The sequence below is a fragment of the Psychrobacter sp. DD43 genome, from assembly GCF_904846555.1.
In the GTDB taxonomy this organism is placed as follows: Bacteria; Pseudomonadota; Gammaproteobacteria; order Pseudomonadales; family Moraxellaceae; genus Psychrobacter; species Psychrobacter cryohalolentis.
In genome coordinates this window covers 1-57,671 of sequence record NZ_CAJHBE010000020.1, presented here as the reverse complement: position 1 = coordinate 57,671, position 57,671 = coordinate 1, and the positions used below count along the sequence as shown (strand labels likewise).

Sequence of the window (57,671 nt, the reverse complement as noted above, 5' to 3'; positions counted from 1 at the left end):
GGCAGGTAAAGAGTTTAAGGAAACCTATGGTGAGCTTGCGCCCAAACTTAAGCTGGCAAAGTTTGATAACAGCTTTATCAAACAAGTCAATTTAGCGGGGCAGTACGAGTTTGGCTCAAACAGTAACGGTTTTAGTCAAGATAACTATCTGGTAGGTGTTGGCGTGGATTTAAATGTCCCTATTCCGGGTATGAAATATGCATCGGCATCGCTATATCATGCGTTTAATGAGAAGGACAATGCTGATGATCAACAGATTACCTTAACCTACGGCTGGGAGAAAAATAACTTTGTCATAGATGGTTATGTTGACTATGCATTTAACAGCGAAGATGATTCTGTGAAAGATAATATCCATATCAATCCGCAATTAAAATACAACTTACAAGAAGTGTTGGGTATTGATAACCGCTTAGAAGTCGGTATGGAATATAGCTACTGGAAGAATAAATTTGGTAGTGACAAAACGCAGAATGCCGCGAGCGCTTTAGTGAAGTTCCATTTTTAAACAGTCATTAATTTTTAAATATGATTAATAAAGCCCTCATGCTAACTTTATCGGTTGGATGAGGGTTTTTTGTTATGTATGCAAAAAAATCGAAAGTCAGATAGGCTTAAGAAAAAAATAAAGGTGCTAAAAAACCGCATAAATTTTAAATTTGACTCATGCGCTTATGGGCGCTGATAGAGTCGACTGACACTTGCAATCAGCGCCACCATGACCATACCCATTATGATAAGAATAGCAGACATCATGTGTGCTGCCTCGTAATTCAATGCTTCTACTTGCTCATAGATAGCAATGGAGACCACTTTGGTTTCACCCGAAATACTGCCACCAATCATCAATACCACGCCAAACTCGCCAATGGTATGCGCAAAGCTGATTAAGCTGCCAAGGATGATACCGATACGAGCTTGCGGTAATGCTACCCGTATAAAGCGTCTGAAACGGCTGGGTTCCAGTAAGCTTGCAACCTCCATGACACTGGTTGGAATGCGTAAAAATTGCGCATAGACAGGCTGAACAAAAAAAGGCAATGAGTAAATAATAGAGCCAATGACCAGTCCTTCAAAGGTAAAGACAAAGGCGCTGATATTGTATTGCAACAGCCACTTACCGATACCAAAATTGGGGCTTAACAGTAATAATAAATAAAAACCAATCACAGTAGGCGGCAAGACCAGCGGCATCGCAATCACGCCCATGAGCATAATTTTGATGCGCCCAGCGATACGGCTGCGGCTGGGCTTTGCCAGCCAATAGGCTAATGGGGTTGCGAACACTAGCAAGCATAAGGTAGTGACACCAGCAAGCTTGATGCTTACCCACACAGGAAGCAGCATATCTGAGATAAGAGCAGGAGACATCATAACGTTACTGTTTATTTACCTTTTATCTAATAGCGCACTTTTACCATGTTATATAGAGCATCAATTATAAAGTACCGTTTATCGTATCCTTTTTTTTCAAACATCATAATAAGAAAACACATTTATAATGATATTTAAAGCCTTATTCATAGCGGCTATAAATAAATTACCGAACTGCTAAATAACCAGCTCTAGAGAAGTAAGCTTGTCCTGTAGGAGAACGTAGATAATCCGTGAAATCTGCTGCATTTGCTTCATTAGTAATGAGTATGCCGTCTTGTAAAATAGCAGGATAAGATGTTGGTGGTAAGAGGTAAAAATGCTCAGGTACTGCTTTCATTGCTATGACTTGTGAGTGCGCAACAAAGCCATAGTCGACACTACCAGTATGAGCATACTGGAAGGCTTGACCGATATTTTCAGCTTGGATAAGGCGTTTTTGTGCTGTTAGCGCGTCATAGAGATTTTGTGATTCTAAATAGACTTTGGCAGATTCACCGTAAGGGGCAAGCTCAGGATTGGCAATGGTGATTTTGCTTTTATCATTGTTATTAAGTAGCTCTGTCAATGTGTTTTGATCGAATACACCAACAGCTTTGGTGGCACTATAAATGGACAGTTGCCCTTGGGTATAAGTAAAAGGCGTATGATTTGCATCACCTTTAAAAACCTCATTTAGCAGCTGTGCGGGGAAGTCTTGGTTGGCCGCTAAAAAGATATCATATGGTGCACCTGAGATAATTTGAGAATAAAGCTTACCTGACGAGGCAAAAGTGACTTCTATTTCTTGGTTAGGTAAACCCTTATCAGTTTTGTAGCCCTCGATAATTTCAGGCAATACGTCCGATAAATTGGCAGCTGCAGCGATACGGAGTATTTGACTTGGCTCAGCGGTATTGTTGATCTCAGCTGGCAAGTCAGTACCTTTTTCTTTAGTACAAGCCGTTAGCATCAAGGCTAAGCAGACTGCTGCCATTTTTATATTCTTACCCATTATTGCTTAGCCATTTTGAAGAGTCATCTTGGTAGTATTCTTGCTTCCAAACGGGAATGTCCGCTTTTATCGTATCTAATATCCAGCGGCAGGCATCAAAAGCAGGATAACGATGGGCAGAAACCACGCCAACCCAAACCGCCACATCACCAATCTCTAAAGCCCCGATACGATGAATGGCGATAGCGTGAGTAATTTCAAAGCGCTTTTTGGCTTCTTCGATAATGGCACGTCCTTGATTGAGTGCAAGTTCTTCATAGCCATAGTAGGTCAAGCGGTTGACGCTACTGGCATTATTGTGATTACGTACACGACCTTCAAAGCATACGAAAGCACCGCAGCTGTCATCATTAAGGGTTTTCTTTAGTCGATTTTCATCAATATCTGAATCTAGTAGCGCAAAGCCATCACGTTCAGCGATGAGATAAGCCTCATCGATGCTATGCTTAATGCGCATCGACTGCCCATGTACTTGGTCTGCCATATATTGTCTCTATTTATTATTCTTAAAATTTTTAGCGATACACATAAGCGTCTAAATACTATTAACCGCCTGCTACTGGAGTAATGAAAACCACGCTATCGCCATGATTAACCTCATCTGTCCACTTGGCAAAGTAATCGTTTACTGCCACACGCAGCTCTGACTGTGGACGGCTAAAACGATGCTTTTGGCGCAGTTGCTCGTATAACTCGGTCAATGACGTAGACTGTGGTACGTTTACTTTTTCTTCATGACAATTGGCTTCATCGGCTAAGCTGGCAAAGTATAAAACGGTGATATTCATCGTCGTATTTATATCGTCACTGCTTTCTATTAAATCGCTCATAGAAGTCTCCATTATTTATTAATTGCCAAGCTTTATATCTATCATATCGCTATGGCGTATTTACGCATGTTGATAGTCAGATTTGCCGCCCGTCTTATTCATCAGATGGACGTTATTGATGATGATGTCGTGAGAGATGGCTTTGGTCATATCATAGATAGTTAGGCAAGCGACGCTGACAGCTGTCAGTGCTTCCATTTCTACGCCGGTTTTATGCGTAACTCTGACAGTAGCAGTGACAGTAATGCTGTTTTGGCTATCGTCGTATTCAAAATTTAAACCAATCTTATCTAATGGTAGGGGATGACAAAGTGGAATCAGGTCATGGGTACGTTTTGCAGCCATGATACCTGCGATATGAGCGGTCTGCGTGATACTGCCTTTTTTGGTCATACCATCAGCAGCTTTGATTTGCTCATAAATTATCGCAGGGAAGATCACTTGTCCCTGCGCACGTGCTTCTCTTGTCGTCGCTATTTTGCCACTCACATCGACCATGGTGATATCACCGTCGCTATCTAAATGCGACAAGGCAGTTTGAATGGGTTTTTGACTGCTGATATTCATTTATCATTTCTCTTAAATGGCTAGTTTCTCTCAGTAAATCTTATTATATGTTACGTAAGGCAATACAGGCACGCTCAAAATCTTTAGGCGTATTAAAATTGGTAATAGATTGCCAATCCTCTAAAAACGTTACAGGCTGTACAATTGGCTGAATAAATTTCATTACTTGGCGCTGCCCATTGTCAATATAATGCTTCAAATCCGGGTCAATACTTAAGCGATAAATACCTAACAATGGATATAAATGATGCTCATCGGTGAGACAAATTACCGATTTATCTACAGCTTGCGTTATATAAGGTTGCAGTTTTTTCCATAAATCGTTTGCAGCAATCAAGCTATCACAGCTAATAACCATCAGCCAAGATGCGTACGAATTTGCCGCATTGGTTGATTGCATAATCATTGAGCTGGTCAAATATTGTAATGCCGCCTCTATGGCGACCAATGCGCCGCCGGTTTCGATCTGTTCATTGTCATTACTAGCAAAATCGTCAACCGAAAGGTAATCAGTGATATGAATGATGAGCACTTGCGGGTTATTCAAAATCAAATCTGGATTGATACCAAAACCACGACCGTTATCTGCAATCATAATAGACACATTATGAGCAGTGGCTGCGCTTAGTTTAAGCGCTTGCCTGACATGATAATCAAGCAATCGCTCATTGGTTGGTAGCATCAACTCAGCTTTAGGCGAACCCATACGTTTGGATGCACCGCCTGCTAAGATGACGATACCTGCTAAGCGATTCAAGTGATCTATATCGCTTGAGCTATTTACACTTTTTAAGGTATTTACAGCATCTGTCATGATTAATCGTGACCGGGGTTGGTACGCATAAAGTGCGGGACAAAATTGCATGGGCGCGTACGGCTATCCAGCTGCTCTTGTAAGATGCCTTCCCAAGCAGTGCGGCAAGCACCTGATGAGCCAGGTAAGCAAAAAATGCCTGTACCATTTGCCATACCAGCTACAGCGCGAGATTGGATGGTAGACATGCCGATATCGTCTTTTGAGATTAAGCGGAACATCTCGCCAAAACCATCTACTGACTTGTCAAACAAGACGCTGACTGCCTCTGGAATGCTGTCTCTAATATAAAACCCCGTACCGCCAGTGGTAATCACTGCATGAACATTTGGGTCCGCAATCCAGCCGCTGACAACGGCTCTAATCTTATAGATATCGTCGGTAATCAGTTGACGATCAGCAAGCTGATGCCCTGCTGCGGTTAACTGATCGACCAGATATTGTCCTGAGCTGTCTTCTGCCATCGTACGACTGTCAGAAACGGTTAATATCGCGAGATTAAGTGGGGTAAAAGGTGCTTGCAGCTTGCTCATGAATGTTCCTTGATAAATATGCTTATTATGAAAAATATTGCTGATAAATTAACCACCAATCATTGACAAGTTATTCATAATGCCACTGTTCGAGTCATGAAGATGATGGTGCTCAGGTTTTATGGGCATAAAACTATGTAAAGTACTGACCAGTCCTGCAACATCATCTTGCTGCAAATGCTCACGAATGTCGTAATTGCCTTGATCAAATAAGCACAGATGCACCTTGCCTTGACTGCTAACCCGTAGGCGATTACAGCTGTCACAAAAATGGGCTGCATATGGGGCAATCAGTCCGATACGCCCTTTATAATCAGGATGACTGTACTCAATTGCTGGACCGTCGTTGCTGCCGCGTTCATGAGTTTGCCAGCCGTCTTCTATCAGATAATTGGTAATGATGTCGGTTTGCGCATGCTGAGCAAAAAATAAATCGCTGTTGTCACTGGTCTGCATAAATTCAATAAAGCGATAAGTGACTGCTCTATCTTTGACATAATCAATGGCATTCATTAAGTTTTCAAAGGCAGTTTCTGCCATCAGAATGCTGTTTATTTTAAGCTTAATATCGGTGGTTGCCAGCAAGGTATCCATATCAGTCAAGAGTTGCGGCAACATATCAAAGCCAGTCATCTTATGGAAAGTAGCGGCATCAAAGCTGTCCATACTGATATTAAGCTGATTTAGTCCGGCTGCCTGCCAACTAGCCAAGTGCTTACCAAGCTTATACCCATTACTGGTCATGGCAACGGTTTTAATGCCTTCAGTGTTTTTGATTGTTTTAATAATGTCTACCACATCACGGCGTATAGAAGGCTCACCGCCCGTAATCCTGACTTTTTTGGTGCCAACTTGAGCAAATCCGCGGATTAACGTAGCAATTTCAGCGACACTAAGCTCATCTTGGGGAGGTTTGCCTTGATAGCCATTGGGCAAGCAATATTCACAGCGAAAATTACAGAAATCAGTAATCGATAAACGCAAATAGGTCAAACGTCGTGCAAAGCCATCTGTTAATGGTTGAGCTAATAATGGTTGAGCTAGGTTAGCTGCAAAATCAGTAGACAAAACTGCCAATTTCGATGGTAAATGATCATCAAAAAAACTAGATGCAGCAGTAGGCGAATACAGTTGAGCATTTCCTACGGTGGGGGCAAGATGGTTCATAGATGATTACCATTAATATAAAATATAGTGTGTACTTTTAAGCGTTGCCTCAGGTTGTGAGTGAAATAGGCTATTCAGGTATAAATATGGCGGATTAACTACAAATAACAATCAACCGTCATTCAATTAGTGACTAACATCAGAGTAGCAGTTAGATAATAAATGTTAAGTTTTACACGGCTTATAGCATAGAGGTTTATTCACTGTATCATTTTTAAGCGACATTCACTATATCCAAGGGAAAGGTTGCACTTGTACGCTTTCGCCAGTGGCTACATTGCCAGAATCTTGTGCCAATACAATAAAGCAGTTGGCATGGCTCAGCTGCTTGATACGGTGTGATTGTTGTTTGGTAAAGCTTTCAACATAAAAACTGCCTGCTTCATCTTGGGTTAAAACGCCTCTTTGGAAGTCCTTACGACCCGCTGATTTTTTAACATCGTTTTTAAGTGTTGCCATGACTGTTAATTGCATGGGTCGCTCTGAATGAGACGCGCCTGCCATTTGCCACAAAGCAGGAATCACAAACTGTAGCGTACCAACGACCGTCGATAGTGGATTACCAGGCAAACCAAAATATAAGACAGGCTTGGCAAGGTTTTGTGTCAGCTCACCAAAGACAAACGGTTTACCAGGTTTCATCGCGACTTTGTAGTGATTAATCTTGCCCAATTGTTCAATGACGGTGGTCAAAAAATCATAATCACCAACGGATACACCAGCGGTAGAGATCAGTACGTCACACTCTTGCATGGCTTGAGTGACAGCAGCCGTCGTTTTGTCTAAATTATCAGGGATAATCCCATAATCTTGAATAGCTATTGGTAAATCAGAGAGCAGGCTTTTAAGAGTGGGGGTATTAGAATTATAGATTTGCGCCAAACTTTTAAGCTCATTGCCAATCGCCACTAGCTCATCGCCTGTCGCGAATACACCAACAATTAAAGGCTGATAGACGTTGGCTTTATCAAAGCCTAAGTTAGCCAGTAAGCTGATATCAGCAGGATTCAGCCGCTTACCTTTAAATAAAACGGCTTCTCCCGCTGCAATTTCTTCGCCTTGTTTGCGAATATGGTCATCAGACTGAGCCGTTTGGCTAAGGATGATTGAGTATGGCTTTGATTTATCAATGCTGCTTTTTATCGCGGCAAAATTGGTGTTTTCTTGCATGATAACGGTATCACATTCATCAGGTATGACCGCACCAGTAAAAATGCGTACTCCTTGACCTGACTGGATATCACCATTATAAGGGCTACCAGCTTGCGATTCTCCGATGATGGTGATGGTAGTATTTGTTGCAAGCTTAGTCCTTTTAGCAATCGCATAACCATCCATCGCAGATAGGTTCTGTCTTGGTACCGAAAAAGGCGAGACGATATCTTCAGCCAGTATGTGATGACAGCTGTCTAATAAATCGTAGTTAGCGACGGCTCTTTTATTAAGCGGATAGTCGTTATTATTATAATTCTCTACGCGCTGCTGTATCTCAGCTACAAGCCCTTCAACCGTAATCATAACCTTGTACTCATCTTATTAATGTTGAGCTATATATAGCATCAGACATACTTTATACCATAAGAATGACATGGCTGACAGGGAATTTATAAGCGGAGTCGTAAGATATGACTGAGGTTGTACGTTAAAAAATAGATAAAAATAGAGCAGATTTTCATATCACTTTACCGAGATAGTTTTTTTATCGCTTGCTCGAAGAAAACGATGCAGAAGCTTCAAAAAACCATCCCAGTAATGCTATTTTGTCATTAACAATTGCTTATAACCTTAAGCCAGCTCTATACTCATTTTGGGACCAAAGGGTTCGTAATGAATGTTATCAAGGACATGGTCAAGGATGATCAGGCTATCAATAATGCTTTCCATAAAAGGCATGGAACCACAAACATAAATATCAGCAAGTTTAGGCAAATTGCTAAGCCAAGCTTCATTAAGAATCTGCCCAGACTCAAAGTAAAAAATGTGCTTTTCTACGTTTATCGCAGTAGCCAATAGTTTATTAACTTCACTATCAAAAGCATGATGCTCTTGGTTTTGGCAAGCATAAACCCAAACGATAGGACGTTTTGGATTGGCGGTAACTTGAAATTCTAACATGGATAAAATAGGTGTCACGCCAACGCCAGCACTGATCAGTACCAAGGGAATATCATTTTGCTGTACCAAATCTTGGTCTAGCTCAAAATCACCAGCCGGTGCCGACAATAAAACCGTGTCACCGACGGCTAGATGATCATGTAAATAATTAGACACTAGACCATGATGCTCATTGCGATTGTCACGTCTAACTGCAAATTGGATACCTTGATCGCTATTGGCTGAGTATAAAGAGTAGTGACGCAGAGCAATATGATCGCTATCTGCTGGGTCTGTTTTTACAGTAATGTATTGACCGGCAGACAGTTTAATCTTGCTTAAATCGATAGTCTGATTGTTTACTAAATGGTCATTTACCGGGACGACGGTAAAGGCGGCGATATCAGTCGCTGCTTCTACTTTTGCCGTTACTATAAACGGTGCAAAGCCTTGCCATATTGCCTGCTCATACATACCGTGCTCGATTTGGATAAATATCGAGGCAATCTCATCATAAGCTTCTGCCCAAGCCGTAAGGATATCGTCAGTTGCTGCATCACCCAATACTTCCTTGATGGCAGCAAGCAGATGCTTGCCAACGATAGGGTAGTGCTCTGGTAGGATTTGTAAGGCGCGATGCTTATGGCTGATTTGCGTCACTTGCGGCAATAATGTCGCTAAGTTTTCTAGATGTTTAGCCGCTGCCAAAACTGTCATTGCCAGTGCAGTCTGTTGACGACCAAGCTTTTGATTGGTTTCATTAAAAATATCAAGTAGTTCAGGATGCTCATGAAACATATTCTTATAAAATACAGTAGTAATCGCTGTCCCATGCTCTTCGAGTACCGGTACCGTTGCTTTGACGATTGCTAATGTTTGTAGTGAAGCCATTGTGGATCCTTTAGTGAATATTCACATTGATAATATTTAGTGATTTAAGATTAATGAACGAAATTAATAACGATAATCAAAATTTCGAACCGCCGAATGAGCCAATAAAACGCAGTGACTCAACACTTAAAAGTCAAATCGTTAACCGAAATTATAAGATTCATTTAAAATGAATCTTATAATATATTATCTTTGTTCTAATATCAATGATGCCATACTATTGTACTGATTCCGTTTGCCAACATTTCTGTATCACAATCTGATTTTATTTTACAGACGAAGGGGTTCGTTTGAGCAAAGTCCACATACATAAATCATTAGTTTTAAAACGCTACGATTCATTAAATGGGTGGCACAAAAAAGCCCTGTTAGGTACAGGGCTTTTTTTATTAAGCGATAGGTAACTTCTTTATTTAAAATAGTACTTTAGACATTTTTGCCGTGTTGCTTTTGCTGAATGTCTTTAGCTAAGTTATAGCATTCATTGATATGGTCAGTAGCAATCTTCTTAAAAATCATATAGCCCATAGTACCTGCGACCAGTTGACCACCAAGTGGGATAAATTTGGTCACTTGCTTAGCAGCGATACGACCACCAAAGCCTTGCACTGTCTTTTTAACGATACCACGAGTTGCCATTAAGCCTGCAAAGTCAACGGTACGATCTTTTAGCGCACTCCAGTGAATAGCGCGTGACTCTAAATCTACCGCTGCTTGGCGATCCTCAAGTAAACCAAAGCGCTCACTGATTTCAGGTAAAAGCATTGTCAGCATGCTAGCGTCAATTGCCACATCAAAAAATGGTACCGGAACGATAGCAACACCAGCAGAGATTCTGGCGCGCTTTTTGACCATGGCGATACATTCTTTTTTGACTTGTTCAAGATTTAAGTTTGGATCAATCGTATTCGGTAGTTTTTCAGCTAAAGGGGTCGTTTTCATGAAATATCCTTAAAATAGATAAAAATAGCAATTAAAAGAAAAAAATAAAACATCAAGCATGGAATAAATAACAAGCAACTGCAGTGTTTATAAGATGCCTACCATTTTATGTATTTATAAACGCCATACAATCGCTGCTTTGTAGCAAAATGCTGAAAAATAGGGGTAATCTGCACCGTTTTTGTAAATGAAGCCATACGCTAAAAATAGAAGTTTAGAAATAAATACATTGTCTAGGTGCGCTCAAATTATTCTATAAGTTAAGTGATGATGGATGTATAAGCAATCTCTAACCTTGCACCGACATGCCAAAAATTACCTCTAAATTAATATTGTGAGCACTTACTAAAGCCAGTAGAATAGCTTCATGCTAAATTTAACTCCCCGTTATACCAGCACTCGCATTGACGAGTTGCCCGCCGCGTTGCAACCACTTGCCGCCCAATCATTGACGCTTGCTCGCCTATATGCTGCTCGCGGTATTATGCAGCCAGATGAGCTTGAGACACAGCTGGCTGGTTTGCTGCCTGCTGAGAAGCTAAAAGGTATCATTGAAGCGGTAGATCTATTAGATATCGCTATTGATGACAGTCAGCGTATTCTGATCGTTGGTGACTTTGACTGTGATGGCGCAACCAGTACGGCGTTAATGATGCGCGCCCTGACTGCCATGGGTGCCAAGGTTGATTTTCTAGTGCCTGACCGTTTTAAATACGGTTATGGGTTGACGCCAGAGATTGTCGAATTGGGTATTAAAACTTATCAACCGCAAATGATCGTCACGGTAGATAATGGTATCTCAAGCCATGAAGGCGTGGCGCGCGCGCAGGCTGATGGCATTACTGTCATTATTACAGACCATCATCTCACCACCAAAGAGACACCGCCTGCTGAAGCGGTAGTCAATCCCAATCAACTTGATTGCACTTTTGCTAGTAAAGCTTTGGTAGGTGTTGGGGTAGCTTTTTACGTACTCGGACGACTGGCAAAGCTGCGCCGCGATGCTGGCAAATCTACCGTACAAGTCAGTCAATATTTGGATTTAGTGGCGCTTGGTACGATTGCTGATGTGGGCGTACTTGATAAAAACAATCGTATTTTGGTCCATCATGGCTTAGCGGCTATTCGTCAAGGACGTGGCTCTCTTGGCATACTAGCGTTACTCGAGCAAGCGGGTCGAGATCCCAAAAAACTACAGGCGCAAGATTTTGGTTTTGTCTTGGGTCCACGTATTAATGCGGCTGGGCGTATGGATAATATGCGCATCGGTATTGAGTGCTTGCTAGCAGATGATTGGGCAACAGCGCAGCGATTGGCACAAGAGCTTGAGCAGCTGAATCGTACGCGTCGCCAAGTAGAAGGTGAGATGCGTACGCAAGCGGATAATATCGTCCAAGCATTAGCTGCTGCTGATACAGGTATTGAAGCTGATGTTGAAGAAAGCGATGATATTATCGTTCAGAATAGGCTTGAGAAGAAGATCACTAATACCCGCAGTATTGTGTTATATCAAGATGACTGGCATCAAGGTGTTATCGGTATCGTCGCAGGACGTTTGAAAGAAAGCCATTATCTGCCAAGCATTGTCTTTGCGCCAGCGAATACTGAACGTACAGGTGCTGAAGATGCCATCAAAGGCTCAGCACGTTCTATTGCTGGCGTGCATATTCGTGATGCCATTGAACAAGTTGCCGAGAGCCATCCTGATTTAATCAGTCATTTTGGCGGTCATGCCATGGCAGCAGGACTGACGTTGAAACGAAGTAACTTTGATGCCTTTGTGACAGCATTTAACGCGGTGCTGGCACAGATGGGGGATGAGGTATTCGCTGAGAAAAAATTCACCGATGGTGCTTTGCAAGCAAGTGATTTTAGCTTATGGTTTGCTGAGCATCTTGCAGAGTCTAGTATTTGGGGACATGGGTTTGCGCCACCGATATTTGATGGGGTGTTTGAAGTGTTGAACTTTAAAGTGTTAAAGGATAAACACCTTAAACTGTCGCTACGTTATCCTGATGTACAGTATCCGATTGAGGCGATTCAATTTAATTTTGATAGCAGTGCTTGGGATTACCGTGCCGAAAAAGTACATATATTGTTTGAGCTGGACATCAATGAATGGAATGGCAAACAAAGCTTGCAGTTAATGATAAAAGATTTGGCGCTGGTAAAAGAGACGGTCGAAGCAAACTAGAGACTTAACGGTACAGATAGTAACTGCGCTAATAGTCACTAAGCGTCAATATTTCTATGCTTTAATATTTCCATTCAATGGTCGGAAACTGCCAGTCATAGCGAATAGCAAGCATACGTAAGGTAAAAATCGTCGCCATTGCTGAGATATCAGCAATCCAAGCGGTCACGCCAATATGGTGTAGCGCAAAGTAAAGGATACCACCTGTTAAAGCGGCGGTGATATAGATCTCTTGCTGTAGCACCAGCGGAATTTCATTGCAAATCATATCGCGGATGATACCGCCGACAATAATCGTAATAACCCCGAGTAATAATGCCACCGGCATATTTGCGCCCATACTATCAGCCACCTTGATACCGATTAAGGTGAAGGCTGACAGACCAATAGTGTCAGAGAGTTTAAGAAATGTATCAACGCGTCTAGAATTGGGGTGAAAGAATATCTGCATCACCAGTGAAGAGATGGTAATAACTGTCAAATAGCTCATATCTACCATCCAAAACAGTGGGTGACGATCCAAAATAACATCGCGCACCGTACCCCCGCCGATAGCCGTCACAATCGATACCAGCAAGCAGCCGAACACGTCGAAATTTTTATGCTTAGCTAATATCGTCCCTGAAATACTACAAGCGACAATACCAATCATATCGAACAAATAAATCAGTGAGCGCGGGTTAAAAGTAGTAATCAAATCCGAATCTAAGGCAATAATGGGCATGAGTTATTCTCATTAAAGCACTGAGATTACAGTGCTGCTAGTTTCTTCGCTCATCGTAAAAACTGGCTAATCCGTTAATCGATCAAACGAATGGAAGGCAAGTGCCAATCGAATTTCAATGCCAGCATACGTATGGCAAAGATGATAAATAGCATTATAAATTCGTTTATTGTCGCGTCTAGCCCCCAGTAGTCGAGCACCACATACGCCAATGAGCCTGCAATACTGGCAGTGATATAAATCTCACGCTGTAATACGAGCGGAATCTCATTACAAATGATATCACGCAATAAACCACCAATAATGGCTGTCCAAACCCCCATCATAATAGCAATCATTGGCGCTATATCTTGCGTCAATCCCACTTTAAAGCCAATCACACTGAAGGCTGCTAGACCAATAGCATCAAAGAACTTAAGCGCGTTATCAATTTTATGATACAGATGAAAAAACATTTGCAAGATAAGAGAGGTGGCAGTAATCACAATGACGTAATTGAGATCTGTCATCCAAAATAAGGGGTGGCGATCAAGTGCCATATCCCGTAGTGTACCACCGCCGATAGCATTGACCAGTGCAACTAATATGCAGCCTGCAATATCAAAACCTTTGTGCTGCGCGAGCAATGTGCCAGCGATAGCACAGGCGATGATCCCAACCATATCCAACACATACAGCAGGATATCGGGGAAAATAAAGTTATTTATCATCGCTATATTTGAGCCTTAGCCATCTTTTGCAAATAATATCAGTCCCAGAATGATAAGCGCAATACCCACCAAGCCCAGTGTAGAAGGAAGGGCATTATTCAGTAATAACATGCCGCCAATTAAAGCAAATATTACTTCACTGGCTTGAGTAGAATCTACGCCTGCCACCTCGCTCGATGTCAATGCTCGCTCACGGGCATATAAAAATATACTCGTCGCCGCCACACCTGCGAGTACTGCTACCAGTAACGTATTAAAAACCTGTGTGGTCGCCGGTTGCTCAGGACGTATGATTAAGCCCAATAGTAACCAAAAGGGTAAACTACCTAGGGTCATTAACCAGACTTTATTAAAGGCATTTTGTAATAAGGTTGTTTCAATCGCAGGAATGCGCGCGATGAGATTTTGTAAGCGTGACGCAGCTTCTCTATCGATAGGTAGGATAGGGGCTTCGGTAATGATGCGTTGGGTATGAGTGTCAATGTTATCATCAGTGTCATTTGGCTGAAGATTATCACGAGCCTGTTGCTGCTCAGCACTGTGTTTGCGCGAATTATGAGACACTTGCCAAACCAGCTGATTGCCAATCGGATAACTGAATGCTGCAATCAGTGCAGGCAGCGCGCCATATAGCAGCATATCAGCCATAGGTACGGTATCAGCGAGAGTGGATGCATGTAAGCCTTCACTGACATTGACCATCACTACGCCGATAAAGACCAATAGAGCATAAATGATAAATTTCTTATCAAATCTTTGCCCAAATGCCACCAACACCAATAAACTTGTCACCACCGTAAACATAAAGGTTGCTGCAACCACCCAGCCTGCAACGTGGTCGCCAGCATAACAAATGCCAGTATAGAACACACCAAAGCCGATACTGCCGGTAATACACCAAAATCGCCAATGCTGAAAGAAAATAGCGCTCAATTCTCTAATACGTCCAAAACCATGCTGCATCGCAATCAGGACAGTAATGATGAGCTACATAAATAAATAGCGCAGACTTGCTGACCAAAACCAGTGCCCACCAGCACTACTCATCATCTCATTTAAAATAAAAGTGGAGCTAAAAAACGCGCCCGCTAATAAGCCCAATAAAATGAGTTTGATCATAGCTGTCCCTTTCTTCCTTGGCTTGCTATTTATTTGAGAATCCATTCAGATTTTAGAGACTATTTGCCCTTGGCATCCGCCCAAATAATCTTATGTAGTTGCAATTGAAAACGTACGGGTAGGGCGTCGGTTAACATCCATTCGGCAAGCTCACGTGCGAGTACTGGCACTTCTGGACTATTATCGTTTGCCGTATCTTCATGTGCCACATTAAACATCGGTGAAAACCACACGGTACCGACTAATTTGTCTAGCTTATGCTCAAACAATTTTTCTTTTGCCCAGTCATAATCGGTGCGATTCATGATGACAAATTTTATTTGGTCATGTTGAGTGAGGTAATCGAGGTTTGACCATAAGTTTTTATCGACTTCACCTGAGCTTGGGGTTTTTAAATCCATCACTTTGCTGACCGCTGGCGGGACATTTTCGACCGTCAGTGCACCTGCGGTTTCAAGAGAAATCTCATAGCCACTATTCAATAAACGCTTCATCAATTCAATGGCATTAGGCTGTGCTAAAGGCTCACCGCCGGTCAAGCAAATACGCTTGCAAGGGAAGCTGGCAATGGTTGCCATGATGGTCTCAAGCGATTGACGTTCGCCGCCACTAAAGGCATATTCGGTATCGCAGTAAACGCAGCGAAGCGGGCAGCCGGTCAAGCGCACAAATATCGTCGGCAGCCCTGAGGTAATGGCTTCACCTTGTAAGGAGTAGAAAATCTCCGTCAAACGCAGACCCGCTTCAGGGTCAGTGACAGGGATGGCAGCCGTGCGTAAAGATAACTCACTCATAATATTTCAAATACAGTTGAAGATTGATCATGTCATCGAGCACATATCAAATAAAAAAGGTTTAATAATCTGTCTAACGCTCGGAAGTTCAGCGCCCAGACAAGACAAAGATTATAACGTAAAGTCCTCTATTAAGCTGCTACCTAACAACAAAAAAGATGCTGGAGCACAAAGCTTCAGCATCTTTTTTTATTCAGACTTTTTAATCAATAATTATATGAGTAGTAATACAAATTTAAGCTAAACGTAATAACTCATTTACGGATGTTTTAGCACGGGTTTGCGCATCGACTTTTTTCACGATGATAGCTGCATACAAGCTATGCGTACCATCTTCAGAAGGCAAGCTACCTGGCACAACAACTGAGCCTGCTGGTACGCGACCACGATGAATCTCGCCAGTTTCGCGATCATAAATACGAGTAGATTGACCAATATAGACGCCCATAGAGATAACTGCGCCTTCTTCTACGATAACGCCTTCAACGATTTCAGAGCGCGCACCGATAAAGCAGTTATCTTCAATGATAGTCGGATTGGCTTGTAATGGCTCTAGAACACCACCGATACCGACGCCGCCTGATAGATGGACGTTTTTACCGATTTGAGCACATGAACCAACGGTCGCCCAGGTATCTACCATAGCGCCTTGATCGACATAAGCACCGATATTGACATACGATGGCATTAATACGGCGCCTGGCGCGATATAAGAGCCTTTACGCGCAACGGCTGGTGGTACAACACGCACGCCAGCTTCTTTAAACTGCGCTTCTGTCCAATCCGCAAATTTCGTTGGTACCTTGTCATAAAACTGGACATGCTCGCCCGCTGCTTGAACGTAGTTGTCATTTAAGCGGAACGATAGCAAGACAGCTTTTTTTGCCCACTGATTGACGACCCATTCGCCATCCTTTTTTTCTGCAACGCGCAAAGTGCCGTTATCTAGCTGCTCAAGCACTTGATTGATGGCATCACGGACATTTTGCGGCATGGTTGCTGGGCTATATTCGTTGCGGTTTTCAAAAGCTTGTTCGATGGTTTGTTGTAATGACATAAACATTCCTAGAATTGATGAAGGTAAATAAAAAACTTGCCGTATTGTCGCTAATTTGGCGACTTTTAGCAAACGTGATAGACGATACTATAATTTCGGGATTTTATGGGCTTAGGTATTGCTATTTATCCAGCCTAAGATATCTTGGTAAACCTGCTCTTTATTCTGTTCATGGAGCGGCTCATGGCGCATATGAGGGTAGAGCTGCACAGAGACATGATCAAAATGTTGTCTGTCTAGGCGATTGGCAATATTACGAATACCGCGACCCATATCACCGATTGGGTCATTTTCTCCGCTGATTAATAACATTGGAAAATCTTTGGCAATCGTCATTGCCCAGTTTTTATGCAAGCCTGCATTCATCAGTGTAAAGAGGGTCATAAAGCCGTTATTGGTAAAATCAAAACCCGTCAATGGATCGGCTTCATAAGCTTCAACAGCGGCAGGATTTTCGCTTAACCACGCAAACTTTGATGAAGAAATACGATTATTAAGCTTGCTATTGAGTACTTTATTCATCACGTTAGCAAATAGGGCATTTGGCTTTTTAGGCGCCGCTTTTGTCAGTAATTTATTGACCGGCAATAATACTTTGATCAATGGATTGGCATCCGCTGTGCCCATTAAAATAGCACCGGTAAAGTTGCGCGCATGGTGTTTAAGGACGTTACGGACGATAAATGAGCCCATAGAGTGACCCATGACGAAATGTGGTACATTCGGATGACACGCTTTTAAGCTGTCCGCCATGACGATGACATCTTTTAATAATGACTGCACAGGATGCTCTTCACCAAAAAAACCTAAGTCTTTGGCTGATTTAACAGTTTTTCCATGACCAAGCTGGTCATAAGTGGCGACCGCAATACCGTGATCGGCTAAAAATTGCGCCACGTCTGCATAACGCCCGCTGTGCTCTGCCATGCCGTGTACAATCAGCAAGGTTGCACTAATGACAGTATCACTATGGCTCGGCTCAAAAAAAGTATGATGCAGATAATGGGTATTGTCAGAGGAAGTTATTTGTTCATTATTACTCATAAAAATCCAGTCCTTGAATGGTTAAGGGTATGATGAGATAGATTATATATTTTTTAGGGCTTTATTATAGGGATAAGTTATTGCTACAACCAATCTAATTGCGAAATTTGGCAACATTAGTATGTTATTTGGTTTTTAGTCAGCGTTATGGTCTATTCATTTAAACGACAGCTACAAAAATATCGACCATAAAAAAACCCCCATCAAAGTGATGAGGGTCTTGGCAAATGCCATAATCGAATCAAATATGATTCAAAAAATTTACTACTAAAATATGGCTCTCCAACCTGGGCTCGAACCAGGGACACACGGATTAACAGTCCGTTGCTCTACCAACTGAGCTATTGGAGAATAAGCGGTAAGTGTTTAATGACTTACTGCGAGCTTAGAAAGTCTCTAACGAGTTCTTGCTAAGTGGGGCGTATTCTAGCAAAGATAAAAAATACGTCAAGCTTTTTTTGCATGTTTTTATACATTAAAGATATTAACGCTAGCGCAAAGGTTGTTGTCGAGCCAATTTGCGTCATATCTTCGATATCACTCTGTTTGCGAAGTAACAACAAATAAAGCAACTTGCTTATACTATAATTATTTAGATTTGATAAATAAAAGACTGCATTGGTTAATAAAATAATGCTAATGAAATTACATTGTTAATAGCTATAAAGCTGCTAAAGGCTTATCAGATAAAGATTTATCAAAGCCAAACCAAGAATAAGATAGTAAACGACGAAAAGGATATTTGCGATGACAGACACTGCTAAGAAACAACATATTGTGATTACAGGTGCGACCTCTGGGATTGGTTATCAGCTGGTAAAAGACTATCTGCGAGAAGGACACCATGTCTATGCCGTCGGTCGCGATGAGGAAGCCTTATCTGAACTAAAATCATTAGGAGCAGAAACTATCGATTTAGATCTAATGGATCGAGATAAGGTGATTGCTGCTTTTGATAAAATTACTGAAATTAATTTGGCGATTTGCGGCGCTGGCATGTGTGAGTATTTAGATATGCCAAACTTTGATAGTGCGGCGTTTATGAAAGTGCTGTCGGTGAATATGGGTACGTTATCGCATGCCATTGAAGGAGTACTGCCAAAGCTGATTGCTTCAAAAGGACGCTTAGTTGGTATTGGCTCGGCGTCGGCTTACGTGCCTTTTGCTCGTGCAGAGGCTTATGGCAGCTCAAAAGCAGCTATTCACTATTTAATGAAAACTTTACAGATTACCCTTGCACCGCAAGGCGTGTCAGTGAGCTTAGTAGTTCCCGGCTTTGTAGAGACGCCAATGACCAAACAAAACGATTTTCCGATGCCGTTTTTACAGACTACACAGCAGGCAAGTCAAGCGATTCGTGATGGTATAAAAAGTGGCAATGACGTTATTGAATTTCCCAAAAAACTGACGTTGCCATTAAAAGTATTAGGAACATTACCTGATATGGTTTGGCAACAGGTCAGTACAAAAATCAATAAAAAATAGCCAGTTTTACTATTTTTGAGCACCTATAAAGAAAATAACTAGGAATATTTTATGCCGTTTTTGCGCCGTAAATCTAAGCAGCTATCTAATCAAGTAGAAGCCGTTTTTAAGGCTACAAGCCGTCATTCAGAGGATAAGAAGGATGCACAAGTCAGAAAAAATATCGCTATTATTGGCTCAGGGGTATCAGGTTTAACTTGTGCTCATTACTTGGCAACGCAATTTGACGTCACCGTATTTGAAGCCAGTGATTATATCGGTGGACACGTAAATACCATTGATGTGACGTTACAAGATGGTAAAAAGTCCAAGCCTAATAAGGTTGAAAAAAGTGCCATAGATACCGGCTTTATTGTCTTTAATGAGCGTACTTATCCTAACTTCTTTCGCTTACTTCATGAGCTGCAAGTACCATTTCAAGCAACAGATATGAGTTTCTCAGTCAAAAATACTGCACGCAACTTCGAATATAACGGTCATACGCTCAATACCTTGTTATCACAGCGCAAGAATCTTCTGAATCCGAAGTTTTGGGGATTTATTAATGATATTTTGCAGTTTAATAAACAGGTGCGTCAGCTGCGCCAAGATTATGATAAGGCGCGTGAGCAGGGGCAGGATATTGCTGTTTTTACCAAGCAAACGCTAGGCGAGTATCTAGATACTAAAAAGTATGGTGATTTATTCACCGATAATTATCTATTGCCCATGGTATCTGCGATTTGGTCGACCAGTCTGCGCGACGTACAAGATTTCCCCTTGGTGTTTTTCGCTCAATTTTTTGATAATCATGGTTTACTTGATGTGGTCAATCGTCCGCAGTGGTTTACGATAAAAGGCGGTTCTAAGCAGTATGTAAATAAACTGATCAGACGTTTTGTGAAGGCAGGTGGCAGCGTTCGCGTGAACAGTCCTGTTCAATCAGTTACTCGCAAAGATAATAAGGTGATATTGAGCGTTACAGATACAACAGATAATAAGACGCAAGGACTTGTGTTTGATGAAGTCATCTTTGCCTGTCATGCAGATACAGCGCTCAAAATATTACAAGATGCCAATCCTACCGAGCAAGAAGTACTGAATCATTTTACCTTTACCGATAACACAGCCATTCTACATACCGATACCTCAGTCTTACCCAAAAAACCGCTGGCGTGGGCAAGCTGGAATTATTTAATCGATGATAAAAATGCTATTAAACAAGATAAAGAATCGCTGCAAACTGCCACAAAGCCCGTATTGACCTATCATATGAATATTTTGCAGCGCTTGACCAAACAGCATAATTACTTAGTCACCCTCAATCATGAGGTGGATGAGAGCCAAGTCATCAAGCGTATCGACTATAGCCATCCAGTATTTAATAATGAAATGATTGCCGCGCAAGCACAGTGGTCAAATATCTCTGGTAGTAGCGATTCACACACCCATTTTTGCGGTGCTTATTGGTTCAACGGCTTCCATGAGGATGGCGTAAGAAGCGCGCTACGTGTCTGTCAGGCATTGGGATGCAACATCGATATTAAGGATAGCGTTGACCCAAGCCATTTACCTGATACTGAAAGCGCACATACGCCGTTCCGCTATAAAGATTTACCAGTAAAAGCAGACAAACAATTACGCAAACTTAAGAAACGTCAGCTAGTCTCTGCCACGACCAATCAAGAGTTGGTGCAATACATTGCAATGTTAGCGCCCGCGGCTAAAGCGTTTAAAAAGAAAAAACTGGGATTTTTTGCTGCTCGTAAAGATAAGCACTCGTAGCAGTTAAATACAGCATTACCAATTAAGGTTATTAAGTATGGTAGAAGCAGAACAGCCTAACAGTATAAGCGTAGAGCCTACCTTGGCAGATGATACTAAGCGCTTGCCACACCAAATATTTCACGGAATAACTTGGCACAGCCGGTTGCTACCGAGTGTGCATAAATTTGCCTATCCTTATCGTTATTGGGGTGTCAACATTACTGCATTAGCAGCAGGGAAAACATTGCCAGAAGTGGATATCAGTTCATTTAGCGGCAATAAAATCCTAAAAAAACTGCTATGGAATAAACAATTATTATTCTCTGGAACAAAAAAAGCCTTACAACAGTTTAATCCTGAGAATTACTTACAAGGATTGAGCACACAAGATAAAAATAGCCCAGGTAAAAGCAAAGATGCTGACGATAAAGGAGGGTATTTATCAGATGTTCAATCACTAGAACAACGTTTAATTCAAGCATTTATAGAACGGACGGGTAGTGCACCAACAGGCGATATGATTGGAATGGTCGTTTGCCGTAATGCAGGGATATATTTTAGCCCAGTAAATTTCTATTTGGGTTTTGATACAGAGCAAAAACCCAGCCATCTATTGGCAGAAGTATCTAATACGCCATGGGATAAACACCATTACTATGGGTTTTTATTAGATGGCGCAAACTCTGAGTTTTGTCACGATAAAGATTTCCATGTCTCACCTTTTAATCCTATTGACCAGCAGTATCAGTGGCAAGTAACGATTAAAAGGGCAATAAAAAATACTGTCATTAGTAAAGTAAAAAGTGAGAAAAAAAAGCTGTCTAATCAATGCTTGGACGTTCGTATCGCTATAAATATCAGCGATAAGCGCGGTGAAGTATTAAAAACAGGTATTAAAATGTCTGGCGTACCAATGACAGCGTCGACGATTTCTGAAAGTTTGCGCAAAAATCCACTGATGAATATAACGTCTTTAATGCGTATTTATGGGCAGGCTTTTAAACTCTATGCTATCAAAAAAGTACCCTATATTAATTACGATGAAACATTAGCCGATAGCAAGCAGCAGAATGGCAATAATAAGCATGAGCAGTGACAGTAACTATTATGCCAAAACTTCAAAACTTCAAAACTTTAAAGGTTCAAAGACTCAAGAATTTAACGCAGAGCTTTTGCTATCGAATAATTATACAAGGATGGATAAATGATGTCAGCAAGACTAGCAAGCAAGGCACCCGTATCAACATTAGGAAAAATCACTGCTCACATCAATCAAACGGTTAACGATAGTGCTATTTTGCAGCCAGTTAGTAATAGCGTGAATTATCTGGCGCGAAAAGCCATATTCCGAGCTTTGAAGCACATTCAATTTGGTGGTATTACTATCATTGAGGAGTTTGTTGGGCAGGATGCTAAGCCGCATTGTTTTGGCACAGCTGCTTCTAGCAATATAAGTAGCTCAGCTATCGGTCGTCATACATTGGATGTGACGCTGACCATTCATGATAGCAGCGTCTATCGTCAGTTATTATTTGGCGGCTCTATTGCGCTAGCGGACAGCTATATCAATGGCGAATGGGATACAGATGATTTAACGGGTTTGATTCGACTAGCAGCGCGTAATTTGGCGGTACTTAATCAGTTAGAAAATCGTTTTGCGGTTATTAGTAAAACCTTTGAGCGAGCCAATCATAAGTTACGCAGTAATGATAAATTGGGTTCAAAGTCTAATATTTTGGCACATTACGACTTAGGTAATGACATGTACCAGCGTTTTTTAGACGATACGATGATGTACTCATCAGCAGTCTATAAAAAAGTAGATACGACATTGGCTGAGGCGCAGCAGCATAAACTCGCTTTGATTTGTGAGCGTTTACAACTGAAACCCGAAGATACTGTCATAGAAATTGGGACTGGTTGGGGCGGGTTTGCTATTTATGCAGCAACGCATTATGGTTGTCATATAACGACGACCACTATCTCGGATGCGCAATATGAAGAGGCGCAGCGCCGTGTAGAAGCGGCTGGAATGTCGGATAAAATTACTTTACTGAAGCAAGACTATCGCGAGCTGGCAGGACAATACGATAAATTAGTCAGTATTGAGATGATTGAAGCAGTTGGACACGAATATTTGCCGACGTTTTTTGCTAAATGTAATAGCCTGCTGAAGCCAACGGGTTTGATGGTGCTACAAGCGATTACCTTTAATGATCAAAATTATCAAGACTATATAAAGTCGGTCGATTTTATTCAGACGCATATTTTCCCTGGTGGTTGTTTATTGTCCAATCAAGAATTGACTACGCAGTTTACTGAGCAGACCGATATGGTCATCAAACAATTGCATGATTATGGTTTTGACTACGCTTTTACGCTGCGGGATTGGCGTACTGCGTTTATGGCACAACGTGAGGAGATAAAAGCACTCGGTTATGATGAAGCGTTTATTCGCTTATGGGAGTTTTATTTCTGCTACTGCGAAGGGGGGTTTTTGGAACGTACGATTGGAGTCGTGCAAGTCACTGCCGTCAAGCCAAACAACATTGATGCATGGCATTCATAGGCTACATTTTAGTCCCTATTATAAAAGGATCTTACTATGGGTTATATTTATATCTATCTTGCTTCTCTTGTCATATTTTTGGGCATTGATGCTGTTTGGCTGAAGACCATGACCGGCCTGTTTTATGAAAAGCGTATCGGACACTTACTTGCCGAACAGCCAAATATGACTGCTGCTGGGGTGTTTTATCTGTTTTACCTATTGGCGCTGTGTATTATTATTTTATACCCACAAATCAGATCAAATGCGCCGATTCACCATATCTTCTTATTGGGCGCTCTAATAGGGCTAATGGCTTACGGTACTTATGATTTTACTAGCTTAGCGTTATATAAAGGTTTTACTCTGGACACCGCTTTGGTTGATTTTGCTTGGGGTGGTATTTTAACAGGTTCAGTGAGTGCTATCGTGGCTTGGCTTGCTTATCATTTTCATTGGTTAAGCTAATCTAGTAGTTAAGTTAAATCGACTATATTTGCGCTATCGAAATTGCTAATGTATAAATAGCACTTTAAATAGATTCTACCCCCGTTAAGGAACATTATGACGCAATATAACACCAGCTCTACCGCCAAAACAGTCCCATTAAACCATGAGCTGTATATGTCAGTGCTTATGACGCCAGATATGGCCAATTTTATTGGTAACGTCCATGGTGGGGATTTGCTCAAGATGCTGGACCAAGTCGCTTATGCCTGTGCCAGTCGCTATAGCGGTAGTTATGTGGTGACACTGTCAGTTGATCAAGTAATGTTCCGTGAGCCTATTCATGTTGGAGAGTTGGTAACGTTTGCAGCTAGTGTCAATTACGTTGGTAAGACTTCAATGGAAGTCGGTATTCGAGTAGAGGCAGAAGATGTACGTGCACGTACCGTTCGCCATACCAACAGCTGCTACTTTACCATGGTGGCGATTGATGAAAATCGTAAACCCACGCTAATCCCTGAGCTTGAGATTAAAGATGCCTTGCAACAATGCCGATTTGACGCAGGCTTAGAGCGCAGAAAGCTGCGTATGGAAGGCTCGCAACGTATCAGCTGTGACATCAGTAAATTGACTAATAAAGTATCAAGCGCATAATCTGCTTATTAATGCAGACAATAAACATACTCTCACCAAAACATTACTGATAAGAACAGGTTTTTTGACTACAGTAAATGGAATCTAAAGTAACTAATAGATCAGCTAGTGTTTATATATAACTAGTCTGGTTTTATACCTTAAACCATCCATTTATTGAGACCTAGATGAGTTTAAAACCGCCAGAATCCAATCCAAAAGATGAGCCAACGCCGCGCGCTGATACGCACGGCATTGGTCGCTCACGCGCTCAAAACCCTTTTAATGCTTCAGATAATACCAATTCTGACCCCTCTAAATCTACGCCAAGCCATGATGACAAAAAATCGAGCTCATTAATAACGGTTTTGATTGCAGTTGGTGCCAATCTTATTATTGCGATTGCTAAAACAGTAGCGGCGTTTATGACGGGTTCCGCTTCCATGATAGCGGAATCAGCGCATTCTTGGGCAGACGCGGGCAATGGTACACTGTTAATCGTTGCAGAGAAAAAGTCGGTCAAACCTGCTGACAAAAGCCATCCACTCGGCTACGGTAAAGAGTCGTATGTATGGTCGATGATTGCCGCGTTTGGCGTCTTTATGGCAGGTTCAGTAGTGTCTATTTATACTGGCATTACCGAGTGGAATGCAGCTGAAACTGAAACCAACTATACCATCGGTTTTATTATCTTGGCAGTCGCCTTTGTGCTTGAAGGATTTTCTTTAACACAAGCGTATTTGCAAAGTAAAAAACATGGCGAAGCGATTAATGTCAGTGCCATCGGCTATGTGATGGACACCTCTAACCCCACCTTGCGCGGTGTTTTCTTTGAAGATTTGGCGGCAGTCATTGGGTTGGTTGTGGCCGCAGCTGCTATGGCAATGCACGCCTATACAGGCGAACCATTTTGGGATGCGCTTGGGTCCATCATTGTCGGTATATTGCTGGCCGTAGTGGCAGTCTTTTTAATCAGTCGTAATCGTGATTTTTTGGTTGGCTATAGAGTCTCAGAAAAAATGCACGATTATATTTTATCAGAGCTTATCAAGCATCCAGATATTGATAGTGTTTCTTACTTGCATTTGGAGTGGGTAGGTCCCAAAAAAATATTTATGGTCGCGGCGGTCGATATTGCTGGAAATCAACATGAACATGAGATTGCGCACAAATTTGAAAGTATAGAAAATCAGTTTCGCAGTCAGTCATTGTTTCAAGAAGCTATCTTAACTTTATCTGTCCCTAACGCTGAAATCTTACGCTTACCTGATAATGAACATTCATAATCTATAATAAGAATGAGAACATAATATGAAAAGTCCTTTAAAACCGTTAACAAAACATCCTAATCGCCATACACAGATAGTATCACCGTTGCTGGCATTAGTAGTAGTGACTTTAATGTCAGCTACTGCTGTACAAGCCAATGCAGAATTAATCGTACACGGTGATGCCAATCGAATTCAACACTCAGAAACGGTTATAGCAATACCCTATACTGTTAGTAAGATTAATGAATTAGAAAGAGTCAACAGCCCGTTACCGACTGATGTCTCTATCATTAAGCTCATGCAGGTGATGCACATTGATGAGCAAATACAATCTATCGTCGATGGCAAGCAAGCGGCTATCAATGCAATCAATACGCAAACTCAGAATCAACAGGCGACTGATAAACCGTTGAATAAACGTCAACGTGAGCTACAAAATCAGATCCAAAGTGTGTTAGGGCAATATGCTAAAATTATGACCAATGGGATAGGTAATACGGCAGATATTCAAACCTTAACGCAAGCTTATATCAGTGCAGCAAAAACTTACTATACGCAAGCGGAAGTGGATGCCCAAATCAAATTTTACGACACTGCTGTCGGTCAAAATATCTTAGCAAAACAGCCACAAATTACTGCCGCTTTTTTAAAGCAATCTTTACCGCAAGATACCTCAGAGACTGAAAACCAATTAAGTGAGCTGTTACCGCAGATGAAGCAAATTGTGAAAGGTATTTTTTAAAGTGTGTGTTAGAAATATAGTTAAAGTTCCTAAAAGATCTATGCTAGTGCTGGTATAAATGTTTTGCAGCCTCTGTCTGCGTAGCCACAGCAAGCAAGAAAAATTAATACCAGTAATATACGATTCATCGGTATTGATGTTTAATGATTCTAGTCAAAATCGTCAAACATAAAAAAGGTCACCATAGAGGTGACCTTTTTCTATTTAGCAAATAAGTTAATCTTATGTTGAAACGTGCTTATTTTTTAGACGTGTCTTTTTTCGGGGCATTTGCACCGATAAACCAAGCATCTTTATCAACAGTACGACTCACTTCAGTCAATAAGTCAGCGGTATCTTCATCACCAGCATCGCCAGCGGCATCAATCCCTTCACGCAAAGACGCAGCAATGGTCTTATAGCGATTGGTCAGCTCACGAACATGCTGGTCAACGTCAGTGATATCAGTCGGGTAAGTCTCTAAGATAGAGTCCTCAACGACACGTTTAGAGATACCATTGGCTTTGCCGCCAAGGATAACAATGCGCTCAGCGACTGTATCATAAGCTTCTGTTAAGCGTCCATAAGTGTCATCCAATAACTGATGTACACCAATGAAACCAGTACCTTGAAGATTCCAATGACATTGCTTGCTATCCATACTCAAATCAATGAGATTTGCTAGGTTAGCATTCAACAAATCGATCATTTTTTTTGCAGTTGCGTCATCTATTCCACTTGCGTAACGTTCTCTCATATTCTGCTCCATTATTCTATTTTAATAAATCTAAGTTTCTAATTATCAACAGCTCTTTAAATTTTTATTTATTAAGGTGTTGCTGACTGCTTATAAATTCATTATCGATAATAACAGCTTAAATAACAGATGGAACCCCAACATTTAGGCTTTATACAAGGGTCGTGTAATGAGTTTGTTAATCATGAAAACCTTTGTAAATTTAACCGCTAAAATAGACGCTTTGATAACAATCCGTGCACACGCCAGCATATTCAATCGTATTAAAATTTGATTTAATTGACGTTAAGTTAAGAATAGTCATACGCATTTTAAGCCTTATAAATATTTAGTCCTTTGGTCTAATGCCTTTCTCTGCGAATTTATCAAACAGCTGTTGCTGAGTTAAGTTGACTGTGTCATTGGCAAATTCATAATAATCGGGTTTTCTATCAATGAAAATCTGGCTCTCAAAAGTAAGGTTTGGATTCTCTTGAAACAGTCCTAGTGACAGGACATAAGTCTCAGAGCTAAGCTGATGATAATAGAGATTGGTGCCGCATTTATGGCAAAACGCACGCTCCGCCCATGCTGAAGAGGGGTAAATAGTCATTGACTCCTCACCTTTAATATCAGGTTTTGAGTGGCTATGTATCGCCATTAATGGTCCGCTGCCCCAACGACGACACATCGTACAATGGCACGCCTCAAAGGTATTAATATCTTCTAATTCGATGATGACGTTACCGCACAGACAGTGACCTTTCATAACTCGTTCCTTGATTAATGGTCATTGAACTATACCTGAGTTTCTATGCTTTTTATTGAGTGTTTGTGCATCCATTTGTGGGCGTTTTGCGCAATACATGACCTTTAAAAATAAAGGTTTAACCCCATATTGTTATAAACCTAACCTCTTATAATTTTTTATAAATATCAGGAAGACAACCATTATGCGAATGCCTGAACCGCGCTCGTCGCGTCAGTTAAATCAATTGGCCACTCAGCTGCAAGGCGAAGCTGAAATTAGTGGTGTCAACGCGTCTGGGACACAAATATCAAGTCGTGCTTTTGAGATGGTCACCGAGTTTGAGCCAGCAGGCGATCAGCCGCAAGCGATAAAGAAACTGGTTAATGGTATTAATGCTGGCATGGATGAGCAGCTATTACTGGGTGTGACGGGTTCTGGTAAGACCTATACCATGGCAAAGGTCATCTCTGAGACGCAACGTCCAACTATTATCATGGCACATAATAAAACGCTTGCTGCCCAATTATATGGTGAGTTTAAGTCGTTTTTCCCCAATAACGCGGTTGAATACTTTGTTAGTTATTATGACTATTATCAGCCAGAAGCCTATGTCGCAGCGAGCGATACCTTTATCGAAAAAGACAGCGCCATTAATGATCATATTGACCAGATGCGTCTGTCAGCGACGCGAGCACTCTTAGAGCGCCGTGACGCGATTATTGTCGCCTCGGTATCCTGTATCTATGGTTTGGGTGATCCAGAAAGTTATTTAAAAATGCTGCTGCACGTCGTCGTTGGGGACAAAATTGATCGCACTGCTACCATTAAACGTCTTGTTGAAATGCAATATATGCGTAACGAGCTGGACTTTGGGCGTGGTACTTATCGTCTTCGCGGTGAGCTGTTAGATATTTATCCTGCTGAGTCTGAGCAGCTAGCGGTGCGTGTGCACTTGTTTGATAATGAAGTGGAAAAAATCACGTGGTTTGATCCTTTAACAGGGAAGACGGTGCGTACAGTGCCGCGTATTACTATTTATCCAAAATCACATTACGTGACGCCGCGCAATAAATTGGAGGCTGCTAGTCATACCATCCGCGCTGAGCTTGAGCCACGGCTAGAGTATTTCCGTGAAAATAACAAGCTGATAGAAGCGCAACGTCTCAAAGAGCGTACTCAGTATGACCTTGAGATGATTCAACAGCTCGGCTACTGCAACGGTATCGAAAACTATTCACAGCATCTCTCTGGTCGTCCATCAGGGGAAGCACCACCGACTTTGTTTGATTATATTCCAGAAGATGCGTTATTATTTCTTGATGAGTCGCACGTGACTGTGTCGCAGATTGGTGCAATGTATAAAGGTGATAGATCACGTAAAGAGAATCTCGTTAATTATGGCTTTCGACTACCAAGCGCGATGAATAACCGTCCCATGAAGTTTGAAGAGTGGGAGCGTATCAAGCCTAAGACTATTTATGTGAGCGCCACGCCTGCATTGTATGAACTGGAACATAGTGAGCAAGTGGTCGAGCAAGTCGTACGTCCGACTGGTTTGATTGACCCTGAGATTGAGATTCGTCCTGTATTAACGCAGGTCGATGACGTGTTATCAGAGATTACTAAACGCAGAGAAAAAGACGAACGCGTGTTAATCACTACCTTGACCAAGCGTATGTCAGAGGATTTGACCAGCTATCTCAAAGAATACGATGTCAAAGTTGCTTACCTACACTCGGATATCGATACCCTTGAGCGTATGCAGATTATCCATGAGCTGCGTACGGGCGTGCATGATGTGCTGGTCGGTATTAACTTGCTACGTGAAGGGCTTGATATGCCTGAGGTGTCATTGGTTGCGATATTTGATGCGGACAAAGAGGGCTTCTTGCGTTCTGAGCGTGCTTTGATTCAGACCATTGGACGAGCTGCGCGTCATATCAATGGTAAGGCTATCCTTTATGCTGATCGTATTACCAACAGTATGCAAAAAGCGATTGATGAGACCGATCGTCGCCGCGAAAAACAAGTCGCCTTTAACCTTGAGCATAACATCACACCAACAGGTGCGCGCCGTAGTATCACGGATAAAATCGATACAGGTGATGACCATGATGCCAACGATAATCAGATGATTCCAATTAAGAGCAATCTGCCTGATGTCGATATCAGTATCTTACGTAGTCCTGATTTATTGGCTAAAGAAATCAATCGTCTTGAGAAGCTCATGAAGCAGATGTCGCGTGACTTAAAGTTTGAGGATGCCGCGAAAACGCGTGACAAAGTGCTAGAGCTAAAAGCGCATTTATTGTAAAGAGTAACGCTACTAAGTTTAAAATAGTAATAAAAAGGTGAGTTGCCAACAGTGCAGCTCACCTTTTTTATGGTCTTCTTATAACTAAAATAACCTCGCTTTTGCCCGAGGTTATTAATAACCAATAATTGGTAATGACAAAACTTGTGTTTATACCAAATGCCAATTAATATGATATCAATGAGCAATATGAACTTATAACAACGGACGTTGAGGCACATAATCCATCATGCAAAATAATAAATGCTTAGAATTAAATGCGAATGAAAACTCACTAGGCATGTCAGCTTCTGCCAAACAAGCCATTACAGACTCTTTAGGTGCAGGCTTCCGTTATCCAGATAATCCACGTGCGGCACTCATTAGCAAAATTGCCACCATCCATGGCGTGGCAGAAAACCAAATCTCATTAGGCAATGGCTCGACTGAAAATATTCGAGCTACCTTACAAATGCTGCAATATAAAGCTCTAAAAGAGGGCAGGCAGTTTCAAATGGTGATCCCTGTTCCCACTTTTGATTGTGCAGAGATGTATGCAAATGCCATTGGCGTGCCCGTCGTCAAGATACCGTTAACCGCTGAAAACTATGATTATAATTTTGACGAACTACAAAAAGCAGCTGACGATTTTGATGGCATCAGCCTACTTTACATTTGCAATCCAAACAACCCAACTGGCATCATTACCTCAACGGAAAAACTTAAAGCTTGGATAAGTAAGGCGCCAGACAACCATTACTTTTTATTAGATCAAGCTTACTTGGAGTACGTGTCAGACCCAAGTTTTGAGAGTGGAATTGAATGGGTAAAACAAGGGTTATCAGACAAGCTTATTGTCATTCATACTTTCTCAAAGTTATGTGCTTTAGCCGGTATGCGAGTGGGCTACGCGATTTCTAACCCGCAAGCTATTGAGACTGTCGAGGCGTTTATGTCTATGGATAACACCAACTTGTCAGGTGCGGTTGCTGCTATTGCGACGTTAAATGATGCAGAGTTTTTAGCGCTAAGTTTGCGCAATACCAATCAGTCGCGTCAGATGATTGAAACAGTCTTAGACGATCTGGGACTGCGTTATTTACCTTCACAGACCAACTTTATTTTTCATGAAATAAAAGGTGATTTAAAAACATATATCGACAGAATGCGAGACCATGGCATCAAGGTTGGTCGCGAGTTCCCACCTGTTATAGGCTTCAACCGCTTGACACTTGGTACGCCCGATGAGATGGCAGCATTTATCAAAGTATTAAAGTTATTTCGTGAAAAGGACTGGGTATGAGTGAGATAAATCATATGTCTTAACCAACCTCAAACGCAGTTTTACATATCCCACCTTAAAAAACATCACTTTATCTTATAAGATTGGTCAGTTAAGCACACTCTTTTAGATTGCTAGCTTTCAAGTTGCTAGATAAATTTAAGTCGCTGGATAAACGCTGAGCGATAGCTAAAGTTAAGTGTGCTAACGTCAATTATAATTATAATTATAAGGTTAAAGATATATTCATGTTTGATATCAAATCATTTTTTAAACGAGAAGTAGAAAAAAAACTCATCAATTTAGACGATTATATTTTTATGCCTGAGCGTGTAGAGATGGCGCTAGAAGGCGGATTATTAAATTGTGTACTCAATAGTGATGGTCGAGTGGATGTTTTTTATACCAAGGACGGCGTGACAGAAGTAAGTTCCGCATCACGTAAGCATCCGTTTACTGCGTTTGAGACCGAGCTATATCATGGGGTTTATGATGATATTATTCATGATTTGGCTAAAGAGGTGAGTAAGATACTTGAGCGTCGGTCAAAATATTTTCGCCAGAACAAGACATTGCATCCTACAGCGTCTCTAATGTCTCAGTCACATTAAAACAAGTAAGCTATAAGGTGATTTGAACTATTGTAGGTTTAGAAAAAATATAAGTAATCGGTAAGAAAAAGGGTGCGTTATATTTAAATGACGCGCCCTTTTTCTTACCTTGTATTTTGGTGTCAGCTTGAAACAGTTATTACTGATGCTTAGTTTTTCATACCAACTGATTTATCTTTGGCAGCTAACGCAGATGATTTAGTAATAGGAATAGATTGTGCGCCCTCAACTAAATGATTGGTCTTGGTTTATGTGACCAAGCCTTTGGCAAAACGAGTACTGTCGTCACGTATTTTTAAAGTATTGGTAAAATACCATTCACACTGAAAAGCTTGTTCATTGATATCAAAAGGGCGTTCTGCGGTTGATGATGGATCGCGATCTATTGTTGATAATCTATACGAATAGGCTGGGTTAAGCAATCGCCAACCCAGCCTAATCATTTATAATGACTGATATTATTAATAAACTATTTATTTAACGATGCTGGAATAACAGCTCTGCAATGATTTTGCAACGACTCTAGCCACTAATTGCACACGATATTGTGGGTCTATGGCTGCATTACCCAATTCAACGATGCTGACTTGTTGCGGTGCTTGCTCACTAACGCAACCACAAACTCTACCTTTTACCGCTTCTTCTTGCGCTTCAGTCATAGCGACACTGGCAATACGCCACGCGTTTTGCTGTTCGATCTGACTGCGACATTGATTGTCGATAGCTGCTTTAAAAACGCTCATACCGATCTCGTTTGCAGTACCCATTGCTGTTCCTGCATTGGTATTGCCGCCCGTTGAGGCACAGCCCGCTAGTGCAAATGTTGCTAGTAATGCTGTTGATGCGAATAATTTTTTCATCAAATTTCCTTTCAGGTTGATCAGTATTATGAGGGGATATTCTTAAAGTTTTATATCGTGCTGAGCAGATGTACCAAAACCTATAAACTGCTTTTTACTGCCTATACCTTGTGATATTTGCATGATATACATCAGCACAAATAAAAAGTCATCTTACTAGAACTCAATATTGATGACAAAGGAAATATAAACGTGCTATCAGAATATCTCTTAACAATTGTTTTTTATACCAAATTATGTCGTACAAAAAATGATGATAAATATTATAGGAGTAGTTCATCTTTATGGACTTAAAGGTTTACAAGGCGGTTAAAGTTTGTTTAAATAACTTACAATATGAAACTTAGTATCGCTTAGCGAAACAAGAAAGCGGTATTTAGTGAATAATAGCGCTTAACTTTCAATAAATCTCGATTTATAGTCAGGATAAGGGTTAGTGAGAAAAACAATATAGCAATATAAAGTCTCTCATGTTTTAATTAGATAGACTGTTTTTTTATGGCGCGCTCATAGTAACAGAGTGAGTAAAAAGCCATTTAAAGTAGCACGTTGCTAGTGTGACAGATATGGATAGTACCATCATATCTGAGTCATACTTTTTTAAGTCCATTTGCTTTATTTTATCAAGGAAGAAAATAATGAAGTCCATTTATAAACTGCCTTTACTTGCGGCAATGATTGCAGCCAGTATGACAATGGTTGCCTGTTCAGACAAAGCGGCTACTGATAGCGCAGCTACTGACGGTGCTACTGCTGATACCACCACAGATACCGCTGCCACAGCAAATGACAAGCTTGAAACCAAATTTGTTACCATTGCTACAGGTGGCGCTTCAGGTCCTTACAATATTATTGGAACGTCTTTAGCAGAGATTTATGCCAAGACTTTTGGCGTTAATGCTAAGACCCAAACGACAGGGGCGTCAGTAGAAAACGTCAACCTATTGACCCAAGGTAAAGTAGATATGGTACTGGCACTTAGTGATGTTGTCACTGATGCAGTCGAAGGTAAAAATGACTTTAAGGCACCTATCGCCAATATTCAGCAAATTGCTGTTCTGTATCCGAACGTCATTCAGCTGGTTGCTTCAGAGAAATCTGGCATCAAAAACATTGAAGATTTAAAAGGCAAACGTATTGCGGTTGGCGATCAAGGCTCGGGTACAGAGGTTAATGCTCGCACACTGTTAGAAGGTTTTGGTATTACCTATGATGATGTCAAGGTAGATTATTTAGGCTTTGCAGATGCTGCAGATGCGATGAAAGCTGGCAAAATTGAAGCGGCATTTTTTAGTAGTGGCTTACCAAACTCTTCGCTTTTAGAGCTAGAGCAGGGCATTAAGTTGCAGTTGGTGACCATCAATCAAGATAAGCTCAAAAAAATTATTGAGACCAAGCCTTACTTTAAGACTTTTGAGATTCCTGCCGGTACCTATGGTAATGCTGCTGCTATTCCAACCACAGCCGTCATGAATGCTTTATTGGTACGCTCTGATATCTCTGAAGAAGATGGCTATAAGCTAACTAAAGCATTGTTTGAAAACTTGGATGGGCTAAAGAATGCTCACCAAGCGGCGAGCGATATCAGTTTAGAGACGGCTCAAGTCGGTATGGTTGCTCCTATTCATCCTGGTGCCAAAAAATACTATGATGAGAAAGCAGCTAAATAAACAAGTATGGTGGTTTGCTGGCGTAGCATCTATTGCTGCGCTGGTTTTATTTATAATATGGGCGATTTTCAGCCGCCAAACTGTCATTGAAGTACGGGTAGCGAGCGTTACTGGTAACAATAACAATAGTGCCAGCCTAGTCTGCTATTTTGTTGAGCCCAATTTTCAATTGCGCTGGATTCACTCGGTAGAAAAGCAGTGGTGGGAGGAGCAGTACCTTCGTGAAGAAGAGGGCTTACTATTAACCACTACCTACTTTCAAGCGTTTGGTGCTGGTACGCCGTCTACTGAAAATGTCGCTCCTATACAAAAAGAGGGCTATGTCGGGTATCAAATCAACCAAAGGTTTCCCCATCTCAATTGGGTTGTATCAAGACTGACAAAAGGTGAGATTGACTATGCCAGTCAGCGCATTCTTATTCATCAACTGGTACCAGATTATTCAGAAGTAACTATCATGCCCAAGGCATATAGTCCAATCGATAGATTCAATAAGGATTTTTGTCATGAACTCCCAAGTGATGGATCACAGTAGCGATAAGCCTCACTCTAGTGATGATGCTAAGTTGGCAAATCAGCCAAATGCGCCTGAAGATACTGAGAATTACGATGACGTTGATCCTAGTGTCACACAGGCAATATTAGAAAAATACGATCGAGAATCTATTACGCGTCATATCACCCAAGGTCCAGTGAAGTATATTATCGCTGCGATCTGTATTTTCTACTCCATTTTTCATTTATACATTACCTTTAATCCAATGCCATCGTTACTACAGCGCTCTGTGCATGTGGGCGTTGGCTTCGCTTTGATTTTTTTGATTTTCCCTGCCAGTAAAAAAAGCAGCCGTAAGAAAGTGGCATGGTATGACTGGATTTGGTTTATCTTTTCCTTATCTGGGATGACGTATCTCATTTATGAGTATCAAGATATTGTCACCAGTCGCGGCGGTATGGCAAATTCGGTCGATGTGATCTTTTCTATTATTACGGTCATCTGCGTCCTTGAAGGCAGTCGGCGTATTACTGGCTGGATCTTGCCCATATTAGCCTCTATATTTTTGCTATATCCTTTTATCAGTCATTTGGACTTTATGCCGGATAGGCTGCTCACACGCCCTTATGATCTGGGCGATATTTTTGGTCAATTATTCTTAAAGACAGAAGGCTTATATTCGGTTGCAATCGGCGCATCAGTCACTTTTATCTTCTTATTCATTCTATTTGGGGCATTTTTAGCGCGCTCTGGAATGGGTCAGCTGTTTAATGATTTGGCATTGGCGCTAGCAGGCGATAAAAAAGGCGGACCTGCTAAAGTTGCTGTGATCTCCAGTGGGTTTATGGGTAGTATCAATGGTTCAGCTTTATCGAACGTAGTTAGTACAGGCGCGTTTACCATCCCATTGATGAAAAAGGTTGGTTATCATAAAGACTTTGCAGGAGCTGTAGAGGCGAGTGCGTCGGTCGGTGGTCAAATATTGCCACCTATTATGGGTGCCAGTGCTTTTATTATGGCGGAGACGACAGGTCTACCGTATAGCACTATTGCTTTGGCTGCGCTATTACCTGCTATTCTCTATTATCTAGGCGTTATCGCACAGGTACATTTTCGTGCCGGTCGCCGTGACTTAAAAGGCATGGCAAAAGAGAGTCTGCCGCAGGTAAAAGAGGTATTAAAAGCACGCGGTCATATGTTGTTGCCGATTGTATTTCTGATTTATTTACTAATACAAAATGTTCCTGTAGGTTATGCCGCGGCTTATACCATTGGCTTTACTGTTGTCATCAGTATGCTACGCAAAGAAACCCGCATGGGCTTTAAAGATATTTTAGGCGCTCTAGAAGATGGCGCACGCCAATCATTAGCAGTGATGGCAGCTTGTGCGGTTGTAGGTATCATCATTGGGGTCGTTAGTTTGACCAGCTTTGGTACAGTAATGACCTCTTCAATTGTTACTTTGGGTGCAGGGTCTTTATTGCTTACTTTGATTTTGACCATGCTGGCGTCTATGGTCTTGGGTATGGGATTGCCTTCTATCCCTGCTTATATCATTACCGCAACCATGGCAGCGCCTGCTCTAGCAGGATTTGATATTCCTATTTTGTCAGCGCACATGTTTGTTTTCTATTTTGGTGTGTTTGCAAATATTACCCCGCCCGTCTGTCTGGCAGCTTTTGCTGGTGCTGGTATCTCTGGCGGCGATCCGATGAAAACAGGGTATTTATCATTAAAGTTAGCGTTAGCAGGTTTTATCGTCCCCTTTATGTTTATTTATAATCCTGCGATGTTGATGATTGACCCAACAGATCTTGCGGTCACGGCGAAAGAATTTCCATTGCCGCCGGTCATCGATATTATTATTGCTGTTGTGACATCAGTCATTGGTGTGATTGGACTTAGTGCCGCGTTAGAGGGTTATTTTAAAAGTGATATGAATCTCGCTACGCGCTTAATATTAGCATTAGGCGCATTGCTGCTGATTTATCCTGGGCTGATCACAGGTGCAATAGGTGGCGTAATAGTACTAGGTATTGCGGCGTTCAATATAAAAGGTAGTAAGGCGCCAACCGCTTTAAGTGTTTAACATTGAAGCACTGCTACTTCAAGTGAGACAGAAAAGTTAGAAGCATATAGCGAATTCAGTATTAAAGCGATACAGTAGGACTGGGATGAATTTTACGCAGCCTCTGTCGGCGTAGGCACAGCACGCCAGAAAAATTTATACCAGTACTACGTTGGAACATAACGTATCTGTTTTATTTAGAATTTACTATAGAAAAGGGCGAATAGCAGCTATCTGCTATTCGCCCTTTTTATATTTTAAGACCCGTCATTTTACGTTGATATAGTGACGACTCTCACTTAACAGCCAAGTTTCCCTTCTGCTGCTAATGCTTTTTTGCTACGGATAGGTGCAGGGCAATCTTCACCATAGTACTGACGATCAGCAAAATAGCTTGAGCGCACCATAGGACCTGCCCAAATATTAAAGAAGCCAATCTTTTTGCCATAGTCCATATAACGCTGGAATTCATCTGGATGCACATAGCGATCGACTGGCGCATGGTCTTTACTAGGTTGTAAATACTGACCAACGGTAATCATATCGACGTTATGCGCCTTTAGATCATCAAGCAGCTTATAGATTTCTTCTTCAGTTTCACCAAGTCCAACCATAAAGCCGCATTTGGTCGCAATATCAGGGCGACGTTCTTTATAAATCTTTAGCAAGTCTAATGAATGCTGATAATCTGAACCTGGACGGAAAGCTTTATATAAACGAGGCACGGTTTCTATATTGTGGTTAAAAACATCAGGCGCCGTTTCAGTCAATAAGTCCAATGCAATATCCATACGACCACGGAAATCTGGTACCAAAATCTCGATCAAGCAATTTGGACTCAGCGCACGCGATTCATTCAATACTTCAACGAAATGCATCGCGCCGCCATCTTTTAAATCATCACGGTCAACCGAGGTAATGACGGCATATTTAAGACCTAAACCTTGGATGGTCTCGGCAGTATGACGCGGCTCATCTTTATCAAGCTCATTTGGACGACCATGTCCGACATCACAGAACGGGCATCGACGTGTACAGATATCACCCATAATCATAAAGGTGGCGGTACCATCGGCAAAGCACTGTGGAAGGTTAGGGCAGGCAGCTTCTTCACAAACGGTATAGAGTTTCTGTTCACGTAAGGTGGATTTGATACGTGCGACTTCCGCAGGTGAAGACAGTTTTACCCGAATCCAATCTGGCTTTTTCTTAGCCTCGACAGTCGGGATAATTTTAATTGGGATACGAGCAACTTTATCGTAGCCACGGAGTTTTTCGCCTTGGATGGCTTTTTTGGGTTTTGCGCGGGCAGCAGGCGTGTGCGTTTGTACGGCGTTTGTCATAATCGAATGTTCTCTTAACCCTTGATAGAACAAGGGTTTATGGAATTATTAGAATGCTTTATGAATAGAGCTATTATAGCAGATATTTGGTCAAGGTTTTTTAGGCAATCGCATGAAATGCAGTTTATCAAGGCTACTATAAATAAGCGATTTAGCATAGTTTCATTTATTGATATCAATGTTCATGTCATTTAGTACGTCTATGGCAGCGCGAAACGCTTCTTGAGTGGCAGGTGCGCCGCAATAAGGCAGGCTGTGCATCAAGACTTCTCGAATCTCAGCGACAGTGGCGCCATTATTGATGGCACCTCGGATATGTCCCTTTAGCTCAGCGGGACTTTTTTGTGCAATCAAAAAACCAATCGTGATAAGCGAGCGATATTTGCGCGGTAGTACCGAGTCATCTTGCCATGTACTGCCCCAAGCGTGCTCAATAATCCAATCTTGTAATGGCTGAGTAAATGGCGTTGCTGATTCAAGTGAGCGTTTGACATGTGCTGCACCCATCACCTCGGTACGAACTTTTAGACCGTTTTCATAATTGGCGTTTTGACTGGTGCCTTGATTGGCATTGTGACTCATACTGTGAGTAGTATTGCGATCTTCATTTTCTTTATTAGCCATTGTCATCCTTGATTTTATGATTAAATCCTTTGCATTTAATCGGTATATTCTTATCAAACATTATAACAGTCGAGTAGGTTTTATTTAACCGTTAATCGAGATATAGTTGATTCCATTTAACAATAACAACGTATAACAATAACGAGATACTAAGACAGTAGCGGTATATCTTTTTAAGTGAATAGATAGTTGCAACCGCAATTTACTACCAATATATTGTGAATGTTAAAAAACACAATAAGCCCTCAGTTTGAAAAATTTAGAATTTATGATATAGGCACCATTAGTCATATTATTTATGGCACTATTTATATAATAAATGTTCAATATGCCCCCTTTATGACCGCTTTATGAGCCTTTTAAAGGCTGAGCCATTAACATTTAGGGCGTTTTAAGCTATGATTGCACGGATAATTATTCCATCTAGTATATAGACGCAGGCGGTCATGCTGACTACCCACGTAATGTGCTAATACTCCCAACTGACGAGGACGACTATTGTGTTAGAAGCTTATCGTAAACATGTCGAAGAACGTGCTGAGCTAGGAACGGTTCCGCTACCACTGAACGAAAAACAAGTAGCAGAGTTGGTTGAACTACTAAAGAATCCACCAGCGGGCGAAGATGCGTTCTTGATGGACTTGCTTGAAAATCGTATTCCTGCCGGTGTTGACCAAGCTGCTTACGTTAAAGCGGCATTTTTGGCAGCGATCCTTAAGGGTGAAGCGACCTCTTCACTAGTAAGTAAGAAAAAAGCGGTTCAAATCTTGGGTACGATGCAAGGTGGTTACAACGTACAACCTTTGGTTGCTGCTCTTGATGATGCGGAAGTCGCCCAAGAAGCTGCCGATGCGTTGAAAAAAACCTTGCTAGTATTTGACGCATTCAATGATGTGACCGAAAAAGCAGAAGCGGGCAATACTATTGCTAAAGAAGTCGTTCAATCTTGGGCTGACGCTGAGTGGTTCTTGAGCCGTGACGCTGTACCAGCAAAGACGACTTACACGACATTTAAAATCACTGGCGAAACCAATACCGATGATTTGTCTCCTGCACAAGATGCGTGGAGCCGTCCTGATATCCCATTACATTCATTAGCGATGCATAAAAACTCTCGTGACGGCATTACTGCTGACGAAGAGGGCGTTATCGGTCCGATGAAACAGATCGAAGCGTTAAAAGAAAAAGGTCATCCATTAGCCTATGTTGGCGACGTGGTAGGTACGGGTTCTAGCCGTAAATCTGCGACCAATTCAGTACTATGGTTGATGGGTGATGATATCCCTAACGTGCCAAACAAACGTGGCGGTGGTCTAGTACTAGGTAACAATATCGCACCTATCTTCTTTAATACTATGGAAGATTCTGGCGCATTACCAATCGAAAAAGTAGCCGTTGATAACCTAAACATGGGTGATGTCTTTGATATCTATCCATATGATGGCAAAATCACTAAGCATGATTCTGATGAAGTACTGTCAACCTTTAAGCTAAACTCGCCAACTTTGCTTGATGAAGTTCGTGCTGGTGGTCGTATTCCGTTAATCGTTGGTCGTGGTCTGACCAATCGTGCTCGTGAATATATGGGTCTTGGTCATTCAGACGTATTTGCTAAGCCAGAAGAGCCAGTTGATACCGGCAAAGGCTTTACCTTAGCGCAAAAAATGGTTGGTAAAGCTTGTGGCCTGCCAGGTGTTCGTCCTGGTATGTACTGTGAACCAAAAATCACTACGGTCGGTAGTCAAGATACCACTGGTCCGATGACTCGTGATGAGTTAAAAGACTTAGCCTGCCTAGGTTTCCAAGCAGATTTGGTGATGCAGTCATTCTGTCATACGGCTGCTTATCCAAAGCCAGTTGACATCGAAACTCAGCATACACTACCTGACTTTATTATGAACCGTGGCGGCGTGAGCTTACGTCCAGGTGATGGTATTATTCACTCGTGGTTGAACCGTATGCTACTTCCGGATACCGTTGGTACTGGTGGTGACTCGCATACGCGTTTCCCAATCGGTATCTCATTCCCAGCCGGTTCTGGTCTAGTCGCCTTTGCTGCTGCTACTGGTGTTATGCCACTTGATATGCCTGAATCTGTCCGTGTCCGTTTCATTGGTGAGCGTCAAGCTGGTATCACCTTACGTGACTTGGTCCATGCAATTCCTTATCAAGCGATTAAAGAAGGTCTGTTAACCGTTGATAAGAAAGGTAAAATCAACGAGTTTAACGGTCGTATTCTTGAAATCGAAGGTTTAGAAGACTTAACCGCTGAGCAAGCGTTTGAATTGTCTGATGCTTCAGCTGAGCGTAGTGCTGCTGGTTGTACGATTACTCTATCTGAAAAGTCAGTTGCCGAGTATCTAACGTCGAACATCACATTATTAAAATGGATGATCTCAGAAGGTTACGGCGATGCACGTACGATTAGCCGTCGTATCGAAGGTATGCAAGAGTGGTTGGCTAATCCAAGCCTGATGCGTGCTGATGAAGATGCAGAATATACCATCGATATGGTTATCGATATGTCTGAAATCAAAGAGCCGATTCTTTGCTGCCCGAACGATCCAGATGATGCAAAAACATTGGCTGATGTCGCTGGTGACACCATTGATGAAGTATTCATTGGTTCATGTATGACTAACATCGGTCATTTCCGCGCTGCTGGTAAATTGCTAAAAGATGTCCCAGCAGGTAGCTTGCAAACACGTCTATGGATTGCGCCACCAACCAAAATGGATGCGCGTCAATTGATGGAAGAAGGTTACTATAATATCTATGCACAAGCCGGCGCTCGTACAGAGATGCCAGGTTGTTCATTATGTATGGGTAACCAAGCACGTATTGCACCGAATTCTACTGCCGTTTCGACTTCTACCCGTAACTTCCCAAACCGTTTAGGTCAAGGTGCTAACGTATATCTAGCATCAGCTGAATTGGCTTCTGTTGCTGCGGTACTTGGTAAATTACCAACCAATGAAGAGTATCAGCAGTACGCTGGCATGCTTGATAGCATGGGCGAAGAAGTGTATCAATACATGAACTTCGACCGTATGGAAGACTATACTGAAGAAGCTGATAAGATTAACGTTGCTCAGTTGAGCTAATTTTGGTCAAATCTTAAATGCTTTGAAGTTTTCAAAAACCCCGTATCGTCATGATGCGGGGTTTTTTGCTGTGAGCAATGGCTGGTTTCTCTTATTATCTTATGTATAATATGGGAGCAGGCGGAAACCGTGGCTCTGTATGTTATTTATCCTTTTCTATCTCGGGACGGACCGATACTTTGATAGGCACTTTTTTGTTTACGCTCAAGTGCTTTGGAGTTTTGGTTGATTACTTTATCCCCACTCAAACGTCGCATCGTCTATGTGACTGTCTTTGAAATCATTGCTATCATTTCATCTACCTTGGTTCTTATGCTGTTGAGTAACAGCAGCGCCGCAGAATCTCTACCAGTTGCCGTGATGGTCTCATTGGCAGCGGTGATTTGGAATTTTATTTACAATACGGCATTTGAAAACTGGGAACGTCGTAAGCAGGTGCCGCAGCGCACGTTATTGGTACGTAGTGCCCATGCGATAGGTTTTGAAGGCGGCTTGGTTTTGATTTGCCTGCCGGTGTATATGATTTGGTACGATGTTGGTTTTATCAAAGCCTTTATGATGGAAGCCGTGCTACTGCTGTTTTTCTTGATTTATACTTTTTTCTTTACCTTGGGTTTTGACAAAATATTTACCTTACCACATCACTATAAAAGTGCTTCTGCTTCTTGATAAGTATAGTCAGTCCTAAATAAAAGAAGTACAAATATTATCAATCACTACTGGGGTTAATTTTTCTTGCTTGCTGTGCCTACGCAGACAGAGGCTGCGAATAATTAACCCCATTAGTTCTGTACTCTTTTAAAAGTGGATCAACTATAGTAATACTGCTGTAAATTACTGTAAATATCTATTGTTTGGATATTCGTTGTTTATAGAGCTCTACCCAAAATAAAAGGCTGCACCTTGGCAGCCTTTTTAATGATATTGCAAAGAACAGTGTCATCAGCGTACTATTTGCCTTGATAAACCGGCTTACGTTTTTCCATAAATGCGGTAATACCTTCTTTAAAATCATCGGTTTTAGCAAGCATCGTTTGTTGTTCTACTTCCATATCCAATGCTTCATTAAGACCCATATAGGCATGAGTATTAATCATGTGCTTCATCGATGCCAATGCTTTGCCGGGTAGATTGCTCAGACGCGTTGCCAATGCCAGTACGCTCGCATCCAGCTCGTCGTTACTAACCACATTGTTGACTAAGTTTAAGCGTGCCATATCTTCCGCTTTGAGCTTATCGCCAAGCATGACCATTTCAGTCGTTTTTGCGACGCCAATCAATTGATTCAATAAGTAAATACCACCAGCATCTGGAATCAGACCAATATTGACAAAAGCTTGTACAAATTTGGCATTTTCAGCGGCAATACGAAAGTCACAAGTCAGCGCCAAGTTCATGCCAGCACCAGCAACTGCACCTTCTAATTTGGCGATAATAGGCTTATGAATATTACGCAGCTTTAAGCTAATCTCAGCGACTTCGCCAACCATAAAGTTTAGCTTATCCGATAATGCCTCGCTTTCCATACCGTTTTCCAACATCTCACCGATATGCCCGCCACTTGAGAAGTTATTGCCAGCACCCTGTAAGACAATGACTCGTACTTGTTCATCTTCATCGGCTTTGGTCAATGCTGCCATCATGGCATCTTTGAGTATCGTGCTAAAGGCGTTCAAGGTTTTAGCATCGTTCATTGTGATGGTAGCGATATGGTTTTCGGCTTGGTATTCGACGAGAGCTTGTGACATTTTGGATATCCTTAAGATGATGTTCTAGATAATGGTTGCAATAAAATACTGGTATAGTCATGCCTGAATAAAAGGAATATACATGTTATAAAGCACTACTGAGGTTAATTTTTCTTGCTTGCTGTGCCTGCGCAGACAGAGGCTGCGAATAATTAACCTTAGTAGTGTTGTACTCTTTTAAAATTGGAACAACTATATCGGCAGTAAGTAAAACAAATAGTGCAATACTAATTACTATAGCAGTTTGAGCTTATTATAAAAGCGAGATTTGTGCGCGCTTAAGGCACGTTTTGAATAACATTTTTTGCTGCTATCACTATTGCCAAAGGTATAAAACCTATCATTCAAAAATAAGGCTACTATCTGTAAGAGGGTTGAATTATTCTAGAAGACAGATTTCAAAAGGTTTTATTTTTTATCACACCAACAAGGAAGTGGTTATGCCAATGATTCATGTCAATGATATCGATATTTATTATGAAGACAGCGCGCCAAACGATAAGCAAAAGCCCATCATGGTATTCGCCCATGGTTTGCTATGGAATACGCGTATGTTTGACAAGCAAGTCGAGTATTTTAAAGCGGGTTATCGCTGTATTGCGTTTGATTTTCGGGGACAAGGTCAGTCTGAAATTACCAAATCTGGCTATGATATGGAAACCTTAACTGAAGATACGCTGGCGTTGTTAGATGCGCTAGATATTCAGCAGTGTCATTTTTTAGGACTATCAATGGGTGGATTTGTCGCCCAACGTATAGCGTTAAAGCGTCCTGAATTATTGCTATCGCTGACGCTGCTTGAAACTTCTGCTGATCCTGAAGATCCTAAAAACGTGCCACAGTACCGCAAGTTGATTAAAGCCATTCGTTGGTTGGGCATGAAGCGTGTCAGCCAAAAAGTAATGCCCATAATGTTTGGTAGCAGTTTTTTAGCAGATAAATCGCGTAAAGCTGACCGTAGAGAGTGGTTGTCTATGTTGCAAAGCAATCGTAAGGGCGGGGTCATCAAGGCAACTACTGGCGTGATTGAGCGCTCTGCAACGTATGATCAGCTCAGTGATATCAAGACACCGACGCTTATCATCGTTGGCGATGAAGATGTGGCAACACCGTATGCAAAAGCTGAGCGCATGCACTTTGCGATAGCAGGCTCTAAGCTGGTGGTGATTAAAGGTGCGGGGCATACGGCAACGGTTGAAGAGCCGGAGCAAGTTAATAAAGCCATTAATAAGTTTCTGGTAAACTTTATATAGTATTCATTGCGGATCTATATACCTGATATGACAGCGTTTATTATCGCAAAAAATGTAGCAAAAAAGCCGTTATCATGGATTTGATAACGGCTTTTTTAACGCTTTAAAAGGAGTGTTTACAATTTATAAGCGCGCTGTATAGTCGTTATTGCCATCATTAATGGTGCCAAAGACGTTAGCTCGATTGACGATCTCAGTTGCCCAAGCACGATGAGTAGCAGGCTCTAGCATGGTATTGTTATATTTAAAGACCGCTTTTGCCTCGATATGCAATATTGCCTGCGCCTCATCTAAAATGCTAAGCGGTACGCAATAAGCTTGCTGTACCAAGGCAATCTGGCTTGGATGAATAACGGTTTTGCCAACCAATCCCAAGCTCACATCACGCGTCAGCTCTTGCATAAATAGTGTGGGCTCATCCAAATACTCAAACACCGGTGCCGAGAGATAAAAGCCATGCGGCACAAAACAGCCAAGCAGCTGATAGGCGAGCGTACCAACGGGCGTGTCATAGACAAGGCTGTTTTTAGGACGGCGCAAACGCAATGCTGCAAACAAGTCATTACCACCGATACGCAAAGCAAATACGGGCTGATTAAAGGCTTCTTTAAAACCAATCGCAAGCTCTTGATTATGATGCGGATTAAACAATGCTGCCGTCTCAAGCGTCGGCATCAATAGCATCTCGGTGCTGAGATTCTGGCACGCCATGCGCCAGTTAGACAGGCTATACATATCGACTTTGGGCATTACAAAACCATCAATCAAATCAATATGGGTAAAATTTGATAACTGCTCTAGCATGGCCGGATGGCGCGGACGTACAAATACCAGCGGGCGCGTTGGTTGCTCGGACTGCATATTAGCTTGCTGTATCGGCTCATTGATACTATCAACGTGCGTCGCCCATGTATGCAGCAGCGTTTGCAGACGCTCAAGTGCCAACTCAACATCATGGTGGCTGACCGCATCTTCTAGGCAGATGATAATACTATTAATCGTCGGTAATTTATCACGCTTGATCACTTGCCAAATATCTTGACGCGTCGCTGGCATATACAAGCTCGCCCCCAACTGATACGGATGATGCATATGAGGCTTGAGCATGGCATGACGCTCAGTAATCAGATGTGCATAAGACTGGGTGTTTTGATAAAGGTGGCACTCGTTGTTTGACATATCTGACATAATAGGCATCGTAAATAGTGGTAAATGAATGGGTCTAAAAGTATAGTTTCAAGATTAGGTAGAAAGATAAGGAGTTATTAATCGTCTGTAGCGCGCTGCTTAATAAGGGTAATCGCTTGATAAGGCAGTATTTTATCACCTAGTACGCTAATAGCGATATGTCGCTGTGTACATAAATGCCTTAATAATATAGTGTCGGGGTGCTCAGCGCTCGCTAACAAAATACGTTCAGGGTCGCGGCGTAGTATCGCGCGTGTCGCCTCAGCGATGGTTGGCTTAATACGATTACGATTGCTGATAGCGTAGTCCGCTGCCAGCGTCTCTATCAAGTCCGCGGTCTGATAGCGAGGCTGCTTATAGGTTGGCAAGCCTTGTAAAGGCGTGCTCAATGTGCGCCTTGTAGTATCAATACAATCGATAAAGGCTAGGCTATGATCTGCCTCAATTAAATTATCATAAAAAACACTGCGATGCAGCCCCAATTCTGGCTCAGTATATAAGCTACGTGATATGAGTCCCGATACGGTACTGTTCAATAAACCTGACGGAATCAACCAGTCATCGATACTAGCAGCCAGCCAAGCAACACCAGCCGGATCAGCAAGGGTCAGTAGCGGTATAACATCCTGACCTTGATGGAAAATATTGGCAAAGCTAGGGTGGTTAGGATCGGCAAAGGCTTTTAGACTATGCGCCAGTTCTTGATAAATCGCCCCTTTACCTGTCCAACCATCGACAAATACAATCGGGCTATGAGGATGATTATTTAATATCATTTTTAATGCAACTGGATCAAGACCACGATCTCGTATAATACTGACGCCATAATGCACACTTGGTAGAGAGTAGCTGCTATCGGCAGTTGCTAATGCGCGTTGTAACAGCACGCCTATTGGTAAACCGGCACGCACAAGACTGACTAATATTAACGGGCGCTCATTATTGACGTTTGGCTGAAAAACTTGCTGTAGCGTATGGGCCAAATTGGTAATATCAGTCGCTGCTCTTACTTTTCCCTGCTCTAACGCCTCGATATATAGCTGCTCATGCATGGCACTTGGCGCGTCTTCCAAGGTCAGCATATCAGAGTAATGACGCTGCCCACTTTGAATCAGTGCTTCTTTTTGACTGACAGGCACATCAGCAACGGCATCTTTATCAACGATATTGAGCAGCACAGTGACATCGCTAGCAAGATAGCTGCCTGAGCCATATTGTGATAAATCGGCTGTTTTAATATTAGAATGGATTGAAGTCATAGTAGAAATAGTTGTACTCGTTTGATGACGGTTTAATAATAGATTAATAGCAGAATATCATTTAATAAAAGGTAGCGCTCATCATTTAGCTGCAAATTTCTCATGTAGCTGTCCATGATTGGGCATGCCGTACCAGTCAAGTAATTGCAGAAATGGCAGATCTGCCAGACTGTCACCAAAACCGAAGCTTGGGCGCTGATGATCCAAATGCTGTTCCAATAAAAATTGTACCGCATGATGTTTATGAATAGCATGCGGCAATATTGCTAAATTATTAGCATTCACATGCACATAAAAAATCTCATCAAAATCTGGTATGAGCGTTGGTAATTGTGTGGCTAACTCTGCCAATGCTTGATGGTCTTTTTGTCTGTGTTTGATCGCCAGATAAATGGTTAGCTCACTATCGATAAAAGTATCTTTATGCGGGGTGAGCTTTAAGTCGTTATGAGTACTATCGCTTTCTGGTCTATAACTATTGACCAACTCAGTCAGCTGACTGAGCTTATCTTGTACTGGAGCAAGCGCGTTATACATATGCTGCTGCCACGTGCTTAGTAGCTCACCATCAGACGCTAAAATGACCGCGCCATGGGTCAATACTTGCCAGCTATTAAAGGGCAGTTTGACGCGTTTAATTTCCTGACGATCACGTGCTGTGACGACTATCAATTCAGTGCTGGATAGTAGCCAATTAAAAAAAACCGTTTGGCGCTGACTCATAAAGCTTAACGGCTCATCTTTTTTATTGACAGTGGCGCAAACCAAAGTTTCAGGTTCAGTAGTGGGTAATTCCCATGCATCAATTTTACGCTGAGTTTGAAAGAGCGTATCGTCCAAATCCATCAGCGCATATGGCTTTACAATGTTTGGACTAGACTGGAAAAATGGGAAGGTCATTATGTTTTCCAAAGATAAAATGATGATAAGACTGTTTATAGATGGCTTGGATACGAATTTGTAAGGGAGGTGCAGCGCTGTTTTTCAAAACTGAGCATTACCTATTTATCAGACTTTAGCCAAATGCAGACAGTATAACGATAATCATAAAAAAGGTCAGAATAAATCGGTAATAAAAGTGCAGAATTATCGCAAGAGGATTGGCTTTAACCAATTTAGGATTGGATAGATAAGCTTAAATGACAGAGTTTAAAAATGGCTTGTGGCTGATTATAACCATCGATTTAATAAACTCAGAAAATTCAGTGTGAAATTTTCCGAGTTTATTAAAGTGAGGTTTCTTGAATAATAGGACGGTATTAAACTGATAGAGTCGATTCCAAATAAAATAGATACGCTATATTGCAACGCGGAACTGGTATGAATTTTTCTGGCGTGCTGTGCCTACGCCGACAGAGGCTGCGTAAAATTTATTCCAGTCCCGCTGTATCGTTTTAATACTGAATTCACTATAGAGACAATAGTTATGAAGTCCGCAGCCAGTTATCCATATATTTCTTCTAACCTTAGGCAAGAGACTAATCGTCCTTCCCATTCACGTAGCTCAGGCTCAATTTCGATACATATTGGTTTGGCATAGGGGCAGCGTTTATGAAGTGCGCAGCCACTTGGCGGATTAAGCGGACTAGGTAATTCGCCTTGTAGAGTCAGCTCTTTTTTATGACCCGTCACTGAGGGCGCTGCTGAGAGTAAAGCGATGGTATAAGGGTGTTTAGGATCATTATAAATAGCATCTTTAGCACCGTGCTCAACGGCCTTGCCTAAATACATGACCATCACGTCATCTGCTACGTGGCGTACGACAGAAAGGTTATGCGAGATAAAGACATAGGCAGTATGATATTCGTCTTGCAAGTCCATAAATAGATTCAGTACTTGTGCCTGAATAGAGACGTCGAGTGCTGACGTCGGCTCATCAGCGACGACAATTTTAGGGTTGAGCATCATGGCACGGGCAAGAGCAATACGTTGGCGCTGACCGCCAGAAAACATATGCGGATAGCGACCGGTATGCTCAGGACGCAAACCAACGTGCTTCATCATTGCATGGATTTTGGTGAGTTTTTCTTTTTTGCTCAGCGTAGTATGAATGTCTAACGGTTCGGTCAGCTGAAAGCCAATAGTATGACGTGGATTAAGACTGCCATAAGGGTTTTGGAACACCATCTGAATCTCAGTACGCAAATTTTTAAGCGCACTTCTGCTATAGCTTGTGGTGGCTTCATCGTTGATAAATAACTCGCCACTGGTAGGTTCCTCTATCAAGGTAAATCGAACTCTAATCGATAAACCTTTAATTCCTTTTAAAGTATTTATCAATTCAAATTATTTCAGGTCATGACAAATTATCAGAATTTGAGACACCCCAAAATGGTGTGTCTCAAGTGTTTGGTCTTCTAATAGTTGATATGTTGACACTGAATAAGCAAATGAATAGACCGAATATATAGGTAAATATGAGGTTGTGCAAGGTATCTACAGTGCAAATATGAATTTTTTTATGCTATGGACATCTTTTTTGTTATTAATGAGGTATTTAACCTCCGTAAAATCACAGGCATATATAAGTAAACTTTGTTTTAGAAAGATATAATAAATATTCTAAAGATGTTCATATTACGACTATGACAATCCATTATCAGTAGCTCATAATATGCACGTTAAATGCGCGTCTATTTAGGACTCACCACCAACACATTATCCAAACCTTTCCACATGGTATCCACACTATCAGCCGACGTTTCCACACACAATACAATCAAATCCCACTCATTCGGCTCAACGTTATAAGCAAAATTGGTCATACCAAGGCCATAATTATCACGAAAGCTTAACATCGTGCCAATACCGCTACCAAGTGCAATCGGTGAGCGGGTTAATGCACTAAAATTCACCGTATTATTGCTGTTATCTAAATTCGTCTGTGTCTCAAGCCATTCCGCCAATAAAAATGGCAACCAGACAAATTCATTACTGCCTAGTACCAATATTTTTTGTGGCAATTGAGCGTTATTAAATGCGTTTTGGCCATCAAAACTTGCAAATGCAGTTTGGAAACTTGCTAGATAATCCGCAAAGCCATTCGTGCTATCTAGCGTTGGAAAGCGTCCCCAATTACCGGTATTGCCCAAAGGTTGACTACCAGCTTCGGTCGTATCAACCGATGGCATAATGATAGGCTCAGGGTTGGGCGCATCAGTCCATTTCCAAGCGCCAGATAGTAAATGATGGCGGTGAAAATCAATGTTTGGCAGACGGGTGGCAATCGTATCATTGGCGTTTGCATCAGACTCATTTTGATTCTGATTTAGTGACCAATCAACCAAGGTTGTGAGATGCACTTGCTCTAGTTGGGTCAACCCAGCTTCACGTAATGCTGTGACGACATTAACGCAAGTATTACCCGTTGATGCTTCATCATCAACCATAATCAGCGTTTTACTGGCAAATAGTTGCGCTTGCGTCATTTTATCGGCACTTTGATAAATCAGATGCTGACTGGCATGACTGTGGTCTTCGCTAAAAGTGGTCAATAAAGAATCGCTACTATTGTCATCATGCTGGGCATGACGAGTAGAATTCAGCAGCAACGCTTGTGGATAGCGCGTTTGTAGCGCTTGGTGCACACCGGCAGATAAGCCAACCGCCGTCTCTGCCATACCGATGACCAAAATTGGCTCAGGCAAATCATCAGGTACTAAGTTTGCCAAATCAGTAAAGGCATCACGCATGATGCTTGGTGCCACCGGAATATGACGACCTAACACTTTTGAGACAAACAAAAATGCCCGTTTTGGGTTGATACGTTGAGCAAAATCAAGCAAATCTTCTAGCTGATAATGGCTGCTTTCTTTAAGGTCGTTGTTACCACTAGCAGCGTTGGTCTGATAGGTCAGATCAAGCGTACCGCGAGGTAGGGTAATGGTCGTGCTGTGTTGCTTGTTTGGCATTCATGTTCCTTTGATCTTTCAATTTTTTATCGTTGATTTTACTTATTCAGTAGCATCATCTTCAATCTTTACGCTGACCATAATTGAGCGTACTTGGCACGGTATAATTTGCTGTGCGATATCTGCCAGTTTCGGCTTCTTACTTAAACCGAGCCAATAAGCAAAACCAACTTGAGTTATATCTACACCGCTATGAGTGGTGTAATCAATACCACCAGAGGGGCGACTATTAATCTCAAGCACACGATGATGACCATTATCATCCGCTTTAGTCTGGACACTAACGATACCATCACAGCCGAACGTTTTTATCAGTGGAATGACCACATCCATGACTGATTGCTCATAACCAATATGCTGAATTTTCCCCGTTTTATAACGAGTAATAGCAGCCAACACTTCGCCGTATTCACAGACGACATCGATAGAGTATTCTTGTCCTGATAAATAAGGCATCAGCAACATGGGAATCGGGCGCTCATGCACCATAAGACTGTTGGTATAAGCATTGATAAATTGTGCGGTATTGATTTTCTTCTCTTCGGTAAAGTATAGATGCTCGAAACTGTCGTATTGCTCACCTTCTTCTTTACCCGTCTCTTTAACTTTACCTAAGCGCCAAAATCCTTGGGCAAAAATACCCGTCACTGGTTTGACACATAATGGCTGATGACCATGTTTAGCAAGTAAAGTCTCAAGCTCTGCGACAGTATCAAAGCGCCATGCATCTGCGACAGGGATATCATGCTCATGGCACTGCTGCATAAAGGCAAACTTATCATCGATGGATTTCAGTGCTGCAACGCTGGTCGCACCTGTCAATAAACGGATACCTGCTGCTGCAAATTTTTCGCGATGAGCTTCGTAATCAATGCCATTGCGTCCAGTAAGCAACACTTTCACGTTGTTTTTCTGAGCTTGTTCTAACACAAATTGCCAACGCGGCATCAATGCCTCAACAGATTCGAGCACTGCTTGCTCATTGTTATCTGCGGTGCTAATAGAAGGCTCGCGGTAGATGATGTCGGCAAATTCAAAAATCTCAGGTCTATTATGACGATGTGAGGCAACGATATGAAAGGGCATGCTAGATTGAGCTTTTAGGGTTTGCAGGCTAGCTAACATATCACGCTGGCTTGACTGACCTTCAGCCAACCAAGCAGCGCTTAACTTTGTATGATGACTATTGTTAACAGGGTTATCCATAATTCTCTTTGCACTCTCTTAAATAATAGGGTTGTGGATCACTCGATATCGTCATCATAAAGTGATTAGCAATTTAATATATGATCGAACAATTTCAGACATGGCATTTATACATAACGGGCTCTATTATATACAAATGCTAGATGTTATAAATGTTTCCAATTAAATAGCATCAAGAATTTTTACTTTTTTTATGATGTTTTATAAGATGCTGGTTCTGATTAAGGTTGTAATGCCATCCATGCTACTATATGGCGATAGTTAACATCACTCATATAAGTAAATAATAAATAACGTAAAGGATAAATGATGAGTCAACCTCAAGCTTTAATTGCAGGTGCTAACGCGCCGCTGCCAACGGATAATATTAGCATTCGTATTTTAAGCCAAAGCGCCATCGATTGCGCTGCATATCGCCTGACGACTGAAGGTAAAGTGCGCGGCGATGGCGATATGATATTTTATGGGCAGACGCGTAGCGATGATGGTAGCGTGAGCTTTCGCGGTCATGACAGTGATGGATTTTTTGATATCAATTTACCTGCACAGCCAGCAAGTATTGAAAAAATTGCATTAGCGTTTTCTAGTGCGCAGACGTTGGCTCAAGTCGGTGATGTGGATATTCAAGTACTACAAGGCAGTCAAGTGTTGATAACTTGCCAATTAAGTGCTGTTGGGCGTAATGAAAAAGCTATTATCTTAGCGGAATGTTATCGTCGTCAGGGCAATTGGAAGTTTCGTTTTATCGCTCAAGGTTTTGAAGGTGGCTTAAAACCTTTATCTGAGCATTTCGGTGTAGAGATTGCCGATGAAGCACCAGCTCAAAGCCTTATACAAAATCAGTCACAAGAGCAAGCTCAGCCTATTAATACGCAGCGACCAATCAATACGCAAAAAGCTAGTAGTGCGCCTCAGACAACTACGCCACCGCCGATTCCTGCTGGCTCTACCAATCCTTCAATCAACCTAAGTAAAATTACTTTAACCAAAAATCAATCTAGTATCAATCTCAAGAAACGTGATGATTTTGGCAAAATATCGGTCAACTTAGACTGGAACCAACGTCCAGATGTCAGCAAGCAAGCACCCAAAAAAGGACTGCTTGGCGATTTATTTAAGCAGCATAAAGCTGGTGGAATTGATCTCGATGTTGGTGCGATGATTCATCTGAAAAATGGTGAAAAAACGCTTATTCAAGCGTTGGGAAGTCGTTTTGGTAGCCTACAGTCAGCGCCATACGTTCTATTGCGTGCCGATGACAGAACAGGACAGGTAAGCGGCGGTGAATGGCTCGATATTAATGGGCAACAGTGGTCACAGATTGAAGAAGTATTTATCTTTGCTTTCATTTACGAAGGCGCACCAAATTGGGCGCAAACTGATGGGGTAGTGACTATTCATGTACCCGACCAGCCACCGATTGAAACGCGTTTGACAGAAGGTACAGGTAACTTACCGATGTGCGCCATTGCACGTCTGGTCAATCAGCAAGGCAGTATCAACGTTGAACGTATCAACCAATACTTCAAAGGACATCAAGAGATGGACAAAGCCTTTAATTGGGGCTTTAGCTGGAAACGTGGCAGTAAGTAACGACTCTATTTATATACTTTGATAGATATAAAAAATAAGCCCATCTATTGTTAGATGGGCTTATTTTTATACATGATATCTTATTAATAATAAGATATCATTTCAAAAATGACACTTATGGATATTAAGCATGCGGGGTGATAGCAGGCATTAAGTCATGGAAAGTGCGACCAGTCGCCGTTTCACCGATGGCATGCATCTTCCACTCATTATTATGACGATAAACTTTTGCCATAATCATCGCCGTATGCGTACCTTGTGAGGACAGATTATAGCGTGCTACTTCAGTATTGTTATTGGCATTGAGGATACGGCAAAACGCATTTTCTACTGTCTCAAACGTCTGACCAGTAAAGCTGTTGACGGTAAATACCAAGGATACTACGTTAGCTGGAACTTTTGATAAATCAACATTGATTACTTCATCATCACCATCGCCGTCACCAGTGCGGTTATCACCAGTGTGCACGATACTGCCGTCTTTCGATTTTAATTGGCTAAACCAAATGGCATCAACTGGCTGTTTGTTGCTATCGAACATAATGCATGATGCATCTAAATCGATAGAATCGCCGCCACTACCGCCGCCGAATAATTTACCTAAGAATCCACCTTTTTTATCTTGTGGACCTTGGGCAACGTCCCAGCCTAAACCCAATTTTACTTGAGTAAGCTCGCCGCCCGCTTCTTTGCTTAGGGAGATTTTTTGACCCTTTTGTAAACTAACTGCCATGTGATAATCCTTATAATAGTTGTATGAGAAATTGCTATAAAATATTGCCAAGTAATCCGCTATTGCCGCCACGACCACCTGAACTGGTGCCCAAGATGCTTTGTAGCCATCCTTGATAGCTGTCACGATTGCGTGAGCAGATAATAACTTTGCCTGAGCCTGAAAAGTTGAGTACCATTCCTTCGCCACTGGTGACTGAATTGATAATATTACTCATGATGCCTTTTTTCTTACTGGTCGATACAGAGAGCTTATAATCAAGCGTTGAATCCCAGCAGACCACATGACCATTATCGATGATGACGTCTTTATCTGGCGTCACATCAATCTCAAATAATGAACCGAAACCCGATACCACTACCTGACCTTGACCTTGTGTCTGCATGACCATAAAGCCGCCAGTATCACCAAAGACTGCGCCACCTAGATTACGTTGAATATTGGCTCTGATATCGACACCGATTTGCGCCGCGACAAAAGCACCATCGCTCAAGGTATATTGATGTTTGCCGCAATCAATGATTTGCATATCGCCATCGAGCGTTGGTGCCAGCAAGCAATCACCTTCACCGTTTACCGCTTCAATTTGCTGTTGAAAAAGTGACTCATCGTTAGCAAAACGGCGCATCAATGACTGCATCAGTCCACCTTGCAATTTACCTTTTAGCTCAAGGTTTGATTCCATCATCACCATGGCGTTGGCTTCGCAATAGATTGAGTCGCCTTTTTTAAGATTACAATGTAAAAAAGGTTCGATAGTACCAATTAAGCTAAACTTTGCAGCCATAGGTCAAAAGTCCTTGTTCTAATATTTTTATGAGTCCATCTGTAGAGGGTATAGCAAATAACTTCTGTCAATGTCATTTAGATATTAAATTAGTTACTTAAATTCATAGCCACTTAAATTTAAAGCCATCAAATGTCTTAAACAACACACTTGATGGCTTATAGATCTCGTAAGTAACTCGTAAATAAATAGTTACTTACGATAGTTGGCTCGCGACACGCTTAAGTCAATGAGACGATTAAACGTTGACGCCATAAGAAGCCGCTAATGGTCCAAGACCACCGCTAAAGCCTTGACCAACCGCGCGGAATTTCCAGTCACTACCATGACGGTATAACTCACCAAAAATCATGGCTGTTTCAGTGCTACCATCTTCTGATAGGTCATAACGGGCAATTTCAGCGGCACCGTTGTCATTAACGACACGGATGTAAGCATCGCCAACTTGACCGAAGTTTTGGTTACGGGTCTGACCTTCATAAATGATGGCACATAAGGCAACTTTACTAACGTCAGCTGGGATACTCGCTAAATTTACTTTGATGGCTTCATCATCACCAGCACCTTCGCCAGTACGGTTATCACCTGTATGCTCAACTGCACCGTTATCTGATTTTAAGTTATTGAAAAAGATAAAATCTTGGTCATTACGGACTTTGCCAGATTCATCAACTAAGAAGCCGATAGCGTCTAAGTCAAAATCCTGGCCATCGGTCGCGCGTGGATCCCAGCCTAGACCGACCGTAATATTGGTTAAACCTGGCGCTTCTTTTGATAAGTTTACGTTGCCGCCTTTTGTTAAGCTAATAGCCATATAAATATCCTTTGGATTAATAATTAAGTGGATTGATAAAAAATGAACTCAAATAGTGCAGTGGTCGATATATAGACGCCGTTAGAAAAAATCTATCTGTACGTCATGCCCTGCATATCATTACGATTTACTATACTAAGCGTTTGCTCACTAAGCAAGGCGTATTTTGTGCGCTGACGTTATGTTTACTAACAGATATAGCAATTGTGCAAATCTGATACTTTCTAACCGTCCCGATAACAATCGTTAAGATATTGTTATCAAAAATGAATTTCTTAGATACTGAAGTTGGTACTAAGGTTGTAATCTCGAACCTAGCAATGAAACAAAACCTTATGATATGAATTACTCATAAAGTAAAAAAGGTATAAAAAACAGGTCATACCAATCGCTTGATATAACCTGTCATGACTACGATTTTCTACCAAAGCGCTTTTTCTTAATTTGAACGTAGCGTTTAAACTTGAGCTAAAATCAACACTAAGTAATCGCCTTTGCTTGTTGCTTGCGATGCTTAAGTGAAGCAAGCAATGCCCAACCGATAAAGGCAATACCAATCAAACCCGTAATAATCTCTGGTACATGGAATTTCACTGATAGCAGCATAATAATTGCCAAAGCACCAATGGCATAATGCGCACC

At 41.7% G+C, this 57,671-nt stretch carries 52 protein-coding genes, 1 tRNA gene and 1 pseudogene (1 of these 54 running past the window's edge); 20 read left to right on the top strand and 34 right to left on the bottom strand.

Annotation, left to right across the window (positions count from 1 at the left end; all coding sequences use genetic code 11):
- Positions 1-508, top strand: the 3' portion of a protein-coding gene (locus JMX89_RS10695) for a DUF5020 family protein (RefSeq protein WP_133105207.1). The gene continues 263 nt to the left of window position 1, outside the view; the window shows 508 of its 771 coding nt (coding positions 264-771); its start codon lies beyond the left edge, outside the window; it ends in the stop codon at positions 506-508.
- A 164-nt stretch (positions 509-672) separates the two neighbouring features.
- On the opposite strand, the gene modB is transcribed toward JMX89_RS10695, so the two are convergent.
- The 11 genes from modB to JMX89_RS10640 form a co-directional block, all read right to left on the bottom strand.
- A complete protein-coding gene (gene modB, locus JMX89_RS10690; RefSeq protein ID WP_133105206.1) occupies positions 673-1,374 on the bottom strand; it encodes a molybdate ABC transporter permease subunit in 702 nt (233 codons plus the stop codon).
- Between the two features lie 166 nt (positions 1,375-1,540).
- Complete coding sequence (modA, locus tag JMX89_RS10685) at positions 1,541-2,368, bottom strand: molybdate ABC transporter substrate-binding protein (protein WP_133105205.1); 828 nt, start codon at positions 2,366-2,368, stop codon at positions 1,541-1,543.
- Positions 2,361-2,852, bottom strand: a complete 492-nt coding sequence (locus JMX89_RS10680; RefSeq protein ID WP_201532381.1) for a molybdenum cofactor biosynthesis protein MoaE — start codon at positions 2,850-2,852, stop codon at positions 2,361-2,363. Before JMX89_RS10680 ends, modA begins: the two co-directional genes overlap by 8 nt.
- 61 nt (positions 2,853-2,913) lie before the next feature.
- Positions 2,914-3,198, bottom strand: a complete 285-nt coding sequence (locus tag JMX89_RS10675) for a MoaD/ThiS family protein (RefSeq protein ID WP_201532382.1) — start codon at positions 3,196-3,198, stop codon at positions 2,914-2,916.
- A gap of 60 nt (positions 3,199-3,258) precedes the next feature.
- On the bottom strand, positions 3,259-3,765 hold the full coding sequence (moaC, locus tag JMX89_RS10670) for a cyclic pyranopterin monophosphate synthase MoaC (protein ID WP_201532383.1): 507 nt from the start codon (positions 3,763-3,765) through the stop codon (positions 3,259-3,261).
- Positions 3,766-3,808: 43 nt separating this feature from the next.
- The gene (locus tag JMX89_RS10665) at positions 3,809-4,579 is read right to left on the bottom strand and encodes a molybdenum cofactor guanylyltransferase (protein WP_201532384.1); all 771 of its coding nucleotides are present in this window, start codon (positions 4,577-4,579) and stop codon (positions 3,809-3,811) included.
- Positions 4,580-4,581: 2 nt separating this feature from the next.
- The gene (moaB, locus tag JMX89_RS10660; RefSeq protein ID WP_020443017.1) at positions 4,582-5,112 is read right to left on the bottom strand and encodes a molybdenum cofactor biosynthesis protein B; all 531 of its coding nucleotides are present in this window, start codon (positions 5,110-5,112) and stop codon (positions 4,582-4,584) included.
- A gap of 48 nt (positions 5,113-5,160) precedes the next feature.
- Positions 5,161-6,279 (bottom strand): GTP 3',8-cyclase MoaA, encoded by a 1,119-nt coding sequence (gene moaA, locus JMX89_RS10655; RefSeq protein WP_201532385.1) that lies wholly within the window; start codon positions 6,277-6,279, stop codon positions 5,161-5,163.
- 228 nt (positions 6,280-6,507) lie between these two features.
- A complete protein-coding gene (gene glp, locus JMX89_RS10650) occupies positions 6,508-7,797 on the bottom strand; it encodes a gephyrin-like molybdotransferase Glp (RefSeq protein WP_201532386.1) in 1,290 nt (429 codons plus the stop codon).
- 267 nt (positions 7,798-8,064) lie between these two features.
- The gene (locus JMX89_RS10645; RefSeq protein WP_201532387.1) at positions 8,065-9,264 is read right to left on the bottom strand and encodes a globin domain-containing protein; all 1,200 of its coding nucleotides are present in this window, start codon (positions 9,262-9,264) and stop codon (positions 8,065-8,067) included.
- Positions 9,265-9,690: 426 nt separating this feature from the next.
- Complete coding sequence (locus JMX89_RS10640) at positions 9,691-10,206, bottom strand: hypothetical protein (RefSeq protein ID WP_149410024.1); 516 nt, start codon at positions 10,204-10,206, stop codon at positions 9,691-9,693.
- A 367-nt stretch (positions 10,207-10,573) separates the two neighbouring features.
- Between JMX89_RS10640 and recJ the strand changes: the two genes are divergently transcribed.
- Complete coding sequence (recJ, locus tag JMX89_RS10635) at positions 10,574-12,400, top strand: single-stranded-DNA-specific exonuclease RecJ (RefSeq protein WP_201532388.1); 1,827 nt, start codon at positions 10,574-10,576, stop codon at positions 12,398-12,400.
- 61 nt (positions 12,401-12,461) lie between these two features.
- Here the strand turns inward: recJ and JMX89_RS10630 are convergent, their stop codons facing one another.
- The 7 genes and pseudogenes from JMX89_RS10630 to JMX89_RS10600 form a co-directional block, all read right to left on the bottom strand.
- A complete protein-coding gene (locus JMX89_RS10630; RefSeq protein ID WP_011513071.1) occupies positions 12,462-13,124 on the bottom strand; it encodes a trimeric intracellular cation channel family protein in 663 nt (220 codons plus the stop codon).
- Positions 13,125-13,198: 74 nt separating this feature from the next.
- Positions 13,199-13,834 (bottom strand): trimeric intracellular cation channel family protein, encoded by a 636-nt coding sequence (locus JMX89_RS10625; protein ID WP_201532389.1) that lies wholly within the window; start codon positions 13,832-13,834, stop codon positions 13,199-13,201.
- A 15-nt stretch (positions 13,835-13,849) separates the two neighbouring features.
- Positions 13,850-14,953: pseudogene (locus tag JMX89_RS10620) on the bottom strand (multidrug resistance efflux transporter family protein).
- A gap of 59 nt (positions 14,954-15,012) precedes the next feature.
- Complete coding sequence (gene queE / locus JMX89_RS10615; protein ID WP_201532391.1) at positions 15,013-15,747, bottom strand: 7-carboxy-7-deazaguanine synthase QueE; 735 nt, start codon at positions 15,745-15,747, stop codon at positions 15,013-15,015.
- 235 nt (positions 15,748-15,982) lie between these two features.
- On the bottom strand, positions 15,983-16,804 hold the full coding sequence (gene dapD, locus JMX89_RS10610; RefSeq protein WP_201532392.1) for a 2,3,4,5-tetrahydropyridine-2,6-dicarboxylate N-succinyltransferase: 822 nt from the start codon (positions 16,802-16,804) through the stop codon (positions 15,983-15,985).
- Positions 16,805-16,915: 111 nt separating this feature from the next.
- Positions 16,916-17,848, bottom strand: coding sequence for an alpha/beta fold hydrolase (locus JMX89_RS10605; RefSeq protein WP_201551526.1), 933 nt, complete (start codon positions 17,846-17,848; stop codon positions 16,916-16,918).
- A 275-nt stretch (positions 17,849-18,123) separates the two neighbouring features.
- Positions 18,124-18,199: transfer RNA gene (locus JMX89_RS10600), tRNA-Asn, on the bottom strand.
- Between the two features lie 396 nt (positions 18,200-18,595).
- Between JMX89_RS10600 and JMX89_RS10595 the strand changes: the two genes are divergently transcribed.
- The 8 genes from JMX89_RS10595 (at position 18,596) to JMX89_RS10560 (ending at position 26,720) form a co-directional block, all read left to right on the top strand.
- On the top strand, positions 18,596-19,333 hold the full coding sequence (locus tag JMX89_RS10595; protein ID WP_201551524.1) for an SDR family NAD(P)-dependent oxidoreductase: 738 nt from the start codon (positions 18,596-18,598) through the stop codon (positions 19,331-19,333).
- 51 nt (positions 19,334-19,384) lie between these two features.
- The gene (locus JMX89_RS10590; RefSeq protein WP_201551522.1) at positions 19,385-21,097 is read left to right on the top strand and encodes an NAD(P)/FAD-dependent oxidoreductase; all 1,713 of its coding nucleotides are present in this window, start codon (positions 19,385-19,387) and stop codon (positions 21,095-21,097) included.
- Between the two features lie 37 nt (positions 21,098-21,134).
- On the top strand, positions 21,135-22,175 hold the full coding sequence (locus JMX89_RS10585) for a DUF1365 domain-containing protein (protein WP_201551520.1): 1,041 nt from the start codon (positions 21,135-21,137) through the stop codon (positions 22,173-22,175).
- Between the two features lie 108 nt (positions 22,176-22,283).
- Positions 22,284-23,648, top strand: a complete 1,365-nt coding sequence (locus JMX89_RS10580; RefSeq protein ID WP_201551518.1) for an SAM-dependent methyltransferase — start codon at positions 22,284-22,286, stop codon at positions 23,646-23,648.
- 36 nt (positions 23,649-23,684) lie between these two features.
- Entirely contained in the window at positions 23,685-24,095 is a 411-nt protein-coding gene (locus JMX89_RS10575; protein WP_201532398.1) for a DUF2177 family protein, read from the top strand.
- A 96-nt stretch (positions 24,096-24,191) separates the two neighbouring features.
- The gene (locus JMX89_RS10570; RefSeq protein ID WP_201532399.1) at positions 24,192-24,728 is read left to right on the top strand and encodes an acyl-CoA thioesterase; all 537 of its coding nucleotides are present in this window, start codon (positions 24,192-24,194) and stop codon (positions 24,726-24,728) included.
- Positions 24,729-24,895: 167 nt separating this feature from the next.
- Positions 24,896-25,993: a cation diffusion facilitator family transporter gene (locus tag JMX89_RS10565; RefSeq protein WP_201532400.1), complete on the top strand. Its 1,098-nt coding sequence runs from the start codon at positions 24,896-24,898 to the stop codon at positions 25,991-25,993.
- A 25-nt stretch (positions 25,994-26,018) separates the two neighbouring features.
- Positions 26,019-26,720, top strand: a complete 702-nt coding sequence (locus tag JMX89_RS10560; RefSeq protein WP_201532401.1) for a DUF2059 domain-containing protein — start codon at positions 26,019-26,021, stop codon at positions 26,718-26,720.
- Positions 26,721-26,958: 238 nt separating this feature from the next.
- Here the strand turns inward: JMX89_RS10560 and dps are convergent, their stop codons facing one another.
- Both dps and JMX89_RS10550 read right to left on the bottom strand, forming a co-directional pair.
- Positions 26,959-27,456 (bottom strand): DNA starvation/stationary phase protection protein Dps, encoded by a 498-nt coding sequence (dps, locus tag JMX89_RS10555; RefSeq protein ID WP_133105181.1) that lies wholly within the window; start codon positions 27,454-27,456, stop codon positions 26,959-26,961.
- A gap of 328 nt (positions 27,457-27,784) precedes the next feature.
- Positions 27,785-28,204 (bottom strand): GFA family protein, encoded by a 420-nt coding sequence (locus tag JMX89_RS10550; protein WP_201532402.1) that lies wholly within the window; start codon positions 28,202-28,204, stop codon positions 27,785-27,787.
- A gap of 184 nt (positions 28,205-28,388) precedes the next feature.
- On the opposite strand from JMX89_RS10550, the gene uvrB reads away from it, so the two are divergent.
- From uvrB to JMX89_RS10535, 3 genes are all read left to right on the top strand, one after another.
- The gene (gene uvrB / locus JMX89_RS10545; protein WP_201532403.1) at positions 28,389-30,500 is read left to right on the top strand and encodes an excinuclease ABC subunit UvrB; all 2,112 of its coding nucleotides are present in this window, start codon (positions 28,389-28,391) and stop codon (positions 30,498-30,500) included.
- 229 nt (positions 30,501-30,729) lie between these two features.
- On the top strand, positions 30,730-31,782 hold the full coding sequence (locus JMX89_RS10540; protein ID WP_201551516.1) for a pyridoxal phosphate-dependent aminotransferase: 1,053 nt from the start codon (positions 30,730-30,732) through the stop codon (positions 31,780-31,782).
- Positions 31,783-32,009: 227 nt separating this feature from the next.
- Positions 32,010-32,372, top strand: coding sequence for a hypothetical protein (locus tag JMX89_RS10535; RefSeq protein ID WP_201551514.1), 363 nt, complete (start codon positions 32,010-32,012; stop codon positions 32,370-32,372).
- A gap of 473 nt (positions 32,373-32,845) precedes the next feature.
- On the opposite strand, the gene JMX89_RS10530 is transcribed toward JMX89_RS10535, so the two are convergent.
- Positions 32,846-33,232: a hypothetical protein gene (locus tag JMX89_RS10530; RefSeq protein ID WP_011513090.1), complete on the bottom strand. Its 387-nt coding sequence runs from the start codon at positions 33,230-33,232 to the stop codon at positions 32,846-32,848.
- 638 nt (positions 33,233-33,870) lie between these two features.
- Between JMX89_RS10530 and JMX89_RS10525 the strand changes: the two genes are divergently transcribed.
- Genes JMX89_RS10525 through JMX89_RS10515 form a run of 3 tightly spaced genes read left to right on the top strand, consistent with a single transcriptional unit; the run spans position 33,871 to position 37,487 of the window.
- Positions 33,871-34,902: a TAXI family TRAP transporter solute-binding subunit gene (locus tag JMX89_RS10525; protein WP_201551512.1), complete on the top strand. Its 1,032-nt coding sequence runs from the start codon at positions 33,871-33,873 to the stop codon at positions 34,900-34,902.
- Positions 34,880-35,437, top strand: coding sequence for a DUF1850 domain-containing protein (locus tag JMX89_RS10520; protein ID WP_201551510.1), 558 nt, complete (start codon positions 34,880-34,882; stop codon positions 35,435-35,437). The genes JMX89_RS10525 and JMX89_RS10520 overlap by 23 nt, the downstream gene beginning before the upstream one ends.
- Entirely contained in the window at positions 35,409-37,487 is a 2,079-nt protein-coding gene (locus JMX89_RS10515; protein ID WP_201551508.1) for a TRAP transporter permease, read from the top strand. The genes JMX89_RS10520 and JMX89_RS10515 overlap by 29 nt, the downstream gene beginning before the upstream one ends.
- 278 nt (positions 37,488-37,765) lie before the next feature.
- Here JMX89_RS10515 and lipA read toward each other — a convergent pair whose 3' ends face one another.
- Together lipA and JMX89_RS10505 are read right to left on the bottom strand one after the other, a co-directional pair.
- Positions 37,766-38,809: a lipoyl synthase gene (gene lipA / locus JMX89_RS10510; protein ID WP_011513094.1), complete on the bottom strand. Its 1,044-nt coding sequence runs from the start codon at positions 38,807-38,809 to the stop codon at positions 37,766-37,768.
- Between the two features lie 162 nt (positions 38,810-38,971).
- Positions 38,972-39,391 (bottom strand): carboxymuconolactone decarboxylase family protein, encoded by a 420-nt coding sequence (locus JMX89_RS10505; protein ID WP_049751826.1) that lies wholly within the window; start codon positions 39,389-39,391, stop codon positions 38,972-38,974.
- 542 nt (positions 39,392-39,933) lie between these two features.
- On the opposite strand from JMX89_RS10505, the gene acnB reads away from it, so the two are divergent.
- On the top strand, positions 39,934-42,537 hold the full coding sequence (gene acnB / locus JMX89_RS10500) for a bifunctional aconitate hydratase 2/2-methylisocitrate dehydratase (protein WP_149410045.1): 2,604 nt from the start codon (positions 39,934-39,936) through the stop codon (positions 42,535-42,537).
- Between the two features lie 225 nt (positions 42,538-42,762).
- On the top strand, positions 42,763-43,206 hold the full coding sequence (locus tag JMX89_RS10495; protein WP_201532409.1) for a PACE efflux transporter: 444 nt from the start codon (positions 42,763-42,765) through the stop codon (positions 43,204-43,206).
- Positions 43,207-43,487: 281 nt separating this feature from the next.
- Here JMX89_RS10495 and JMX89_RS10490 read toward each other — a convergent pair whose 3' ends face one another.
- Complete coding sequence (locus JMX89_RS10490) at positions 43,488-44,285, bottom strand: enoyl-CoA hydratase/isomerase family protein (RefSeq protein WP_201532410.1); 798 nt, start codon at positions 44,283-44,285, stop codon at positions 43,488-43,490.
- A gap of 440 nt (positions 44,286-44,725) precedes the next feature.
- Here JMX89_RS10490 and JMX89_RS10485 point away from each other — a divergent pair, with 440 nt between their 5' ends.
- Positions 44,726-45,538 carry an alpha/beta fold hydrolase gene (locus JMX89_RS10485; protein WP_181210976.1) on the top strand — a complete coding sequence of 271 codons (813 nt, stop codon included), beginning with the start codon at positions 44,726-44,728 and terminating at the stop codon, positions 45,536-45,538.
- 123 nt (positions 45,539-45,661) lie between these two features.
- On the opposite strand, the gene JMX89_RS10480 is transcribed toward JMX89_RS10485, so the two are convergent.
- The 6 genes from JMX89_RS10480 to JMX89_RS10455 all read right to left on the bottom strand — a co-directional run bounded on the left by JMX89_RS10480 (position 45,662) and on the right by JMX89_RS10455 (position 53,102).
- Positions 45,662-46,726, bottom strand: coding sequence for an HpcH/HpaI aldolase/citrate lyase family protein (locus JMX89_RS10480; RefSeq protein WP_201551506.1), 1,065 nt, complete (start codon positions 46,724-46,726; stop codon positions 45,662-45,664).
- Between the two features lie 77 nt (positions 46,727-46,803).
- Positions 46,804-47,985 carry a cysteine protease StiP domain-containing protein gene (locus JMX89_RS10475; RefSeq protein ID WP_201551504.1) on the bottom strand — a complete coding sequence of 394 codons (1,182 nt, stop codon included), beginning with the start codon at positions 47,983-47,985 and terminating at the stop codon, positions 46,804-46,806.
- Between the two features lie 81 nt (positions 47,986-48,066).
- Positions 48,067-48,885, bottom strand: a complete 819-nt coding sequence (locus tag JMX89_RS10470; protein ID WP_201532413.1) for an HAD hydrolase family protein — start codon at positions 48,883-48,885, stop codon at positions 48,067-48,069.
- Between the two features lie 543 nt (positions 48,886-49,428).
- Complete coding sequence (locus JMX89_RS10465; RefSeq protein WP_265088694.1) at positions 49,429-50,211, bottom strand: dipeptide ABC transporter ATP-binding protein; 783 nt, start codon at positions 50,209-50,211, stop codon at positions 49,429-49,431.
- A 407-nt stretch (positions 50,212-50,618) separates the two neighbouring features.
- A complete protein-coding gene (locus JMX89_RS10460; protein ID WP_201532414.1) occupies positions 50,619-51,896 on the bottom strand; it encodes a phosphoribosyltransferase domain-containing protein in 1,278 nt (425 codons plus the stop codon).
- A gap of 42 nt (positions 51,897-51,938) precedes the next feature.
- On the bottom strand, positions 51,939-53,102 hold the full coding sequence (locus tag JMX89_RS10455) for an ATP-grasp domain-containing protein (RefSeq protein WP_201551502.1): 1,164 nt from the start codon (positions 53,100-53,102) through the stop codon (positions 51,939-51,941).
- Positions 53,103-53,411: 309 nt separating this feature from the next.
- Here JMX89_RS10455 and JMX89_RS10450 point away from each other — a divergent pair, with 309 nt between their 5' ends.
- Positions 53,412-54,695, top strand: a complete 1,284-nt coding sequence (locus JMX89_RS10450; protein ID WP_201532416.1) for a TerD family protein — start codon at positions 53,412-53,414, stop codon at positions 54,693-54,695.
- Positions 54,696-54,819: 124 nt separating this feature from the next.
- On the opposite strand, the gene JMX89_RS10445 is transcribed toward JMX89_RS10450, so the two are convergent.
- The 4 genes from JMX89_RS10445 to JMX89_RS10430 all read right to left on the bottom strand — a co-directional run.
- Positions 54,820-55,428, bottom strand: coding sequence for a TerD family protein (locus JMX89_RS10445; RefSeq protein WP_201532417.1), 609 nt, complete (start codon positions 55,426-55,428; stop codon positions 54,820-54,822).
- A 34-nt stretch (positions 55,429-55,462) separates the two neighbouring features.
- Complete coding sequence (locus tag JMX89_RS10440) at positions 55,463-56,215, bottom strand: TIGR00266 family protein (RefSeq protein ID WP_201532418.1); 753 nt, start codon at positions 56,213-56,215, stop codon at positions 55,463-55,465.
- Positions 56,216-56,453: 238 nt separating this feature from the next.
- Positions 56,454-57,029 (bottom strand): TerD family protein, encoded by a 576-nt coding sequence (locus JMX89_RS10435; protein ID WP_201532419.1) that lies wholly within the window; start codon positions 57,027-57,029, stop codon positions 56,454-56,456.
- A gap of 480 nt (positions 57,030-57,509) precedes the next feature.
- Positions 57,510-57,671, bottom strand: a 162-nt coding sequence (locus JMX89_RS10430; RefSeq protein ID WP_201551500.1) for a DUF475 domain-containing protein, incomplete at its 5' end; no start/stop codon positions are given.

What these genes read in the sequence shown, in the direction of transcription:
- JMX89_RS10590 (WP_201551522.1), top strand. Translation starts at nt 19,385, where the DNA reads ATGCCGTTTTTGCGCCGTAAATCTAAGCAGCTATCTAATCAAGTAGAA.
- lipA (WP_011513094.1), bottom strand. Translation starts at nt 38,809, where the DNA reads ATGACAAACGCCGTACAAACGCACACGCCTGCTGCCCGCGCAAAACCC.
- JMX89_RS10675 (WP_201532382.1), bottom strand. Translation starts at nt 3,198, where the DNA reads ATGAGCGATTTAATAGAAAGCAGTGACGATATAAATACGACGATGAAT.
- JMX89_RS10550 (WP_201532402.1), bottom strand. Translation starts at nt 28,204, where the DNA reads ATGAAAGGTCACTGTCTGTGCGGTAACGTCATCATCGAATTAGAAGAT.
- uvrB (WP_201532403.1), top strand. Translation starts at nt 28,389, where the DNA reads ATGCGAATGCCTGAACCGCGCTCGTCGCGTCAGTTAAATCAATTGGCC.
- JMX89_RS10585 (WP_201551520.1), top strand. Translation starts at nt 21,135, where the DNA reads ATGGTAGAAGCAGAACAGCCTAACAGTATAAGCGTAGAGCCTACCTTG.
- moaB (WP_020443017.1), bottom strand. Translation starts at nt 5,112, where the DNA reads ATGAGCAAGCTGCAAGCACCTTTTACCCCACTTAATCTCGCGATATTA.
- JMX89_RS10490 (WP_201532410.1), bottom strand. Translation starts at nt 44,285, where the DNA reads ATGTCACAAGCTCTCGTCGAATACCAAGCCGAAAACCATATCGCTACC.
- recJ (WP_201532388.1), top strand. Translation starts at nt 10,574, where the DNA reads ATGCTAAATTTAACTCCCCGTTATACCAGCACTCGCATTGACGAGTTG.
- JMX89_RS10640 (WP_149410024.1), bottom strand. Translation starts at nt 10,206, where the DNA reads ATGAAAACGACCCCTTTAGCTGAAAAACTACCGAATACGATTGATCCA.
- JMX89_RS10475 (WP_201551504.1), bottom strand. Translation starts at nt 47,985, where the DNA reads ATGACTTCAATCCATTCTAATATTAAAACAGCCGATTTATCACAATAT.
- JMX89_RS10530 (WP_011513090.1), bottom strand. Translation starts at nt 33,232, where the DNA reads ATGAAAAAATTATTCGCATCAACAGCATTACTAGCAACATTTGCACTA.
- JMX89_RS10480 (WP_201551506.1), bottom strand. Translation starts at nt 46,726, where the DNA reads ATGTCAGATATGTCAAACAACGAGTGCCACCTTTATCAAAACACCCAG.
- JMX89_RS10560 (WP_201532401.1), top strand. Translation starts at nt 26,019, where the DNA reads ATGAAAAGTCCTTTAAAACCGTTAACAAAACATCCTAATCGCCATACA.
- JMX89_RS10630 (WP_011513071.1), bottom strand. Translation starts at nt 13,124, where the DNA reads ATGCCCATTATTGCCTTAGATTCGGATTTGATTACTACTTTTAACCCG.
- JMX89_RS10540 (WP_201551516.1), top strand. Translation starts at nt 30,730, where the DNA reads ATGCAAAATAATAAATGCTTAGAATTAAATGCGAATGAAAACTCACTA.
- queE (WP_201532391.1), bottom strand. Translation starts at nt 15,747, where the DNA reads ATGAGTGAGTTATCTTTACGCACGGCTGCCATCCCTGTCACTGACCCT.
- JMX89_RS10455 (WP_201551502.1), bottom strand. Translation starts at nt 53,102, where the DNA reads ATGGATAACCCTGTTAACAATAGTCATCATACAAAGTTAAGCGCTGCT.
- JMX89_RS10470 (WP_201532413.1), bottom strand. Translation starts at nt 48,885, where the DNA reads ATGACCTTCCCATTTTTCCAGTCTAGTCCAAACATTGTAAAGCCATAT.
- JMX89_RS10625 (WP_201532389.1), bottom strand. Translation starts at nt 13,834, where the DNA reads ATGATAAATAACTTTATTTTCCCCGATATCCTGCTGTATGTGTTGGAT.
- JMX89_RS10440 (WP_201532418.1), bottom strand. Translation starts at nt 56,215, where the DNA reads ATGGCTGCAAAGTTTAGCTTAATTGGTACTATCGAACCTTTTTTACAT.
- JMX89_RS10535 (WP_201551514.1), top strand. Translation starts at nt 32,010, where the DNA reads ATGTTTGATATCAAATCATTTTTTAAACGAGAAGTAGAAAAAAAACTC.
- JMX89_RS10505 (WP_049751826.1), bottom strand. Translation starts at nt 39,391, where the DNA reads ATGAGTCACAATGCCAATCAAGGCACCAGTCAAAACGCCAATTATGAA.
- JMX89_RS10435 (WP_201532419.1), bottom strand. Translation starts at nt 57,029, where the DNA reads ATGGCTATTAGCTTAACAAAAGGCGGCAACGTAAACTTATCAAAAGAA.
- dps (WP_133105181.1), bottom strand. Translation starts at nt 27,456, where the DNA reads ATGAGAGAACGTTACGCAAGTGGAATAGATGACGCAACTGCAAAAAAA.
- JMX89_RS10525 (WP_201551512.1), top strand. Translation starts at nt 33,871, where the DNA reads ATGAAGTCCATTTATAAACTGCCTTTACTTGCGGCAATGATTGCAGCC.
- JMX89_RS10580 (WP_201551518.1), top strand. Translation starts at nt 22,284, where the DNA reads ATGATGTCAGCAAGACTAGCAAGCAAGGCACCCGTATCAACATTAGGA.
- JMX89_RS10595 (WP_201551524.1), top strand. Translation starts at nt 18,596, where the DNA reads ATGACAGACACTGCTAAGAAACAACATATTGTGATTACAGGTGCGACC.
- moaC (WP_201532383.1), bottom strand. Translation starts at nt 3,765, where the DNA reads ATGAATATCAGCAGTCAAAAACCCATTCAAACTGCCTTGTCGCATTTA.
- glp (WP_201532386.1), bottom strand. Translation starts at nt 7,797, where the DNA reads ATGATTACGGTTGAAGGGCTTGTAGCTGAGATACAGCAGCGCGTAGAG.
- JMX89_RS10485 (WP_181210976.1), top strand. Translation starts at nt 44,726, where the DNA reads ATGCCAATGATTCATGTCAATGATATCGATATTTATTATGAAGACAGC.
- dapD (WP_201532392.1), bottom strand. Translation starts at nt 16,804, where the DNA reads ATGTCATTACAACAAACCATCGAACAAGCTTTTGAAAACCGCAACGAA.
- JMX89_RS10575 (WP_201532398.1), top strand. Translation starts at nt 23,685, where the DNA reads ATGGGTTATATTTATATCTATCTTGCTTCTCTTGTCATATTTTTGGGC.
- JMX89_RS10570 (WP_201532399.1), top strand. Translation starts at nt 24,192, where the DNA reads ATGACGCAATATAACACCAGCTCTACCGCCAAAACAGTCCCATTAAAC.
- JMX89_RS10460 (WP_201532414.1), bottom strand. Translation starts at nt 51,896, where the DNA reads ATGCCAAACAAGCAACACAGCACGACCATTACCCTACCTCGCGGTACG.
- JMX89_RS10520 (WP_201551510.1), top strand. Translation starts at nt 34,880, where the DNA reads ATGATGAGAAAGCAGCTAAATAAACAAGTATGGTGGTTTGCTGGCGTA.
- moaA (WP_201532385.1), bottom strand. Translation starts at nt 6,279, where the DNA reads ATGAACCATCTTGCCCCCACCGTAGGAAATGCTCAACTGTATTCGCCT.
- JMX89_RS10645 (WP_201532387.1), bottom strand. Translation starts at nt 9,264, where the DNA reads ATGGCTTCACTACAAACATTAGCAATCGTCAAAGCAACGGTACCGGTA.
- JMX89_RS10565 (WP_201532400.1), top strand. Translation starts at nt 24,896, where the DNA reads ATGAGTTTAAAACCGCCAGAATCCAATCCAAAAGATGAGCCAACGCCG.
- modB (WP_133105206.1), bottom strand. Translation starts at nt 1,374, where the DNA reads ATGATGTCTCCTGCTCTTATCTCAGATATGCTGCTTCCTGTGTGGGTA.
- modA (WP_133105205.1), bottom strand. Translation starts at nt 2,368, where the DNA reads ATGGGTAAGAATATAAAAATGGCAGCAGTCTGCTTAGCCTTGATGCTA.
- JMX89_RS10450 (WP_201532416.1), top strand. Translation starts at nt 53,412, where the DNA reads ATGAGTCAACCTCAAGCTTTAATTGCAGGTGCTAACGCGCCGCTGCCA.
- JMX89_RS10445 (WP_201532417.1), bottom strand. Translation starts at nt 55,428, where the DNA reads ATGGCAGTTAGTTTACAAAAGGGTCAAAAAATCTCCCTAAGCAAAGAA.
- JMX89_RS10515 (WP_201551508.1), top strand. Translation starts at nt 35,409, where the DNA reads ATGAACTCCCAAGTGATGGATCACAGTAGCGATAAGCCTCACTCTAGT.
- JMX89_RS10680 (WP_201532381.1), bottom strand. Translation starts at nt 2,852, where the DNA reads ATGGCAGACCAAGTACATGGGCAGTCGATGCGCATTAAGCATAGCATC.
- JMX89_RS10605 (WP_201551526.1), bottom strand. Translation starts at nt 17,848, where the DNA reads ATGAGTAATAATGAACAAATAACTTCCTCTGACAATACCCATTATCTG.
- JMX89_RS10665 (WP_201532384.1), bottom strand. Translation starts at nt 4,579, where the DNA reads ATGACAGATGCTGTAAATACCTTAAAAAGTGTAAATAGCTCAAGCGAT.